At 71.8% G+C, this 55,111-nt stretch carries 54 protein-coding genes, 1 pseudogene and 1 riboswitch (1 of these 56 cut by a window edge); of the genes and pseudogenes, 38 read left to right on the top strand and 17 right to left on the bottom strand.

Annotation, left to right across the window (positions count from 1 at the left end; translation table 11 throughout):
• Window positions 1-377, bottom strand: partial view of a ribbon-helix-helix domain-containing protein gene (locus ACFQPS_RS04835; RefSeq protein ID WP_377356903.1) — the 5' portion only. 28 nt of this gene lie to the left of the window's left edge; 377 of the gene's 405 nt are visible here — the first part of the coding sequence; its start codon is at window positions 375-377; its stop codon lies beyond the left edge, outside the window.
• 346 nt (window positions 378-723) lie between these two features.
• Here ACFQPS_RS04835 and scpA point away from each other — a divergent pair, with 346 nt between their 5' ends.
• The 3 genes from scpA (at window position 724) to ACFQPS_RS04820 (ending at window position 5,554) form a co-directional block, all read left to right on the top strand.
• Window positions 724-2,886 (top strand): methylmalonyl-CoA mutase, encoded by a 2,163-nt coding sequence (scpA, locus tag ACFQPS_RS04830; RefSeq protein WP_377356901.1) that lies wholly within the window; start codon window positions 724-726, stop codon window positions 2,884-2,886.
• 188 nt (window positions 2,887-3,074) lie between these two features.
• Window positions 3,075-4,352, top strand: a complete 1,278-nt coding sequence (locus ACFQPS_RS04825) for a DUF4097 family beta strand repeat-containing protein (protein ID WP_377356899.1) — start codon at window positions 3,075-3,077, stop codon at window positions 4,350-4,352.
• A 17-nt stretch (window positions 4,353-4,369) separates the two neighbouring features.
• Window positions 4,370-5,554, top strand: coding sequence for a hypothetical protein (locus ACFQPS_RS04820; protein ID WP_377356898.1), 1,185 nt, complete (start codon window positions 4,370-4,372; stop codon window positions 5,552-5,554).
• A gap of 201 nt (window positions 5,555-5,755) precedes the next feature.
• On the opposite strand, the gene ACFQPS_RS04815 is transcribed toward ACFQPS_RS04820, so the two are convergent.
• The gene (locus ACFQPS_RS04815; RefSeq protein ID WP_377356896.1) at window positions 5,756-6,169 is read right to left on the bottom strand and encodes a hypothetical protein; all 414 of its coding nucleotides are present in this window, start codon (window positions 6,167-6,169) and stop codon (window positions 5,756-5,758) included.
• 356 nt (window positions 6,170-6,525) lie between these two features.
• On the opposite strand from ACFQPS_RS04815, the gene ACFQPS_RS04810 reads away from it, so the two are divergent.
• Together ACFQPS_RS04810 and ACFQPS_RS04805 are read left to right on the top strand one after the other, a co-directional pair.
• Entirely contained in the window at window positions 6,526-7,344 is an 819-nt protein-coding gene (locus ACFQPS_RS04810; protein WP_377356895.1) for a phage capsid protein, read from the top strand.
• Between the two features lie 87 nt (window positions 7,345-7,431).
• Window positions 7,432-7,701, top strand: a complete 270-nt coding sequence (locus tag ACFQPS_RS04805; RefSeq protein WP_377356893.1) for a hypothetical protein — start codon at window positions 7,432-7,434, stop codon at window positions 7,699-7,701.
• Window positions 7,702-7,756: 55 nt separating this feature from the next.
• Here ACFQPS_RS04805 and ACFQPS_RS04800 read toward each other — a convergent pair whose 3' ends face one another.
• Entirely contained in the window at window positions 7,757-7,999 is a 243-nt protein-coding gene (locus ACFQPS_RS04800; protein ID WP_377356891.1) for a hypothetical protein, read from the bottom strand.
• Between the two features lie 77 nt (window positions 8,000-8,076).
• Here ACFQPS_RS04800 and ACFQPS_RS04795 point away from each other — a divergent pair, with 77 nt between their 5' ends.
• From ACFQPS_RS04795 to ACFQPS_RS04745, 11 genes are all read left to right on the top strand, one after another.
• Window positions 8,077-8,673 (top strand): phage connector family protein, encoded by a 597-nt coding sequence (locus ACFQPS_RS04795; protein WP_377356890.1) that lies wholly within the window; start codon window positions 8,077-8,079, stop codon window positions 8,671-8,673.
• A complete protein-coding gene (locus ACFQPS_RS04790; RefSeq protein ID WP_377356889.1) occupies window positions 8,670-10,580 on the top strand; it encodes a phage tail protein in 1,911 nt (636 codons plus the stop codon). Before ACFQPS_RS04795 ends, ACFQPS_RS04790 begins: the two co-directional genes overlap by 4 nt.
• The gene (locus ACFQPS_RS04785) at window positions 10,580-11,113 is read left to right on the top strand and encodes a hypothetical protein (RefSeq protein ID WP_377356888.1); all 534 of its coding nucleotides are present in this window, start codon (window positions 10,580-10,582) and stop codon (window positions 11,111-11,113) included. The genes ACFQPS_RS04790 and ACFQPS_RS04785 overlap by 1 nt, the downstream gene beginning before the upstream one ends.
• A 162-nt stretch (window positions 11,114-11,275) precedes the next feature.
• Window positions 11,276-11,593, top strand: coding sequence for a helix-turn-helix domain-containing protein (locus ACFQPS_RS04780; RefSeq protein WP_377356887.1), 318 nt, complete (start codon window positions 11,276-11,278; stop codon window positions 11,591-11,593).
• Window positions 11,590-12,363, top strand: coding sequence for a HipA N-terminal domain-containing protein (locus ACFQPS_RS04775; RefSeq protein WP_377356886.1), 774 nt, complete (start codon window positions 11,590-11,592; stop codon window positions 12,361-12,363). Before ACFQPS_RS04780 ends, ACFQPS_RS04775 begins: the two co-directional genes overlap by 4 nt.
• A 90-nt stretch (window positions 12,364-12,453) precedes the next feature.
• Entirely contained in the window at window positions 12,454-14,841 is a 2,388-nt protein-coding gene (locus ACFQPS_RS04770; protein ID WP_377356884.1) for a glycosyl hydrolase family 28-related protein, read from the top strand.
• A 20-nt stretch (window positions 14,842-14,861) separates the two neighbouring features.
• A complete protein-coding gene (locus ACFQPS_RS04765) occupies window positions 14,862-15,389 on the top strand; it encodes a hypothetical protein (RefSeq protein WP_377356882.1) in 528 nt (175 codons plus the stop codon).
• 14 nt (window positions 15,390-15,403) lie between these two features.
• Window positions 15,404-16,936 (top strand): phage terminase large subunit, encoded by a 1,533-nt coding sequence (gene terL, locus ACFQPS_RS04760; RefSeq protein ID WP_377356880.1) that lies wholly within the window; start codon window positions 15,404-15,406, stop codon window positions 16,934-16,936.
• A gap of 17 nt (window positions 16,937-16,953) precedes the next feature.
• Window positions 16,954-17,292: a hypothetical protein gene (locus tag ACFQPS_RS04755; protein ID WP_377356878.1), complete on the top strand. Its 339-nt coding sequence runs from the start codon at window positions 16,954-16,956 to the stop codon at window positions 17,290-17,292.
• The gene (locus ACFQPS_RS04750; protein ID WP_377356876.1) at window positions 17,289-17,831 is read left to right on the top strand and encodes a cell wall hydrolase; all 543 of its coding nucleotides are present in this window, start codon (window positions 17,289-17,291) and stop codon (window positions 17,829-17,831) included. The genes ACFQPS_RS04755 and ACFQPS_RS04750 overlap by 4 nt, the downstream gene beginning before the upstream one ends.
• 80 nt (window positions 17,832-17,911) lie before the next feature.
• Window positions 17,912-18,400, top strand: coding sequence for a 3TM-type holin (locus ACFQPS_RS04745; RefSeq protein WP_012568248.1), 489 nt, complete (start codon window positions 17,912-17,914; stop codon window positions 18,398-18,400).
• A gap of 203 nt (window positions 18,401-18,603) precedes the next feature.
• Here the strand turns inward: ACFQPS_RS04745 and ACFQPS_RS04740 are convergent, their stop codons facing one another.
• Together ACFQPS_RS04740 and ACFQPS_RS04735 are read right to left on the bottom strand one after the other, a co-directional pair.
• A complete protein-coding gene (locus ACFQPS_RS04740) occupies window positions 18,604-18,849 on the bottom strand; it encodes a BrnA antitoxin family protein (RefSeq protein ID WP_377356874.1) in 246 nt (81 codons plus the stop codon).
• Entirely contained in the window at window positions 18,809-19,081 is a 273-nt protein-coding gene (locus ACFQPS_RS04735) for a BrnT family toxin (protein WP_377356872.1), read from the bottom strand. Before ACFQPS_RS04735 ends, ACFQPS_RS04740 begins: the two co-directional genes overlap by 41 nt.
• A gap of 119 nt (window positions 19,082-19,200) precedes the next feature.
• Window positions 19,201-19,301, top strand: a riboswitch (TPP riboswitch).
• Window positions 19,302-19,303: 2 nt separating this feature from the next.
• Between ACFQPS_RS04735 and thiO the strand changes: the two genes are divergently transcribed.
• The 7 genes from thiO (at window position 19,304) to ACFQPS_RS04700 (ending at window position 25,909) form a co-directional block, all read left to right on the top strand.
• Complete coding sequence (thiO, locus tag ACFQPS_RS04730) at window positions 19,304-20,521, top strand: glycine oxidase ThiO (RefSeq protein WP_377356871.1); 1,218 nt, start codon at window positions 19,304-19,306, stop codon at window positions 20,519-20,521.
• Window positions 20,518-20,730 carry a sulfur carrier protein ThiS gene (gene thiS, locus ACFQPS_RS04725; protein WP_377356869.1) on the top strand — a complete coding sequence of 71 codons (213 nt, stop codon included), beginning with the start codon at window positions 20,518-20,520 and terminating at the stop codon, window positions 20,728-20,730. The genes thiO and thiS overlap by 4 nt, the downstream gene beginning before the upstream one ends.
• A gap of 41 nt (window positions 20,731-20,771) precedes the next feature.
• The gene (gene thiG, locus ACFQPS_RS04720) at window positions 20,772-21,548 is read left to right on the top strand and encodes a thiazole synthase (protein WP_377356867.1); all 777 of its coding nucleotides are present in this window, start codon (window positions 20,772-20,774) and stop codon (window positions 21,546-21,548) included.
• Between the two features lie 65 nt (window positions 21,549-21,613).
• Window positions 21,614-22,249 carry a thiamine phosphate synthase gene (locus ACFQPS_RS04715; protein ID WP_377356866.1) on the top strand — a complete coding sequence of 212 codons (636 nt, stop codon included), beginning with the start codon at window positions 21,614-21,616 and terminating at the stop codon, window positions 22,247-22,249.
• Window positions 22,250-22,391: 142 nt separating this feature from the next.
• Window positions 22,392-23,588 (top strand): acyl-CoA dehydrogenase family protein, encoded by a 1,197-nt coding sequence (locus ACFQPS_RS04710; RefSeq protein WP_377356865.1) that lies wholly within the window; start codon window positions 22,392-22,394, stop codon window positions 23,586-23,588.
• A gap of 165 nt (window positions 23,589-23,753) precedes the next feature.
• Window positions 23,754-24,740 (top strand): methylmalonyl Co-A mutase-associated GTPase MeaB, encoded by a 987-nt coding sequence (gene meaB / locus ACFQPS_RS04705; RefSeq protein ID WP_377356864.1) that lies wholly within the window; start codon window positions 23,754-23,756, stop codon window positions 24,738-24,740.
• 119 nt (window positions 24,741-24,859) lie between these two features.
• A complete protein-coding gene (locus ACFQPS_RS04700; protein ID WP_377356863.1) occupies window positions 24,860-25,909 on the top strand; it encodes a hypothetical protein in 1,050 nt (349 codons plus the stop codon).
• A gap of 189 nt (window positions 25,910-26,098) precedes the next feature.
• Here ACFQPS_RS04700 and ACFQPS_RS04695 read toward each other — a convergent pair whose 3' ends face one another.
• Together ACFQPS_RS04695 and pyrF are read right to left on the bottom strand one after the other, a co-directional pair.
• Entirely contained in the window at window positions 26,099-26,743 is a 645-nt protein-coding gene (locus ACFQPS_RS04695; protein WP_377356861.1) for a phosphoribosylanthranilate isomerase, read from the bottom strand.
• The gene (gene pyrF, locus ACFQPS_RS04690; protein ID WP_377356859.1) at window positions 26,743-27,474 is read right to left on the bottom strand and encodes an orotidine-5'-phosphate decarboxylase; all 732 of its coding nucleotides are present in this window, start codon (window positions 27,472-27,474) and stop codon (window positions 26,743-26,745) included. The genes ACFQPS_RS04695 and pyrF overlap by 1 nt, the downstream gene beginning before the upstream one ends.
• 260 nt (window positions 27,475-27,734) lie before the next feature.
• Between pyrF and ACFQPS_RS04685 the strand changes: the two genes are divergently transcribed.
• Entirely contained in the window at window positions 27,735-28,112 is a 378-nt protein-coding gene (locus ACFQPS_RS04685; protein WP_377356858.1) for a hypothetical protein, read from the top strand.
• Window positions 28,090-28,569: a helix-turn-helix domain-containing protein gene (locus ACFQPS_RS04680; RefSeq protein ID WP_377356856.1), complete on the top strand. Its 480-nt coding sequence runs from the start codon at window positions 28,090-28,092 to the stop codon at window positions 28,567-28,569. The genes ACFQPS_RS04685 and ACFQPS_RS04680 overlap by 23 nt, the downstream gene beginning before the upstream one ends.
• 38 nt (window positions 28,570-28,607) lie before the next feature.
• On the opposite strand, the gene thpR is transcribed toward ACFQPS_RS04680, so the two are convergent.
• Window positions 28,608-29,210 carry an RNA 2',3'-cyclic phosphodiesterase gene (gene thpR, locus ACFQPS_RS04675; RefSeq protein ID WP_377356854.1) on the bottom strand — a complete coding sequence of 201 codons (603 nt, stop codon included), beginning with the start codon at window positions 29,208-29,210 and terminating at the stop codon, window positions 28,608-28,610.
• 32 nt (window positions 29,211-29,242) lie between these two features.
• Complete coding sequence (locus tag ACFQPS_RS04670; RefSeq protein WP_377356852.1) at window positions 29,243-30,313, bottom strand: aldo/keto reductase; 1,071 nt, start codon at window positions 30,311-30,313, stop codon at window positions 29,243-29,245.
• Between the two features lie 272 nt (window positions 30,314-30,585).
• Here ACFQPS_RS04670 and ACFQPS_RS04665 point away from each other — a divergent pair, with 272 nt between their 5' ends.
• Window positions 30,586-30,741 (top strand): hypothetical protein, encoded by a 156-nt coding sequence (locus ACFQPS_RS04665; protein ID WP_377356851.1) that lies wholly within the window; start codon window positions 30,586-30,588, stop codon window positions 30,739-30,741.
• 9 nt (window positions 30,742-30,750) lie between these two features.
• On the top strand, window positions 30,751-31,455 hold the full coding sequence (locus ACFQPS_RS04660; protein ID WP_377356849.1) for a zeta toxin family protein: 705 nt from the start codon (window positions 30,751-30,753) through the stop codon (window positions 31,453-31,455).
• 4 nt (window positions 31,456-31,459) lie between these two features.
• On the opposite strand, the gene ACFQPS_RS04655 is transcribed toward ACFQPS_RS04660, so the two are convergent.
• Window positions 31,460-32,605: an FIST signal transduction protein gene (locus ACFQPS_RS04655; RefSeq protein WP_377356848.1), complete on the bottom strand. Its 1,146-nt coding sequence runs from the start codon at window positions 32,603-32,605 to the stop codon at window positions 31,460-31,462.
• Window positions 32,602-33,402: an arylesterase gene (locus ACFQPS_RS04650; RefSeq protein WP_377356846.1), complete on the bottom strand. Its 801-nt coding sequence runs from the start codon at window positions 33,400-33,402 to the stop codon at window positions 32,602-32,604. Before ACFQPS_RS04650 ends, ACFQPS_RS04655 begins: the two co-directional genes overlap by 4 nt.
• Between ACFQPS_RS04650 and ACFQPS_RS04645 the strand changes: the two genes are divergently transcribed.
• The 5 genes from ACFQPS_RS04645 to ACFQPS_RS04625 all read left to right on the top strand — a co-directional run bounded on the left by ACFQPS_RS04645 (window position 33,401) and on the right by ACFQPS_RS04625 (window position 43,492).
• On the top strand, window positions 33,401-34,237 hold the full coding sequence (locus ACFQPS_RS04645; RefSeq protein ID WP_377356845.1) for an ABC transporter ATP-binding protein: 837 nt from the start codon (window positions 33,401-33,403) through the stop codon (window positions 34,235-34,237). The genes ACFQPS_RS04650 and ACFQPS_RS04645 overlap by 2 nt on opposite strands.
• Window positions 34,238-34,244: 7 nt before the next feature.
• Entirely contained in the window at window positions 34,245-36,848 is a 2,604-nt protein-coding gene (locus ACFQPS_RS04640) for an ABC transporter permease (protein ID WP_377356844.1), read from the top strand.
• A 417-nt stretch (window positions 36,849-37,265) separates the two neighbouring features.
• A complete protein-coding gene (locus ACFQPS_RS04635; RefSeq protein ID WP_377356842.1) occupies window positions 37,266-38,972 on the top strand; it encodes a methyl-accepting chemotaxis protein in 1,707 nt (568 codons plus the stop codon).
• Window positions 38,973-39,315: 343 nt separating this feature from the next.
• Entirely contained in the window at window positions 39,316-41,631 is a 2,316-nt protein-coding gene (locus ACFQPS_RS04630; protein WP_377356841.1) for a TonB-dependent receptor, read from the top strand.
• Between the two features lie 67 nt (window positions 41,632-41,698).
• Complete coding sequence (locus ACFQPS_RS04625) at window positions 41,699-43,492, top strand: alkaline phosphatase D family protein (RefSeq protein ID WP_377356839.1); 1,794 nt, start codon at window positions 41,699-41,701, stop codon at window positions 43,490-43,492.
• A 103-nt stretch (window positions 43,493-43,595) separates the two neighbouring features.
• On the opposite strand, the gene ACFQPS_RS04620 is transcribed toward ACFQPS_RS04625, so the two are convergent.
• Window positions 43,596-44,201, bottom strand: a complete 606-nt coding sequence (locus ACFQPS_RS04620; RefSeq protein WP_377356838.1) for a TetR/AcrR family transcriptional regulator — start codon at window positions 44,199-44,201, stop codon at window positions 43,596-43,598.
• Window positions 44,202-44,680: 479 nt separating this feature from the next.
• On the opposite strand from ACFQPS_RS04620, the gene ACFQPS_RS04615 reads away from it, so the two are divergent.
• Window positions 44,681-45,316: a hypothetical protein gene (locus tag ACFQPS_RS04615; RefSeq protein WP_377356837.1), complete on the top strand. Its 636-nt coding sequence runs from the start codon at window positions 44,681-44,683 to the stop codon at window positions 45,314-45,316.
• A 20-nt stretch (window positions 45,317-45,336) separates the two neighbouring features.
• Here the strand turns inward: ACFQPS_RS04615 and ACFQPS_RS04610 are convergent, their stop codons facing one another.
• Both ACFQPS_RS04610 and ACFQPS_RS04605 read right to left on the bottom strand, forming a co-directional pair.
• Complete coding sequence (locus ACFQPS_RS04610; RefSeq protein ID WP_377356836.1) at window positions 45,337-45,708, bottom strand: ribbon-helix-helix domain-containing protein; 372 nt, start codon at window positions 45,706-45,708, stop codon at window positions 45,337-45,339.
• A gap of 220 nt (window positions 45,709-45,928) precedes the next feature.
• Window positions 45,929-46,237: a BolA family protein gene (locus ACFQPS_RS04605; RefSeq protein WP_377356834.1), complete on the bottom strand. Its 309-nt coding sequence runs from the start codon at window positions 46,235-46,237 to the stop codon at window positions 45,929-45,931.
• Between the two features lie 297 nt (window positions 46,238-46,534).
• On the opposite strand from ACFQPS_RS04605, the gene ACFQPS_RS04600 reads away from it, so the two are divergent.
• The 5 genes from ACFQPS_RS04600 to cobT all read left to right on the top strand — a co-directional run bounded on the left by ACFQPS_RS04600 (window position 46,535) and on the right by cobT (window position 52,913).
• Complete coding sequence (locus ACFQPS_RS04600) at window positions 46,535-47,464, top strand: DMT family transporter (protein WP_377356833.1); 930 nt, start codon at window positions 46,535-46,537, stop codon at window positions 47,462-47,464.
• A 64-nt stretch (window positions 47,465-47,528) separates the two neighbouring features.
• Window positions 47,529-48,107, top strand: coding sequence for a J domain-containing protein (locus ACFQPS_RS04595; RefSeq protein ID WP_377356832.1), 579 nt, complete (start codon window positions 47,529-47,531; stop codon window positions 48,105-48,107).
• A gap of 83 nt (window positions 48,108-48,190) precedes the next feature.
• The gene (cobS, locus tag ACFQPS_RS04590; RefSeq protein WP_377356831.1) at window positions 48,191-49,177 is read left to right on the top strand and encodes a cobaltochelatase subunit CobS; all 987 of its coding nucleotides are present in this window, start codon (window positions 48,191-48,193) and stop codon (window positions 49,175-49,177) included.
• Between the two features lie 38 nt (window positions 49,178-49,215).
• A complete protein-coding gene (locus tag ACFQPS_RS04585; RefSeq protein WP_377356830.1) occupies window positions 49,216-49,599 on the top strand; it encodes a GxxExxY protein in 384 nt (127 codons plus the stop codon).
• A gap of 1,325 nt (window positions 49,600-50,924) precedes the next feature.
• Window positions 50,925-52,913 carry a cobaltochelatase subunit CobT gene (gene cobT / locus ACFQPS_RS04580; RefSeq protein ID WP_377356829.1) on the top strand — a complete coding sequence of 663 codons (1,989 nt, stop codon included), beginning with the start codon at window positions 50,925-50,927 and terminating at the stop codon, window positions 52,911-52,913.
• A gap of 346 nt (window positions 52,914-53,259) precedes the next feature.
• Here cobT and ACFQPS_RS04575 read toward each other — a convergent pair whose 3' ends face one another.
• From ACFQPS_RS04575 to ACFQPS_RS04565, 3 genes and pseudogenes are all read right to left on the bottom strand, one after another.
• A complete protein-coding gene (locus ACFQPS_RS04575; protein WP_377356827.1) occupies window positions 53,260-53,664 on the bottom strand; it encodes a hypothetical protein in 405 nt (134 codons plus the stop codon).
• Between the two features lie 186 nt (window positions 53,665-53,850).
• The gene (locus ACFQPS_RS04570) at window positions 53,851-54,351 is read right to left on the bottom strand and encodes a hypothetical protein (protein WP_377356825.1); all 501 of its coding nucleotides are present in this window, start codon (window positions 54,349-54,351) and stop codon (window positions 53,851-53,853) included.
• 124 nt (window positions 54,352-54,475) lie between these two features.
• Window positions 54,476-54,934 (bottom strand): annotated as a pseudogene (locus ACFQPS_RS04565) (transposase); the annotation flags it as partial.
• Between the last annotated feature and the right edge of the window lie 177 nt (window positions 54,935-55,111).

Below are 55,111 nucleotides of genomic sequence, written 5' to 3'. Positions count from 1 at the left end.
ATCGCATCCTCGAAGGCGGGGCTGTAGCGGCGGGCGCCGGGATTGTACCCGGCCGCTTCGTCGGACATCCCCAGGATCGGGTGCGGCGCCGGCCGCGGCCCGGCAGCCGTGGCTCCGGCGGCAGTTGTTCCGGCAGCGGCCGTGGACAGCAGGCCGGGCGAGCGGCTGGCAGCCTGTTGCAGGTAGCCGACCAGGAAGATGCGCAGCGCCGCGGTGAGGCCGCCGTCGCCGCGCAGACGGTCGATCAGGGTGACGATCTCATGAACCGTCCGCCCCTCCCGCCGGCAGATCTCGTCAAGACACTGCCACATGATGGGTTCCATCCGCACGCTGGTGCGGCGCCCGGCGACCGTGACGTTCTTGCAGATTGACCGCATGGCGTCGGGGGCGAGGGCATCAGGATGGGCTGAAGGGCGCCGCTTTGCTGCCATGACGAGAAATCCGCAATCACTGTTCTATTAACTGTAGATTTAAGCCTATCATATGGCCTTCACTAGTATGAGGCAACATTTCTCGTAAACCCAGCCGGTTTCCTTTGAAAACCAACCCTCTGCCAGCTTCCCGGAGAGCACATGCCGGCCATGCGGGGGTGTGGCAGAGCGGTGTTGCCGCCGTGACAAGCCGATACGGCCGGGACTATAGTGGCGCCCCCGCGCGTCCCGGCCGCCCTGTTCCTTGGTGCATAGCCGCGTGGTGACGCGCGGGTGTCGAGGAGCTGCCGTGATGTCCGTCTTCCCGCCGAAGACTATCGCCGATTGGGAAACCCTGGCCGCCAAGGACCTGTCCCGCGAAGAGGGGCGCCCGTTGGACAGTCTGGTCAGCGCGACGCCGGAAGGCATAGCCATCAAACCCCTCTACACGGCGGCCGATCTCGAAGCCCTGGAGGATGCCGGCCTGCCCGGCTTCCCCCCCTACACGCGCGGTCCGCGGGCGACGATGTACACCGTCAAGCCCTGGACCATACGTCAGTATGCCGGGTTTTCCACGGCCGAAGAATCGAACGCATTCTACAAGGCGAATCTGAAAGCCGGGCAAATGGGGCTGTCGGTGGCCTTCGATCTGGCCACGCACCGCGGCTATGACAGCGACCATCCGCGCGTCGTCGGCGACGTGGGCAAGGCCGGCGTCGCCATCGATTCGGTCGAGGACATGAAGATCCTCTTCGACGACATTCCGCTGGACCGGATGTCGGTGTCCATGACCATGAACGGCGCCGTGCTGCCCATCATGGCCATGTACATCGTGGCCGCGGAGGAGCAGGGCGTGGCGCAGGCCAAGCTCTCCGGGACCATCCAGAACGACATCCTCAAGGAGTTCATGGTCCGCAACACCTACATCTATCCGCCCGAACCCAGCATGCGGATCATCGCGGACATCATCGAGTACACCGCGACCCACATGCCGAAGTTCAACAGCATCTCGATCTCCGGCTACCACATGCAGGAGGCGGGGGCGACGGCGGTGCAGGAGCTGGCCTTCACCCTGGCGGACGGGCTGGAATATGTGCGCGCCGCCCTGGCCAAGGGGCTGGACGTGGACAGGTTCGCGCCGCGCCTGTCCTTCTTCTTCTGCATCGGCATGGACTTCTTCATGGAGGTCGCCAAGCTGCGCGCCGCGCGCCTGCTCTGGGCCGAGCTGATGCAGACCCACTTCCAGCCGAAGGACGCCCGCTCGCTGGCGCTGCGCACGCACTGCCAGACCTCCGGCGTCTCGCTGACCGAACAGGACCCCTACAACAACATCGTCCGCACGACGGTCGAGGCGCTGGCCGCCATCCTGGGCGGCACGCAGTCGCTGCACACCAACAGCTTCGACGAGGCGCTGGGCCTGCCGACGCCCTTCTCCGCCCGCATCGCCCGCAACACCCAGCTCATCATCGCCGAGGAGACGGGCATCCCCCGCGTCGTCGATCCGCTGGGCGGCAGCTATTATGTCGAGCACCTGACCCACAGCCTGGCCGCCGAGGCGCGCAAGCTGATCGACGAGGTCGAGGCGCTGGGCGGCATGACCCGCGCCGTGGAATCCGGCATGCCCAAGCTGAAGATCGAGGAGGCCGCCGCCCGCCGGCAGGCCCGCATCGACCGCGGCGAGGAGGTGATCGTCGGCGTCAACAAGTACCGCCCCGCCAACCCCGACCGGGTGGAGGTGCTGGACATCGACAACACCGCCGTGCGCGAGGCCCAGCTCGCCCGCCTGAAGCGCATCCGCGAGACCCGCGACGAGGCCGCCGTGCGCGCCGCCCTGGGCGCCCTGACCGCGGCGGCGCGGGAGAAGTCCGGCAACCTGCTGGCGCTGGCGGTGGAGGCCGCGCGCGCCCGCGCCACGGTGGGCGAGATCAGCGACGCGCTGGAGGAGGTCTTCACCCGCCACCGCGCCATCATCCGCAGCGTCTCCGGCGTCTACGGCGCCGCCTATGACGGCGACGAGGGCTTCGCCCGGATCTGCCGCGAGGTGGAGGAGTTCGCCGTGGAGGAGGGCCGCCGGCCGCGCATGCTGGTGGTCAAGCTGGGCCAGGACGGGCACGACCGCGGCGCCAAGGTGATCGCCACCGCCTTCGCCGACATCGGCTTCGACGTCGATGTCGGGCCGCTGTTCCAGACGCCGGAGGAAGCGGCGCGGCAGGCGGTGGAGAACGACGTCCACATCGTCGGCGTCTCCAGCCTCGCGGCCGGGCACAAGACCCTGGTGCCGCAGCTCGTCGGCGCGTTGCGGGCGCAGGGCGCCGACGACGTACTGGTGATCTGCGGCGGCGTGATCCCGCCGCAGGACTACGACATGCTGCTGGAGTCCGGCGCCGCCGCGATCTTCGGCCCCGGCACGCACATCCCGCGCGCCGCGGCGGAGATCCTGGGCATCCTGCGCGCCCGCCGCACGGTGCCGGCGTAAGGGGCGCCGGCGCTTCCGTGGAAGAGAGCCCGCGGCCGCCCTTGCGGTCGCGGGCGTCCCGCGCCATCCTCCGCGCGGCCGGAGCCGCGGCAGCAGGCCGTGTAACCCGGCCGCGAATTTTGTAACGCCCATGTCACGGCGGCAGACAGGCGCCGTGCGTCGCCTATCATGAGGGGAGTTTCCAGGCCATGCGCAGGACCAGCCCCATGGACGCCACCCTGTCGTCGCCCGCGACGTCATCGCCCCCGACCCGCCCCCGTCTGACCCCCGGCATCCCCGCCGGCGGTATCGTGGCTCTGGCCGTGACGGCCGGCATCGTCGGCTGGGGGCTGCTGGTCGGCGAACCTGCGGAGACGGACGACCACCGCCTCAGCGCCACCCTGCACGTCGCAGCGACACCGCCCGCGCCCCCCACCCCGCCCGCCCCGCCCACGCCCCCGGCCCGGCCGGCCCCGCCGGCGGCCAGCGTGGCGGCCCCCGGCGTCATCGTCATCGACCCCGAGCAGATCGCCCGCTCGGTCCAGGACGCGCTGCGCAGCGTGGACATCGACAGTATCCGCCGCGCGGCCGAGGCCGCCCGCCAGCAGGCCGAGCAGATCCGCCAGCAGGCCGGGGCCAGCACCTGGGAGTGGACGACGCGCGAAGCCGGCGCCCAGGGCAGCGCCGCCCCCGACGGGGAGGACCGGCTGGCCGCCAGCTTCACCGCCCCGGCCGGGGTGCGGCTGGTGGATGTCCGCGGCGACATCACCGTCGAGGTCTCCTCGCGCACCGACAAGGTGCGGGTGGAGGTAGATGACGGCGCCTCCGCCCTGCGCACCGACGTGACCGGCGGCGCCCTCACCCTGGTCGGCAGCGGCGGCACCGCCCCGCCGGTGGATGTGCGCCTGACCCTGCCCGAAGGGGCGGACCTGACGCTGGCCAGCTTCGCCGGCGACCTGTCGCTCACCGGCCGGCAGGCCGGGACCGTGACGGTGGATCTGCAACAGGGCGACGTCTCGCTGGAGCGGGTGCGCTCGGCCGACATCCGCGTGCTGGCGTCCGGCAGCATCTCCGTCAACCGGGTGGAGGGGGCCCTGACCTTCGCCTCCCTGGGCTCGGCCGAACTGTCGGTGGAGCGTGCCGGCAGCGCCGCCCTGGAGGTCAAGGGCCATGCCAACGTCTCCCTCAACCGGGTGGAGAACGGGCTGACGCTGGCCCTGCCCGGCTATGCCGAGATCAACGTGGAGCGCATGGACGGGCCGCTGAAGGCGGCCTTCGCCGGCGCCGGCCGGGTCGATATCGGCGGCGGCGACGCCAGCCCCTTCCAGGTCGCCGTGACCGGCGCCGGGGATTTCCGCTTCGGCGGCACCGCCCATGATCCGGTGATCTTCAACGCCGGCACCGGCTCCATCCATATCGAGCGCCACACCGGCGAGCCGCGCATGCAGCGCGTCGGCCGCGGCAGCGTCGTCATCGGCAACGACTGAGCACGGAACCGGCACGCATGTGGAGCGATCGTCCGGCGGACTCCGCCCCCGTCCGTCCCCGTCTGAGCCCGGGTGTGCCCGCCGGCGGCATCGCCGCCGTGGCGGTCACCCTGGGCGTGGTCGCCTGGGCGGTGCTGGCCGGCCCCGGCGAGGACGGAAGCGGCGACGGCGGCAGCGCCGGCCGGGAAATCCGGATCACCGCCCCGGAGCCGCCCCGCGCCCCGCGCGCGGACAGGGCCGAACGGGCGGAGCCGCCGACCGCAACGGCCAGGGTGGACGCCAGGGCCATCACCGCCGCCGCCAGGCGCGCCAGCGAGGCGGCTGCGGCGCTGGCCGTCGCCAAGGCCGAGGCGTGGGACGGCCCGCATGCCGACGTGGCCGTGCTGGACCGCCAGCAGGACCGGCAGACCGGGATGAACCGGGTCACCGCGGCGGCGGTGGCACCGGCCGGGCTGCGGCTGGCGGACGTCTATGGCCGCGTCACCATCCGCGTCCGTTCCGGCATCGAGCGGACCGAGGTCACCATGCTGGACAGCCGTCGGCGCTACGACCTGACCGTGCGCGACGGCGTGTTCTGGATCACCGGCCCCGGCCCCTCCGACACGCCGACGGAGCTGGACATCACCGTGCCCCGCGGCGTGCCGCTGCTGGTCAATGATCTGGTCGGCGACCTGAAGGTGGTGGGCGATCTGGAGGCACCGGCCCGGCTGACCCTGCGCCGCGGCACGCTGGAGGTCGGCGGCAGTCTGCGCTCCGCCCGTGTCCGCGTCACCGAGACGGGCACCGTCACCCTGGGCCGCGTCTCCGACCTGCTGGCGGTGGAGGTGCGCGGCATCGCCCAGGTGACCGCCGGGCAGGTGGAGCGGCTGGCGGCCGACCTCTCCGGTGCCGCGACCCTTCAGGTCGCCACGGTGGGTCGGGAGGCGGTGCTGAACCTGCCGGGCAAGGCCGACGTGCGGATCGGCAGTCTGGACGGCGCGCTGCGGGCGGTGCAGTCGGGGGCCGGCAGCGTCGCCGTCGCCACCGGCCGGGCCGAGCCGTTCGAGCTGGCCAGCACCGGGGCGGGCAGCTTCCGCTTCGACGGCACCGCCGTGGACCCGGCCATCCTGCTGAGCGGCATCGGCGACGTCGCCATCGCCGCCTACGAGGGCACCCCCGCCGTCAGCCACGACGGCCCCGGCCGCCTGAATTTCGGCCGCTGAGGCGGGCCCTGTACCGGCGGGCCCTGCACCGGCGGGCCGGACGCGTTTGACAGGTCGGCATCGCCCGTGATTGCATGGGCTTGCGCGAGTGACACGGTGAAAGTCTCCCGGCCGTAGCACCGGACAGGGTTGCCGCTCCCGGCAGCCGGTCCGGGAGCGTCATGTGGGGTTCCCTGGGAGGCCCCACCTCGCGCCTTTTCCTCACCCTTCCCTGACGACCGGCCGGATCAGCGGATGACGGCCGAAGACGCGCTGCACCTCCCTGGGGCGCAGACAGTGGAAGCTGACCACATACATCTCGCGCCCGCAGGCGGTCGCCTTGATCGCCACCTTGAAGTGGGTCATGTGCCGGACACTGTCCTCATGAACCAGGACAAGGGACCGGGCCGTATCCTGAAGAACGGCAGCTTGCCGCAACGCCACAGGCAGGACCAGGTAATGGTCCAGGGTGATGTCCGGGTGGTTGCGTCTCTGCTTTGCCATCGTCTCCGGCGACAGCAGCACATGGCGCGTCGTGGCCCCGATCGCTCCGTGCAGCTCGGGGCCGAGCACCCCTACCGTGAGCGGACTGTGCCGCTGTCCGTCATAAAGGGATCGAAGCAGGAGCCTGTTCACGCGAGCAGAGAGTCCGACACCTTGATGGCCTACTTCAAGGAGTAGCCCAGGTCGGCAGGTCCGGGAAGACCTTCTGCGGTAGCGAAGGCCCCGCACACGGTTTTTCCCGCTTGACACAATAGGACTAATAACCCATAACGGGGTCAGCACCGCCCGACGTGTGTCCAGGGGGCAGCGGCGGGCGCCCGGCCGGGGAACCGCGCCTGCCGTCTGGCGGGCGGGTCCGGCCCCAGCCCCCTGATCTTCGCCCTTTTCCACCCCATCGTCGCGCCGTCGCCGCGGCCGGGTCCCCTTGGCCGGGGGGGCCGGGAACCGGGCCGTTTCCGCGCGCCCGCACCCTAGGAAGGAATTCCCGGATGTCCACGACGATCGACCAGGCCTTCATCAAGCAGTTCGAGCGCGAGGTCCACGAGTCCTACCAGCGCATGGGCTCGAAGCTGCGCGCCACCGTCCGCCACAAGACCGATGTCCAGGGCGCCTCCACCGTGTTCCAGGTGGTCGGCCGCGGCGCCGCCAGCACCAAGGCCCGGCACGGCAAGGTGCCGGTGATGAACCTGGAGCATTCCCATGTGGAATGCGCGCTGGCCGACTATTACGCCGGCGACTGGGTGGACCGGCTGGACGAGCTGAAGGTGAACATCGACGAGCGCGCCGTCGTCGCCAATGCCGGCGCCTATGCGCTGGGCCGCAAGACCGACGAGCTGATCATCGCCGAGCTGGACCGCTCCGCCAATCTGGCCGGCGCCGCCACCGACGGGCTGACCCGGGACAAGGTCCTGGCCGCCTTCGAGATGCTGGGCGCCGCCGACGTGCCGGACGACGGCCAGCGCACCGCCGTCGTCGGCTGGAAGCAGTGGAGCCAGCTCCTGGCCCTGCCGGAGTTCGCGGACGCCGACTATGTCGGCCCCGACGAGCTGCCCTGGCGCGGCACCCAGGCCAAGCGCTGGCTGGGCACGCTCTGGATGCCGCATTCCGGGCTGACCCTGACCGGCGGGGTCCGGCTCTGCCACTGGTATCACCGCACCGCCGTGGGCCATGCCGCCGGCGCCGACGTGGCGACCGACGTGACCTGGCACGGCGACCGCGCCGCCTTCTTCGTCAACCACATGATGAGCCAGGGCGCCTGCCTGATCGACGCCAAGGGTGTCGTCACCCTGCGCTGCAAGGAGGCGTGAGGGGCCGCCCGGCCCCTCCTCTCCCGCTTCCTCCGCCGCCCCCTTCCCCGACCCGCCTCTCCCCCCGACCACCCCGGAGATCCCGCGATGGCCTTCCTGCCGAAGGACCTGAGCGTGCTGGCCTATGCCAACGGCTTCACGCTCTGGCACTACACCACCCCCGACCTGCACACCCAGGTGCGCGCGACCGGCTACTTCAACGCCGCCGGCCACATGCTGCGGGTCGGCGACATGCTGCTGGCGAACACCGACACGGACGGCGCCCCGGCCGCCGGCCTCCTGGTCGTCGCCAGCAATGCCGCCGGCATCGTGGACCTGTCCGACCTGACCCCGGTCGGCGCCACCGATACGGACTGACCGGCCCCGGACCGCTGCCAGCGCCGCCCGCCCGGTACCGCCGCGCCCGGGGCGCTCAGTCCTGCGCCTGCGACAGGACGGAGCCGGCGAGCCGACGGGCGGCCGCCGTGGCGGAGCGGTCCTGCAACACCCGCCCCGCGAGGCTGGCCATCCGCTCCGACGTGTGCTCCCCGACGCCATGCGCCTGGGTGAGAGCGGATGCCGCCAGCGAGCGGGCGTCGCGGGACGCCGTCTTCTGGGTCAGCACCTTGGCAGCCAGCGTCTGCAACGCCTCCGACGTTTCCCTGGAACCCGGCATCGTGAACCCCCGTCCGATGTCAATGGTAGCGATGGGGCATAATACCAGAATGCTTTTTAGTTGCAATGGAGACCAGAATGGCCCTCACCGCGATCGGCCTGTGCGCCCGCGCGCTCCTGAAGATCGGGGCCGCCGGCATCGCCAGCTTCGCCGACGGCACGGCGGAGGCGGAGGTGGCGGCGGCGCTCTACGCCCCCACGCGCGATGCGCTGCTCTCCGCCCACGGCTGGAGCTTCGCCACCCTGCATGCCGGGCTGGCCCGGCTGGCCGACCCGCCCGAGGGCACCGCTCCGGCCGGACCGGAGCACGCCTTCGCCCTGCCCGACGGCTTCCTGCGGGCGCTGTCGGCCGGGCGCGGCGGGCGGATGCGGGGGCTGGAGTACCGCATCCAGGGCGGCACCCTGCGGGCCGCCGCGGACGCCGTGATCCTGACCTACCTGCACCGCCCGGCGGAGGAGAGCTTCCCGCCCTTCTTCGACCAGGCCCTGATCGCCCGGCTGGCGGCGGAGTTCTGCCTGCCGCTGACGGAGAATTCCAGCCGGGCGGAGATGCTGTGGCGGCTGGCCGACGCCGAGTTCCGCCGTGCCCGCCTGATCGACACGCAGCAGGACAGCCAGGACCGCTTCGAGGACTTCACCCTGATCGAGGCCCGGCAGGGCGGGGGTGTGGCATGACCCGCCTCCGCAGCGTCAAGACCGCCTTCACCGGCGGCGAGCTGTCGCCCGACCTGCTGGGCCGCGGCGACCTGCGCAGCTACGAGACGGGCGCGCTCGCCCTGCGCAACGTGCTGATCCTGCCGACCGGCGGGGTGACGCGGCGGCCGGGCACGGCCTACCTCGCCACCCTGCCCGGCCCCGGCCGGCTGGCCGCCTTCGCCTTCGACACCGAGCAGGCGTACCTGCTGGCCTTCACCGACCGGCGGCTGGAGGTGTTCCGCGACGGCGCCACCGAGGCGGTGCTGGCGACGCCCTGGACCGCCGGGCAGCTCGCCCAGCTCGCCTGGACCCAGTCGGCCGACGTGCTGCTGGTCTGCCATCCCGACGTGCCGCCGCGCCGCATCGTCCGCAGCGGCGACCGGCGCTGGCGCTGCGAGGCGTGGCGCTTCTCGACGGTGGAGACGGCGGACGGCCGCGCGCTCCAGCGGCTTCCCTTCCACCGCTTCGCCGATGCCGCGGTGACGCTCACCCCCTCCGGCACCCGCGGCCGGGTGCGGGTGCGCGCCTCCGCCCCCGTGTTCGACGGCGCGCATGCCGGCCGGCCGTTCCGGCTGCGCCGGCGCCAGGGGCTGGTGGTCGCCGTGCGCTCCCCCACCCTGGCGGAGATCGACCTGCTGGAGGCGCTGCCGGACGCGGCGCCGAGCATCGACTGGGACGAACCCGCCTTCTCCCCCCTGCGCGGCTGGCCGGTCAGCGCCTGCTTCCACCAGGACCGGCTGGTGATCGGCGGCAGCCGCGACCTGCCCAACCGGCTCTGGCTGTCGCGCTCGGGCGACCTGTTCGACTTCGATCCGGGCGAGGGGGAGGACGACGAGGCGATCGAGTTCGCCATCCTGTCCGACCAGGTGAACGCCATCCGGCAGGTCTTCTCCGGCCGGCACCTCCAGGTCTTCACCACCGGGGCGGAATGGGCCGTCACCGGCGAGCCGCTGACCCCGAAGGAGGTGCGGCTGGACCGGCAGAGCCGGGTCGGCAGCGGTCCCGGCCGGCAGATCCCGGCGCGGGAGGTGGACGGGGCCACCCTGTTCGCCGGCCGCGACGGGGCGGTGCGGGAGTTCCTCTGGACCGACCTGGAGAGCAGCTACAGCACCACCGACCTGACGCTGGCCGCCGGCCATCTCTGCCGCGCCCCGGTGGAGCTGGACGTGGACCCCGGCCGCCGGCTGCTGCTGGCGGTGCAGGCGGACGGCGGCGTCGCCGCCCTGACGCTGGACCGGGCCGAGCAGGTCACCGGCTGGACCCGGCTGGAGACGGACGGCGCCGTCCGCTCCCTCGCCGTCGTGCGCGGCGAGGTCCACTGGCTGGTGGAGCGGCAGGGCCGCTGGATGCTGGAGCAGTGGGAGGACGGCCTCGCCCTGGACAGCGCGCTCTCCGGCCTTGCCGACCCGCCGACGCCGCGCTGGTCGGGCCTGTCGCATCTGGAGGGCCGCCGCGTCGCCATCGTGGCGGACGGCTGCCTGCCGGGACCGGCGGTGGTGGAGGCGGGGCGGCTGCGGCTGGACCGGCCGGCCGGGATCGTCACCGCCGGGCTGCCCTACACCCACCGGGTGGAGCCGCTGCCGCCCAACGCCCTGGCGCCGGAGGGCCAGGGCCGCGCCCTGCGCCCGCTGGCCGTGACCTTCCGCGTGGCCGCCACCCCCGCCCTGCGGGCCGATCTCGGCCGCGGCATGGTGGAGGTGCCGCTGCGCCGGATGGATCAGGCGCCGCTCTCCAGCCGCCCGGCCGCCCCCTTCACCGGCGACCGCCGGCTGGCGGCGCTGGGCTGGGTGCACGACCGCACCCGGCCGCTCTGGCGGATCGAGGAGGACCGCCCGCTGCCCTTCACGCTGCTGTCCGCAACCCTTGAGCTGAAGGTGAACGACTGATGGCCGGACTGACCACGCCCGTGCTGGCGACCCTGGGCACGGTGCGGACCGTGAAGTCCGCGGCCCGCACCCTGGGCCTGGACGGCGGCGGCGATGACGACGAGGAGCGCCGCCGGCGGGAAGACGACCTGCTGGACTACCGTCAGGCGGTGGAGCTGTCGCAGCTCCGCGCCGCGCAGGACCTGGAGGCGGAGACCCGCCGCACCGATGCCGGGCGCCGCGCCCGCCAGATCGCCGTCGAGGCGCAGGCCGCGGAGACCCGGCGCCAGCGCTCCCTGCGCCGGGCCGTGGGCCGGCAGCGGGCGAAGCTGGGCGGCCAGGGCATCTCCGCCGCCGACGGCTCGGGCGAGGCGATCCTGCTGGGCCTCGTGCGCGAGGCGGCGGAGGAGGACGCCACCGCCCGCAGCCTGGACGCGCTGCGCCTGAAGGCCCTGGATGACGAGGCCCAGGCCGCCTACCGGCGCAACCTGCTGGACCTGTCCGAGCTGACCGAACGCCAACGCCTGCAACGCCTCGCCCGCGGCTATTCCTGACCCGGACAGGCCCCCCTGACGCAGCCCCATGTCGACGAACGTCGATATCGATACCATGTCGGCGAGCGCCGACATTGACACCAGGTCGACGAACGTCGACATTTTCCCCATGCGGACGATCGTCGACACCGCTCGACCGTCCCCGACCGGAGGCGACGACCCATGCGCGTCCTGACCCCGAAGGATCTCGGCACCGCCGTCGGCCGCCGCCGCCGCGCCCTCGGCCTCAGTCAGCGGACCCTGGCGGAGAAGGCCGGCGTCAGCCGCGACTGGCTGATCGGCCTGGAGCAGGGCCGGCCGCGGGCGGAACTGGGTCTGGTGCTGCGGACCCTGGCGGCGCTCGACCTCGCCCTCCGGCTCGACGCCGGGGATGGGGCCGGGGACGGGGCCGGGGACGCCGGCGCCGACGGCGGACCGCCCGCGGCCGCGGACATCGACCTGGACATGGTTCTTGAGCGCGCCCGCCGGAGAGAGCCGTGAACGGGCCGCTGACCGTGCTGCTCGCCGGGCGGGAGATCGGCGAGCTGTCGTCCCGGAAGGGGCGGTGCGTCCTGCGTTACCGGGAGCCGACCGGGGACGGCCAGGGGCAGTCCGCCACAGCTCCGCCGCAGTCCCTGTCGCTGCCCCGGGACCGGGAGGAGCATGCGGGCGAGGCCGTCGCCAATTTCCTCTGGGGGCTGCTGCCGGACAACGAGGCGGTGCTCCAGCGCTGGGGCCAGCGGTTCGGCGTCTCCCCGCGCAACGTCCTGGCCCTCCTCGGCCATGTCGGGGAGGACTGCGCCGGTGCCGTCCAGATCGTCCGCCCCGACCGTCTGGCCGCGATCCGCGAGCCCCGGCCCCTGGAGGTCAACTGGCTGATCGCCGGGACGGATGCGCACGCCAAGAACTACTCCCTGCTGCACGGGCGGGGCGGTCAGGTCCGCCTTGCCCCCCTCTACGATCTTGCGAGCGCGCTGCCCTACGGATCGCTCGACCGCAGGCGCCTGAAGTCGGCCATGCGGATCGGCGAACGCTACGTCCTCGAAGAGATCGGCCCGCGCGACTGGCGCCGGCTCGGCCCGGCGCTGGCGATGGGCGGCAACCGCGTGCAGGACCGGATCGCCGCGCTGCTGGACCGCGTCCCGGCGGCGCTGGAGGAGACGGCCGACAAGATGGCCGACCAGCGCCTCACCCATTCCGTTCTGGACCGCCTGCGAACCGCCCTGCCCGACTGGATCGAGGCACGCCGCCGCGCGATGCGGGGGACGTGATCCCGGACCCGGCGCCCCTGTCCGGGACCCGGCATCCTCCGGCCTGACGGGGTCGGAGCGCGAGACCTCACTGCATTTCCTGGAGCCATCATGACCGAGCACATCCCCGTGCCCGCGGTGAGCCCGCGCGTCCAGTACCGGGCGGACGGGCAGACCACCCGCTTCGTCTTCGCCTTCCCGATCTTCGCCGCCGGCGACCTGAAGGTCTTCCTGGACGCGGCCCCGCAGGACCAGGGCTATGCCCTGGCCGGGATCGGGGCCGCGGGCGGCGGGGCGGTGACCTTCGCGCTGCCGCCCGCCGACGGCGTGCTGGTGACGCTGGAGCGCCGGCTGGCGGTGGAGCGGCTGACCGACTTCCAGGAGAGCGGGCCGCTGGCCGCGCGCAGCCTGAACGAACAGTTCGACCGGCTGACGGCGCAGATCCAGCAGCTCGCCGCCGACCAGGAACGCATGCTGCGCTATGCCGGCACCGACCTGCCGGCGGGCGCCCTGCTGCCCGACCGCCGGGTCCGCGCCGGCCGCGTCCTGGGCTTCGACGCCGAGGGCAACCCGGTGGCGCTGGACCCGGCCGGGCTGCCGGCCCCGCTGCCCGCCGCCGTGCAGGCCGGGGCCGGCGCCGTCGCCCGCAGCCTGCCCGACAAGCTGCGCGACAGCGTCTCGGCCAAGGATTACGGCGCCGTGGGCGACGGCATCGCGGACGACACCGCGGCCATCCGGGCGGCGCTGGCGGCGCACCGGGCCGTCCACCTGCCGGCCGGGGCCTACCGCATCAGCGGCACCCTGACGCTGCGCTACGGCCAGACCCTGTCCGGCGTCGGCGAGGGATCGGTGATCCAGGCGCGGGCCGAGCCGTTCGACGCCGCCGCCCTGCCCGGCTACGACAGCCCCTTCAACGCCGTGGAGATCGTGGAGGGCTACGCCGCCCTGCGCGACCTGCGCATCGTCGGCGGGGCCACGGGGATCAAGCTCTACGGCCGCGACGGGCCGTGCGTGAAGAACGTGGTGGAGAACGTCTCCGTCTGGGACACGCTGATCGGCATCGTGCTGGACGGCCACGCCGATGCCGACCGGCCCTGCTACTGGAACCACGTCGCCCGCGTGCTCTGCGCCCGGCAGCAGCTCCACGGCGTGCTGCTGACGGTGGAGAGCACGGGCGACACGCCCAACGCCAACAAGTTCCACGATGTGCGGGTCTATTCCCTGGGCGCGCCGATCCAGGGCTGCGGCTTCTTCCTGTCGGCGGCGCGCTTCAACAACAGCTTCGTGGACTGCGAGGCGAACCTGCACCCGTCGGGGGAGGCGTGCTTCCGCCTGGGCGCCGCCACGGACCAGACCCTGATCGTGAACTTCTACGCCGAGAGCCTGGGCGCCCTGCCCGGCGTCCGGATCGACAACGGCAGCCGCGACACCAGCATCGTCAACCTGTTCAGCGCCACCGCCGGGCAGCCGATCTGGGACCCGGCGGAGACCCGCGCCTTCACGGCCGTGAATGCCGGGCACCCGACGCGCAACTACCTGAAGAAGACCTGGATCACCGACCTGCGGCTGGAGGGGTTGCAGCTCGACACCGACTATGTCGAGCCCGCGACGGGCGGGCTGGTGGAGCCGGACCTGCGTTCCACCACCTACCTCGTCTCCGCCTTCGGCGGGCCGGTGGAGTTCCGCCTGCCCGCGGCCGACCCGGCGAACGGCCGCGTCGTCACCGTGAAGAAGACCGATGCCAGCCCCAACCCCGTCCGCATCACCGAGGATGGCGGCCCCGGCCCCGACAACCGGGAGGTCGTGCTGGCCAACCGCTACGACGTCGCCACCCTGGTCTCCAACGGCGCCACCTGGTGGCTGACCGGCTCCAACCTGCTGCCGGAGAACGCCTGGTTCCATGACGAGCCCGGCCTCTACCGGCCCGACACGACCCGCCGGCTGCATCTGGTCGGCACGGCCGGCGGGGCGGTGGAGGTGCGCCTGCCCGCCCCCGGCGACCCCCAGGCCGCCGGCCGCTGGCTGACGGTGAAGAAGTCCGACGACGGCAGCGCCCCCGTCACCGTCACGACGGACGGCGGCGGCGGGCCGGAGGGGCGGCCCTGGCTGCTGGGCCGGCGCTACGACCATGTCACCGTCTTCAGCAACGGGGCGGAATGGCTGGTCACCGGCGCCGCACGGCCGCGCGCCGCCGTGCGCTTCCACGAGGCGGCGGGGCTGCTGGAGGCCGACCTGGGCGCCGACATCTACCTGGTCAGCGCCTTCGCCGGCCCGGTGGAGGTGCGCCTGCCCGCCCCGGCCGCCGCCCATGCCGGCGCCGTCGTCTCCGTCAAGAAGACCGATCCCGGCCCCAACCCCGTCAGCGTCACCGCCGCCGGGGACGGTTCCGGTGGGAGCGGACCCGACGGGGCGGCACAGACGCTGGCCGCGCAGCACGCGGCCCTGACGGCCGTCTGCAACGGCGCCGCCTGGCACCTGCTGTCCCGCCACCCCGCCTGATCCCGACCGGAGCCGCCGCCATGCGCGACCGTCCGACGCCCGACCCCTCGTCCGACCTTCCGCCGGACCTGTCGCCCGGCCTGCTGCCGGCGGCCCTGGCCCGGCTGCTGCCGGTGGGCTGCCGGCATGTCGCCGCCTTCATCGAGGCCGGCCCTGCCTCGGACGCGGACGCAGGAATGCCCGACGCCCGCGCCTTCAAGGACTGGTGCGCCGCCGGCAAGGCCGGGGTGGCGCTGCTGGACGCGCTGGTGCGGCTGTCGCAGCGCGTCGCCCCGGAGGCCGTCCCCCTCGCCGGCGCCCCATCACCGGACGGCCCATCACCGGACGGCCCATCACCGGACAGTCCCCCGGCGGAGGGCTCCCCGGACACCCCCGCGGAATCCCCGGCAGCGGCCGGCCCGGAGCAGCCCGGCGGGCTGGCCGGGCTGCTGGCCGAGTCCCGCGCCGAGATCGCCGCCTGGCGCGCCCGCCGCGCCGAGCCCACCGATCCCGCGTCCGCCGCTCCCGACCCTGACCCGGCCGGGCCGGACCCGCCCGACACGAGCTGACCCGCAGGAGAGCCATGCCGCCCGTCCGCTTCACCGAGTTCCTCGCGCTCTGGAACCATCTCCAGGGCCGCGGCACCCCCGACCTGCACCTGGAGATGGCCGACTGGCTGGAGGACGCCCTGGCCCGCGGCCGGCGCGAGCTGCTGCTGCTGGCCTTCCGCGACAGCGGCAAGTCCAGCATCGTCGGGCTCTACTGCGCCTGGCGGCTGGCCCGCGATCCCGACTGCCGCATCCTGGTGCTGGCCGCGGACCTGACCCTGGCCAAGAAGATGGTCCGCACCGTGAAGCGGGTGGTGGAGCGCCACCCGCTCTGCGCCGGGCTGAAGCCGGAGAAGCGGGAGCTGTGGGGGGCGGAGGCGTTCACCCTGCACCGCCCCCTGGTCGGCCGCGACCCCTCCATGGCGGCGCAGGGGGTGGGCGGCAACTTCACCGGCAGCCACGCCGACCTTGTCGTCTGCGACGACGTGGAGGTGCCGAACACCTGCGACACCGCCCCGAAGCGGGAGGAGCTGCGCACCCGCCTGCGGGAGATCGCCTCCGTCCTGGCGCCGGGCGGGACCTCGCTCTACATCGGCACGCCGCACACCTGGTACTCGATCTACGCCCGCGAGCCGCGGCCCGAGCTGGGCGAGCGGGAGCCGTTCCTGGCCGGCTACGCCCGGCTGGAGCTGCCGGTCTACCGCGAGGGGCCGGACGGCGCCCGCCTGCACCTCTGGCCCGAGCGGTTCGGGCCGGAGGTGGTGGAGCGCATCCGCCGCCGCGCCGGCCCGGCCAAGTTCCTCTCGCAGATGCTGCTGACGCCGCGGCCCGCCGCTGCCGGCCGGCTCGACCCCGACCGGCTGCGGCCCTACGCGGCCGAACCCGACATCCGCACCGTGCAGGGCCGCCCGGTGCTGACGCTGGAGGGCCGGCGGCTGCTGACCGCGCGGGCCTGGTGGGACCCCGCCCTGGGCCGCCCCGCCGCCGGCGGGGAGAGCGGGGCCGGCGGGGGCGAGGAGGGCGGCGGGCGCGGCGACGGCAGCGTCGTCGCCGTCGTCTTCGGCGATGCCGACGGCCGCGCCTACCTGCACCGGGTCCTCTATGTCCGCGCGGCGGAGGGGACGGAGCCGGCGCAGGACCAGTGCCGGCAGGTGGCCGACCTGGTGGAGGCGCTCCAGCTCGCCACCCTGCATCTGGAGACGAACGGCATCGGCGGCTTCCTGCCGGGGCTGCTGCGCCAGACCCTGGCCCGGCGCCGGCTGGCCTGCGCCGTGCTGGAGGAGACCAGCCGCCGGCCCAAGGCCCTGCGCATCCTGGAGGCGTTCGACGCCCGCCTCGCCGCCGGCATGCTCGCGGCCCACCGCTCCGTCTGGGAGACGCCGTTCGTGCGGGAGATGCGCGACTGGCGCCCGGACGGGCGCGGCGGCCACGACGACGGGCTGGACGCCGCGGCCGGCGCGCTCCTCGCCAGCCCGGCCCGGCTGCCCCGCCTGCCGCCGCCGCCGCGCGCCCCCGGCTGGGGCGGCGGCACCGAACCCTTCCTGGCCGACACCGATTTCGACCCCTGATCCGGAGACGCACGACCATGACCGACACCACGGGCCTGGACCTGGCCTGGTGGATCACCGCCATCGACCTGCCCGCGCTGGGCGGGCTGTTCTGGCTGATCCTGAAGGTCCGCAAGGATGCCGACGCCGCCCTGGAGCGCGCCCGCGCCGGCATCGACGCCACCTCGGTGCAGATGCGCGAGGCGCTCGCCGCCTACAAGCTGGAGGTGGCGAAGACCTACGCCTCCCTGGGCACGCTGCGGGAGGTGGAGCAGCGCCTGACCGACCACCTGCTGCGCATCGAGGCGAAGCTGGACGGCGCCCGTGCGGCCGCCACCCGCGCGACCGCCACCCGCGCGACCGGGGGTGCGGCATGACCGGCCCCTCGGAGATCGCGGCCGCCGGCACGCCCGCCGGTACGCCCGCCGGCACCCCCGCCCGGCCCCGTCTCGTGCCCGAACCGCCCGATCTGCCCCCCGATCTGCCGCCCGGCCCGCCCCCCGGCGGCGACGCGGTGGACGTGCTGGCCCGCACCCTCTGGGGGGAGGCGCGCGGCGAGTCCGTGCGCGGGATGGAGGCGGTGGCCGCCGTGGTGATGAACCGCGTCGCCGCCGCCCGCGCCGGCCGGGTGCGCTGGTGGGGCCGCACGGTGGCGGAGGTCTGCCGCGCCCCCTGGCAGTTCTCCTGCTGGAACGAGGGCGACCCCAACCGCCCCCGGCTGCTGACCGTCACCGCCGCGGACCCGGCCTTCGCCGCCGCCCTGCGCATCGCCCGCCGGGCCGTGGCCGGCACGCTGGGCGACCCGACCGGCGGCGCCACCCACTACCACCGCGGCGGCATCACGCCGTCCTGGGCGGCCGGCCGGGCGCCGTGCGCGGAGATCGGCCGGCACCTCTTCTACCGCGACGTCGGCTGACGCGCCCCGCCCCGCGCCCCGCCTGCCCTACGCCCCTGCCCGAAGCACCCCTGCCCCCCTGCCACCGACGGAGACCACCCATGATCCCCGCCCTTCTTGCGAAACTCGGCCTGCCGCTGCTCGTCCAGGCGGCGGGCCAGGGCCTTGCCCGCATCGACCACCCCGCGGCCCGCGCCGCCGCCGAGGCGCTGACCGAGGTCGGCACCTCCATCGGCGCCGGGGCCATCACGCCCGAGCAGGTGGCCGAGGCCAACCGCCATGTCGAGCGCATGGCCGAACTGGAATCGGACGAGGCCCGCACCACCCTGCGCGAGGTCAATGCCAGCCTGCGGGCCGAGGCCGCCTCGCAGGACGCCTATGTCCGCCGCATGCGCCCGACCTTCGGCTACATCATGGCCGTGACCTGGGGGGCGCAGATGGGGTCCGTCGCCTGGATCACCATCGCCGATCCGCCCGCCGCCGCGGGCGCCGTCGCCGCCCTGGCCAGCCTCACCACCATCTGGTCGGTCGGCCTCGGCGTGCTCGGCATCTATGTCTACAAACGCTCGGAGGAGAAGAAGCCGCGGTAGGTCGGAGCGCGCGGGGCACCTGCGTGCCGGCGCTGGACGGCCGCGGCACCGCACGGCATCCTGGGGACGTGGGCGACCAAAACGGGATGGTGGATCAGGCTTCGGCCCCAAGGGTGGTTTCCCTCACCCCGCCCACACCCCCGCTCCTGCCCCGCTCCTGCCCCGCTCCCGCACCGGCACCGCCGCCCCCGAAGCCCCCCGCCTCAGAGCCCCAGGGCGTTCCGCAGCAGCGCGTTGGCGCGCGTCTGCCAGCCCGGCCCGTCCTGCCGCAGCCGCTCCACCACGTCCGCGTCGAGGCGGAGGCTGGTGGCTACCTTGGGCCGGCCCTGGGCGGGCGGGCGGCCCCGCCGGGCCTGGGCGAACTTCCGCTGCCACTCCGGGGCGGACAGGTCCGGCGCGTCGTCCGGGTCAGTCCAGGTCGGGTCCGTAGAGGTCCTGTTCCCGTTCATTGGCCTTCCTCATGCTGATGATCCGCCGTGCCGTGCCGCGCGGGGTCCACACGATCACGACCATGCGTCCGCGGAGCCTGCCGATGCTGATGAACCGGGGTTCGCCGTAGTCCTGCCGGTCATCCGGGACGGTCAGGGTCGGACCGTCGAAGACCTCTCCGGCCGCGGCCATGTCGAGGCCGCGGTTGGCAAGGGTCGCCGCCCGCTTCTCCGGGTCGAACTCGATCCGCATGGGAATAATGTATATACGGAAATCGGAACCGTCAACCGACGGAGCCGACGCCCCGCCCGCGCCCACCCTCTCGCCGCACCCCCCTTGCAATCCGGCGCCGGCCGCGCCAAGAGAAGGGGATCGTCAACCCGGGGTGCCGGGGCGCTCCGCCCCGGCTGAGATCACACCCGTCGAACCTGATCCGGGTCATGCCGGCGAAGGGAGGTCATCATCAGCACCGTCATGAGCACCAGCCTGTCTGCCGCGCCCGCCGCCGGCGCGCGTCCGTCCGTCGCCATCATCGGCGGCGGCATCATCGGCCTTGCCATCGGCTGGCGCCTCGCCGCCGCCGGCTGCCGCGTGGACATCTTCGAGAAGGGCCGGGCCGGCCAGGGGGCGAGCCATGCCGCCGCCGGCATGCTGGCCGCCGGCGCCGAGGCCGAGCCGGGCGAGCAGCGCCTGCTGCCGCTCTGCCTGGAGAGCCGCAGCCGCTGGCGCGGCTTCGCCGCCGAGCTGGAGGCGGCCAGCGGCCAGCCGGTCGGGCTGCGCGACGAGGGCACCCTGATCGTCGCGCTGACCCGCGACGATGTCGAGGTGATGCGCGTCAACCACCAGTTCCAGCGCGGCCTGGGCATCGAGAGCCACTGGCTAACCGGGGCGCAGGTGAAGGAGCTGGAGCCTTTCCTGACGCCGCGCGCCGTCGCCGGCGTGCTGAGCCCGCTGGACAACCAGGTGGACAACCGCAGGGCCACCGCCGCCCTGCGCGTCGCCTTCGAGCGCGCCGGCGGCCGCCTGCACGAGGACAGCCCGGTCGAGGCGGTGGACGCCGAGGCCGGCCGGGTGCGCGGCGTGGTCGTCGGCGGCCGGGCGCACGCGGCCGACATGGTGGTGCTGGCGGCCGGCGCCTGGTCGCGCCAGATCGCCGGGCTGCCGGCCGCGGCGGTGCCGCCGGTGCGCCCGGTGAAGGGCCAGCTCCTCTCCGTCGCCATGGACCCGGCGGCCCCGCTGCTGCGCCACGTCCTCTGGGCGCCCAAGTGCTACATGGTCCCGCGCGCCGACGGCACCCTGATCATCGGCGGCACGACCGAGGAGAAGGGCTGGGACGACAGCCTGACCGCCGGCGGCGTGCTGGCCATGCTGGAGGGGGCGTGGCGCACCCTGCCCGGCATCGAGGAACTGCGGATCTCCGAGATGTGGACCGGCTTCCGCCCCGGCAGCCGCGACGACGCGCCCCTTCTGGGCCCGGTCGCGGGCGTGGACGGGCTGGTGCTGGCGACCGGGCACCATCGCAACGGCATCCTGTTGACGCCGGTGACCGCCGACCTCGTGGCCGGCTTCATCCTCACCGGACGGCAGGACCCGCTGATGCAGCCCTTCGGCCTGGACCGCTTCGCCGCCACCGCTGCGGCCGCCGCTGCCAACCCGATGCCGGCGGGGGTGCCGGCGGGAGTGCCGGCATGACCACCGGCACGACCACCGTCAACGGCAAGCCGCGGCCGGACGCCGCCGGCCCGCTGCTGGACCTGCTGGCGCGGGAGGGCTTCGACCCCGGCGCCCGCGGCATCGCCGTGGCGGTGAACGGGGCCGTGCTGCCCCGCGGCCGCTGGGCCGACGCCGCGGTGGCCGAGGGCGACGCGGTCGAGATCGTCCGCATCATGCAGGGCGGCTGAGCCCGGCCCGCCCGTTCCCCCGTATCCCGAGCGAGACCCGGATGAGCCAGAACGACCTTCTCACCATCGCCGGCCGGTCCTTCGCCTCCCGCCTGTTCCTCGGCACGGCCGGCTATCCGAACCAGCAGGTGTTCCTGGACAGCCTCGCCGCCTCCGGGGCGGAGGTGCTGACCGTCTCCGTCCGCCGGGCCGATCTCTCGGGCTATGGCGAGGGCCTGCTCGACCTCGTGGCCGGCAAGGTCTGGCTGCTGCCGAACACGGCCGGCTGCGCCACCGTGAAGGACGCGGTGCTGACCGCGCAGCTCGCGCGGGAGGCGCTGGACACGCCCTGGATCAAGCTGGAGCTGATCGGCGACCGCGAGACGCTCTACCCCGACGTGGAGCAGCTCCTGCGCGCGGCGGACGAGCTGGTGCGCGACGGCTTCGTGGTGCTGCCCTACTGCACCGACGATCCCGTGGTCTGCCGCCGGCTGGCCGATGTCGGCTGTGCCGCGGTGATGCCGCTGGGGGCGCCGATCGGCACCGGGCTGGGCATCCTGAACCCGCTGAACATCGAGACGATCTGCGCCCGCAGCCCCGTCCCGGTGGTGCTGGACGCCGGCATCGGCACGGCCAGCGACGCCGCCCTGGCGATGGAGCTGGGCTGCGACGCCGTGCTGCTGAATACCGCCGTCTCGCGCAGCACGGACCCGGTGATGATGGCCGCCGCCATGCGGGCGGGGGTGGAGGCCGGACGGCTGGCCCGGCGGGCCGGGCGCATCGCCAAGCGGACGCGGGCCGAGCCGTCCAGCCCGGAGCTGGGCCTCGTCGGCTCCTGAGCCGACCGGCCATGCGTTCCCGGGCCATGCGGCCCCGTGCCGGGCCCCCGCCGCCAGGCCGCTCCTTGCCGGGCCGCCCCCTCCCTTCCCCGCCGCTGCTGCTGATCACCGACCGCGCCCAGGCGCGGCTGCCGCTGCCTGCCCTGCTGGACGCCGCCTTCGCCGGCGGGCTGCGCTGGGCCAGCCTGCGGGAGAAGGACCTGGACCCGGCCGCCCGGCGCGATCTGCTGGCCGCCCTGCTGCCCGTCGCCCGCCGCCACGGGGCGGTGCTGACCGTCCATGCCGACCTGGACGCCGCCCGCCTCTGCGACGGGCTGCACCTGCCGGACGGCCCCCATGCCGATGCGGACGTTGCGACGGCCCGCGCGGCCCTGGGGCCGGCGGCGCTGGTCGGCGTCTCCTGCCATGACCGGGCCGGCGTGGCCCGCGCCGCGGCGGCGGGGGCGGACTATGTCACGCTGGGGCCGGTCCGGCTGACCGCCAGCAAACCCGGCTACGGCCCCGCCCTGGGCTTCGGGCCCCTGCGCGACGCGGCGGCCCTGGGCGTTCCGGTGCTGGCGCTGGGCGGGGTGGATGCCGGCTGCGCCGGGGACTGCCGCGCCGCCGGGGCGGCCGGGCTGGCCGTCATGGGCGGACCGATGCGCGCCGCCGACCCGGCCGCCGAGGCCCGCGCCCTGGTCGCCGCCTGGGCCGCCGCCTGAACCGCTGCCTCCTGACTTCCCCTCACCCTCTGCCCGCTGCGCGGACCCCGCCCGCCCCCGCCCTGGACGGGCCGGCGGGGCGGCCGCATCCTGCCGGCTGCGTCGCGCAGAACGACAGCAGAACCAACCGGGAGGAGGACCCATGCCGCTCGATCACGCGGTCGATCCGGAGGCATTCCGGCAGGAGGTGCGGGAGTTCCTGCGCACCGAGCTGCCGCCGGCGCTCGTCGCCGCCTACCGCCGCAGCTCGGCCGTCGTGCCGGACCCGGAGATCGGGCGGGAGTGGCAGCGCATCCTGAACCGCCGCGGCTGGGGGGCGCCGCACTGGCCGGCGGCGTTCGGCGGCACCGACTGGACCCCGGCGCAGCACTACATCTTCGAGACGGAATGCGCCAACGCCGACACCCCGCCCGTGTCGCCCTTCGGGCCGCGCATGATCGGGCCGGTGCTCATCAAGTTCGGCCGTCCCGACCAGCAGCAGCGTTTCCTGCCCCGCATCCTGGCGGCGGAGGACCAGTGGTGCCAGGGCTATTCGGAGCCGGGCGCCGGCTCCGACCTTGCCAGCCTGAAGACCCGCGCCGTGCGCGACGGCGACGATTATGTCGTCACCGGCACCAAGATCTGGACCAGCAGCGCCCATGTCGCGGACTGGATGTTCGCGCTGGTGCGCACCAGCGACCAGGGCAAGCCGCAGGAGGGCATCAGCTTCCTGCTGATCGACATGCGCTCGCCCGGCGTCTCCGTCCGGCCGATCCTGCTGATCGGCGGCGACCACGAGGTCAACCAGGTCTTCCTGGACGAGGTGCGGGTGCCCGTCGCCAACCGCGTGGGCGAGGAGAACCAGGGCTGGACCGTCGCCAAGTACCTGCTGGAGCATGAGCGCGGCGGCGGGCTGGCCGGCGTGCGCTTCCGCCGGGCGGTGCAGCGGCTGCGCCGGCTGGCGGCGGCGGAGGAGGCGGGCGGCGGCCGGCTGACGGACGACCCCGCCTTCCATGCCAGGCTGGTGCAGGCGGAGCTTGAGGCCCTGACGCTGGAGGCCATGGAGGCCCGGCTGGCGGCGGAGGCCGAGCGGACCGGCCGCATCGGCAACGGGGCCAGCCCGGTCATGGTCAAGCGCGGCGAGGTCCGCCAGCTCGTCACCGAGCTGACGGTGGAGGCCGCGGGCCTCTACGCCCTGCCCTGGGGCACGCCGCGCGGCGACACCAACGAGGCGCCGGTGGGCCCCGACTGGGCCGCCCCGGCCGCGGCCGCCTACCTGAACGCCCGCGCCACCACCATCTTCGGCGGCTCCGCCGAGGTGCAGCGGGAGATCATCGCCAAGCAGATCCTGGGTCTTTAGCGCCGGGGGCGCCCGGGGCCAGTAGCGCCGGGGGCCGCCAGCGCCGTCGCACCGCTCCCCCGGACCTCCCCCGGGGGTGGCGGGGCGGGCGGCGGGGCGGTAAGGTCGCCCGGTCCGCCCGGCGGCATCCCGCCCCGGGCCTTCCCGTCCCGCGCGCCCCCGATCATGTCCCAGCCCGCCGTCGCCGCCGACCTCGCCCCCCGCATCCGGGCCGGCGAGCGCCGCGCCCTCGCCCGCGCCATCACCCTGGTGGAGAGCACCCGCCCCGACCACCGCGCCGCCGCGGAAGCGCTGCTGGCGGAGCTGCTGCCCGACACCGGCCGCTCCACCCGCATCGGCATCACCGGCGTGCCCGGCGTCGGCAAGAGCACCTTCATCGAGGCGTTCGGCCTGCACGTCATCGGCCGGGGGCACAAGGTCGCCGTGCTGGCCATCGACCCGACCAGCCAGCGCACCGGCGGCTCCATCCTGGGCGACAAGACCCGGATGGAGGAGCTGTCGCGCCACCCGGACGCCTTCATCCGGCCCTCGCCCGCCGGCACCACCCTGGGCGGCGTCGCCCGCCGCACCCGCGAGGCCCTGCTGCTGGTGGAGGCGGCGGGCTTCGACGTGGTGATCGTGGAGACGGTCGGGGTGGGCCAGTCGGAAACGGCGGTGGCCGACATGGTGGACCTGTTCCTGCTGCTGCTGCCGCCGGCCGGCGGCGACGAGTTGCAGGGCATCAAGAAGGGCATCGTCGAGCTGGCCGACCTGATCGTCGTCAACAAGGCCGACGGCGATCTGGTGGCCGCCGCCCGCCGCGCCGTGGCCGAGTACCGGCACGCGCTCGCCATGCTGCGCCCGGCCAGCCCGCACTGGCGGGTGCCGGTGCTGAGCTGCTCCGCCGCCACCGGCGCCGGCATTCCGGAGGTGTGGGGCACGGTGGGGGCCTACCGCGCGGCGCTGGACCCGTCGGGCGCGCTCGGAAGGCGCCGGGCGGAGCAGGCCCGCGCCTGGATGTGGAGCGAGATCCGCGAGAGCCTGCTGGCCGCCTTCCTGGCGGAGCCCGCCGTCACCGCCGCCCTGCGGACGCTGGAGGCGGAGGTCGCGGCCGGCCGGGCCACGCCGGGGGCGGCGGCGCGCACCCTTCTGGAGAGATTCCGGAGTCGCTGAGCCCTTTGGCCTTCCCTGCGGATGGGAAACTGGTCTATGGTTGCAGAGATACCTCAATAGAAAGCGGACGCGCAGCGGTCTGCGGGCGTTGTCGCCTTCCTTCCATTAGGGGCTCCAGCATGGCCAGGCACCGTTTCCTTGTCCTTCTCTTCGCCGGCGCCCTGCTGCCGGCCCTGCCGCTGGTGGCCCTGGCGCCCCAGGCCGCCGCGCAGCAGACCGCGCAGGCGCTCACCACGCTGCCGCCGGCCCTGCGCGCCGCCGTGCTGAGCGGCAACGCGCAGCAGGTGCAGCAGGCCATCGCCGCCCTGTCCAGCGGCGATCCGCAGCGGGCCGCCACCCTGGCGGCCTCCACCATCAACGCGGCGGAGCAGCTGGTCGCCACCAACCCGCAGGCGGCCATCCAGGTCGCCGCCGCGGCGGTGGAGACGGTGCGCAGCCAGTCGGTGCAGCAGTCCTCGCCGCAGCAGACGGAATCGGTCATCACCGCGGCCGCCCGCATCTTCGTGGCGCCGGCGGTGCAGAGGGTGGCCCCCGCCGCCGTGGCGCAGGTCGCGGCCGCGGCGGTGCAGGTCGCCACCGCCACCCGGAACCCGACGCTGACGGCCAACGTCGCCGCGCAGGCCGTGGCGGCGGCGGAGGCCATCGTCGCCACGAACCCGGCCGCCGCCGTGCAGGTGACCGCCGCCGCGGTGCAGGCGATCAACAGCCCCACCGTGCAGCAGGCCGCGCCGGCGCAGGCGCTCCAGGTCGCCACCACCGCCGCGCGCATCACCACCCAGCCCTCGGCGCAGCAGGCCGCGCCGCAGGCGGTCGCCACGGTGGCGACCAGCGTGGCCCAGATCGTCACCAATCCCGTGGTCTACCAGTCGTCGCCGGCCGCGGCGGTGCAGACGCTGGCGAACGCCGTCGCCGCCGTCTCCTCCCAGGCGGTCGCCGCGGTGGCGCCGCAGGCCGCCCAGAGCGTGACGCAGACGGTCAATCAGGCCGCCAGTTCCACGGCGCTGGCCCAGGCCAATCCGGGCAACGCCGCCCAGCTCAACGCCGTGCTGACCGGGCAGAACCCGACGCAGGTCGCGCAGCAGCAGACCACGCAGCAGAACAATACGCCGCCGGTGGCGCCGGTGCCGGCGCCACCGGCGGAAAATCCCAACCAGTCCAGCCCGACCTGAGGGCCGGCCCCTCCGGGTGCTTCAGGCCCAATCGGTGCTTCAGGCAATACGGCCGCGGGATCACCCCCGCGGCCGTTTCCGTTCCGGGGTCTGCCCCCCTTCGCTACCGTGCCCTTCGCTGCCGCGCCCTTCGCTGCCGTGACTGCCGAAGCGGGCTGCCCATCACGGCGCCCCCTCACGGCACACCCCTCACAGCGCGGCGGCGCAGGCCAGGAAGCCGGCCACCAGGGCGGGGTCCTTGTGGCCGGGCCGGTCCTCCACGCCGGAGGAGACGTCCACCGCCGTGGCGCCGGTGGCGCGCACGGCGTCGGCCAGATTGCCGGCGTTCAGGCCGCCGGACAGCATCCAGGGCCGGGCCCAGGTGCGGCCGGCCAGCAGCGTCCAGTCGAAGCTCAGCCCGTTGCCGCCCGGCAGCGCCGCCACGCCCTTCGGCGCCTTGGCATCGAACAGCAGGCGGTCGCAGGCGCCGTCATAGGCGGCGGCGCGGTCCAGGTCGGCCGCCTCGGCCACCTTCACCGCCTTCATCACCTCGATCCCGTAGGCGGCGCGCACTTCCGCCACCCGCTCCGGCGTCTCCTCGCCATGGAGCTGGATCAGGTCCAGCGGCACGCTGCCCAGCACCCGTTCCAGCATCAGCTCGTCGGGGTCCACGAACAGGCCCACCACCCGCACCCCGGTCGGCACCTGCCGGGCCAGCTCGGCCGCCAGCTCCGGCGCGACATGGCGGGGCGAGCGTTCATAGAAGACCAGCCCGACATAGCGCGCACCGCCGGCCACGGCGGCGGCCAGGGCGTCGGGCCGGTTGATGCCGCAGATCTTGACCTGGACCGGCATCAGCCCAGCTCCGTCCCGATGCGCCGCGCCGCCTCGGCGGGGTCCGCGGCGGCCGTGATGGGCCGGCCGATCACCAGATGGTCGGCGCCCGCGGCCACCGCCTCGGCCGGGGTCATCACCCGCTTCTGGTCGCCCGCCGCGGCCCAGGCCGGGCGGATGCCGGGCACCATCAGGGTGAAGCCGGGGTCGAGCCGGCGGCGCAGCGGCGCCACCTCGGCGGGGGAGCAGACGGCGCCGTCGATGCCGGCCTCGGCGGTCAGCTCGGCCAGCCGCGCCACCTGGTCCTCCACCGGGCCGGCCTGCCCGACGGCGGCCAGGTCGTCGGCCCCCAGGCTGGTCAGCACGGTGACGGCCAGCAGCTTCGGCCGCGGCACGCCCAGCCGTTCCGCCTCCTCGGCGGCGGCGTCCGCCGCGGCGCGCAGCATGGCGCGGCCGCCGGAGGCATGCACGGTCAGGAAGGCGGGGCGCAGCGGTACGGCGGAGCGCACGGCCCCCGCCACCGTGTTCGGGATGTCATGGAACTTCAGGTCCAGGAACAGCGGCAGGCCGGTGCCCTCGGTCACGGCCCGGATGCCGTCCGGCCCGCAGGCGACGAAGAACTCCAGCCCCAGCTTCAGCCCGCCGACCGTGCCGGCCAGCCGTCCGGCCAACTGCCGCGCCGCCGCCACCTCGGGCGTGTCCAGGGCGACGAAGATGCGGTCGGCACGGGCGGATCGGGTCTCGGGGGTCATGGCGCAGGCTCCAGGCAACGGGTCCCAGTCGGCAGGGTCCCTGTAGATTCGGCAGGGTCCCTATAGGTAGCGCGCCCGCTCCCCGCCGCCCAGCCGTCATTGCGCCCTGCCGGCGGAAAGGAAAACGATGCACTCATAGGGCGTTCAGTCTTGTTGCTTTCTCGCGTACAATTGCCAACGCGCTCGCAGGCGCCCCATCACGATGACGGGTCTGCCGCTTGCTTCCCCCACCCCTTCAACCTATCATCATGATGGGCTCCATGACACCGGAGCGGGCGCGCGCCCAGATACGCTTCCTGGCGGAGGCAGACCGGCTGCTCCTGCTCCGCCATGCGCGGGACCGGGAGCCCGGCGCCGGGAAGTTCCCGCTGACCCGGGAGCAGATCCGGCAATGTCTGCTGCATGGCGTCGTCCGGGAAGGACCATCACCGGATATCCGCGAGCCGGATGGCTGGAAGTTCACCATGCGGCGCCTGCGCGAGGGCGAACGGCATGAGGTCGCCGGTGTGCTGATCCCCGGACGGAACGTGCTGGTCATCACCGGCTATGGCTGGGACAGGATCGCGCGCCGGCCGCGGGGCACCGCCGGCGGCACGCGGGCAAAAGGACAGGATGATGACGACGCTGACGGAAGCTGAAACCGGGACCCGTCACCACTACGTCGAATGCGGGCTCGACTATGTCTGGCTGGAGGGCGGCTTCGTCCGGGAGGAGACCGCCTATGGCCCGGCGGTGAGGGTGGAGCACGCCTCGGCCCTGGATCGGGCCATCGCCGAGGCGGTCGTCCGCCACCGCCGCCACCTGACGGGTCAGGAGGTGCGCTTTCTGCGTGGCCTGATGGACCTGACGCAGGAGGGGCTGGCCGCGCTGCTGGGCAAGGACGCCCAGTCGGTCGCCCGCTGGGAACGCGCCCGCACCCGGATACCGCCGACGGAGGACCGCGCCCTGCGCCAGCTCTTCCTGGAGCATGCCGGCAGCGCCCAGTCCTTCACCGAGACGGCCCGGCGGACCGCCGCGATCCGGGGCGAGGTGGTGGCACTCTCGGCCTCCGGCGGGGAGGGCGGCTCCTGGCGCGTCGCGGCGGAGCGCCCCTGACGCCCGGCCGCCAGGAACTTCTTCAGCAGCCCGTTCCCTCACCCGCCCGCGTCCGCCGCGTCGTCGTGCTCATCGTCATCGTCATCATCATCGGGCCGCCAGCCGCCCAGGGGGTAGCTGCGCAGCTCGTGGTAGATGCTGCCGCCCTTGCCCAGCACGCTCTCGAACAGGACGAAGCGGTCCACCGTCAGCGGCCCCTCGCGGAACAGGCCGTTCTCGGCGATGAAGCGGCCGACCTTGTGGGCGGGCGCCTCGGCGGTCAGGCGGGCCAGGGTGACGTGCGGCATGAACTTGCGCTCCTCCGCCGGCTGGCCGGCGCGGACGACGGCGGATTCCACCTTGTCGCGCAGATGCGCCAGCGCCTCGCTGCGCGCCACCCCGGCCCACAGCGCGCGCGGCCGGCCGCCGCGGCCGAACTGGCCCAGCCCCTCCAGCATCAGCGGAAAGGGCGGCGCGGTGACAAGGTCCAGCGCGGCGTCGATGTCCTGCGCCGTGCCCTCGTCCACCTCGCCGATGAAGCGCAGGGTGAGGTGGAAGTTCTCCGGCGGCACCCGGCGCGCGCCGGGAAAGCCCGGACCCAGGCGGGAGAGGCGGTCGCGGCTGGGCTCCGGCAGCGGCAGCCCGACGAACAGGCGGATCATCGGCGCCTCCCGTTCAGGGGTGGGGACCGGCGTCAGGGACAGGGGTTCGGGTTGGCGGCGTGGACCCGCCCGATCTCCTCCGACACCGCCACCGGGAGATCCATCCCGAAGGCGTCCAGGTCCGTCGTCAACTGGTCGATGGAGGTGGCGCCGACGATGGTGGCGGTGACGAAGGGCTGGCGGTGGACGAAGGCGAGCGCCATCTGCGCCGGGTCCAGCCCGTGCCGGCGGGCGATGTTGACATAGGCGGCCGTCGCCGCGATGCCGCGCGGGTTGTCGTAGCGGGAGCGGCGCGGGTCGATGGCGCGGCGCGACCCCGGCGGCGGCGCCCCGCCACAGCCGTTGTCGCCCAGATACTTGCCCGAGAGCGTGCCGGCCGCCATCGGCGAATAGGCCAGCAGCCCGACCTGCTCCCGCCCGGCGATCTCGGACAGTCCGTCCTCGAAGGTGCGGTTCAGCAGGTTGTAGGGGTTCTGGATGCTGACGATGCGGGGGAACCCCGTCCATTCGGCCGCGGCCAGGAAGGTCATCACGCCCCAGGGCGTCTCGTTGGAGACGCCGACATGCCGGATCTTGCCGGCGGTCACCAGCCCGGCCAGGGCCTCCAGCGTCTCCTCGATGGGCGTCTCGGGCGGTGCGTCGGGGGTGCCGGCGGCATGGGCGGCGGCGCGGCGGCCGAAGCGGTCGGCCGGGCGGTCCGGCCAGTGAAGCTGGTAGAGGTCGATATGGTCGGTGCGCAGCCGGCGCAGGCTGTCCTCCACCGCCTGCACCAGATTGGCCCGGTCCAGCCGGGCGGTGCCGCCGCGGACCCAGCCGAAGCCGCCCGGCGCCCGGCCGATGGCCTTGGTCGCCAGCACGATGCGGTCGCGCCCGCCGCGGCTGGCGAACCAGTCGCCGATGATGCTCTCGGTGGCGCCATAGGTCTCCGCCCCGGGCGGGACGGGATACATCTCCGCCGTGTCCCAGAAGGTGACGCCGCGGTCCAGCGCCAGATCCATCTGGGCGAAGGCCTCCTCGCGGGTGTTCTGCACGCCCCAGGTCATGGTGCCCAGGCAGACGGCGGACACGGTCAGGTCGGTGCGGCCGAGACGGCGGTATTCCATGGGGGCTTCTATGGGGCTTCTATTCGGAAGGACAGCATCGGAAGGGCGCGTCCCCGAAGAAGGAGCGCCCTTGAGTTAATGGCGGATTCCGCCCATAATTCCAAGACCGCTTCATGGATTTGGCATTCCCCTGTCCAACTGGCGGGACGGATACAAGAGAGCGTGGCATGGGTTCCCGGAAACAGACCACTGTCGCGTTGACATGCAGCACGACAGCAATATCCGCCATCGACTTTCCGATGACTGGCAAGGTGAGGGTCAGGACACCCTCCTTGAAGGCCGGAGGCGGATTTCCAAGGATCGCAACCGCCGCCGCGCCGACCGACCGTGACCTCGCGTTCCAGCGCCTGTTCGCCCGGGCCCGGGATGCGGCGATCGCCGATCTCGATGCCCAGGGGATCGAGGTCCACGGCAGCGACACGCCCTGACGCGGCGGCATGGTCGGCGGCGCCGAACCCCAGTTCTGGATCGTCGCGGGCTGCAACGGCGCTGGCAAGACAACGCTGACCCGGCATTACTTCCGGAGCAGAACTGCCGGAGAACCCCTGATTGATCTGTCAGCCACCTGGATCAATCCGGACGCAACGACGGTCGACCTCCGGGGCCTCTACGCGGACTTCTCCCTGACAGGCGCCAATCTGGCGGCGGCCGACGTAAGCCTGCGCCGGCTGGAGGATCATATCGGAAGCCGTCGCCCGGCGCTGATCGAGACGGTCCTGGCCTCGGACAAGTACCTGGCGCCGGTGGAGCGGGCACGCGCAGCCGGTTTCTCCATCCACCTGATCTATGTGACCCTGGAGAGCCCCGACCTTGCCATCGCCCGCGTCCGCCAGCGGGTGCAGCAGGGCCAGCACGACGTCCCGCCGGAGAAGGTGCGGCAGCGTTGGTCGCGGTCGATGCTGCACCTGATGCAGTTCATCCCCCTGCTCGACGAGTTGAAGGTGTTCGACAACAGTTCCTGCCAGACTGGCACCCTGCCGCCGCTCGTGATCTCGAAGGACCCCGATGGGCCGTTCCGCAACCTGCGGCCCGACCTGCTGCCGGAGATACAGCGCCTCCTCACCATGATGCAGCAGGCGGATGATCCGGCAGGCACCATCGCTGCCCTGATCCGGCAGGACCGGACACGTCCCCCGGACTGATCCCTCACAGGAACAACGTCAGCACCCCGGTGTAGCTGTAGAGGCGGTCGTGGCTGATCTCGCCGCCGGCGTAGAAGCCGGCCAGCGGGAAGTCGCCCAGATGCTCGGCGATGGCGCGCAGTTCGTGGTCGGGGTCGCCGAACAGGCCGGGGCCGCGGGCGATGCAGGAGATGTAGACGCCGCCCTTCGGCGTGCCGCCGCCCAGCCGGCGCTTCATCTGGCCCAGCATGCGCTTCAGGTCGGCCTCCGCGGCGGCGCGGTCGCGGCGGCAGAACAGCAGCGGCCGGCCCCGCGCCACGGGCTCGCCCACGGCGATCCAGCCGCGCTGCGGGTCGATGCCCAGCAGGTTGCGCACCAGATAGTCGCCCGTGTCCGACCCGGCGATGGGCAGCCCGGCGAAGACATAGCCGGCCACCCGCTCCAGGTCGTTCGCCAGCAGTTCGCCCACGTCGTGGCGCAGCGCCTCCAGCGCCGGGCGGCCGTCGATCTCCTTGATGATGCTGGCCTCGGCATCGGTGACGGTGCGGGTCGGGCCGATCGGGCTGCACCCCTGGGTCAGGCCGGTGGCGAGCGCCACCCGGTCGGAGAACAGCACCCCCGACAGGCCCCCCTGCGCCACCCGCCCGGCCAGCACCGCCTGCTCCCCGCGCGAGGCGCAGAGCCCGCCGACCAGGAAGCCGCCGGCCCGCCGTGCCACGGCGGTGATCAGCTCGGGCAGCCGCGGCGTGCGCGGATCGGCATGGACCAGCCCCAGGAGCGGCTGCCGGGTGGCGAGCCAGGTCCCGGCCGCCTCCTCCAGCGGGGCCGTGCCGTCGCTCACGGCCGGGAACAGGCGGAAGGCGTCCACCGGCAGGGTGGTCAGCAGCACCGCGATGGCGGGACGGTCGAACACCTCCGCCCCGCGGCCGACGATGCCCATGCCCACCGAGCCCACCCACTGGTCCACGCCGGTGACGCCGCGGAACAGGGTGACGATGCTGGAGAGCTGGTCGGCCAGCGCGTCGGTGACATAGACGAAGCCCAGGTTGGCGCCCGGCGCCGACGGCAGGGCGGCAAGGCAGTTCTTCGCCGCGTCGGACCAGTCCGCCCCGACGGCCAGGGCGGAGGCGAATCCGGTATCGGTGCTGCCCGCCAGATCGGTGACGCTCATGGTGCCGTCCCCCCGTCCGGAGCCGCGGCGGGAGCGGGACCGCCGCCCCCGCCGTCCGGCGCCACCCCGGCGCGCTCCAGGGCCGCGGTCACGGTCGGCAGGATGCCCGCCACCATGATCGCCACGCCCTCGGCATTGGGGTGCATGCCGTCCTCCAGGTTCAGCTCCGGCTGCATCGCCACCCCCTCCAGGAAGAAGGGGTAGAAGGGCACGCCGTGCCTGCGGGCAAGGTCGGGGAACAGGGCGTCGAACGCCTCGGCATAGGGGCGGCCCAGGTTGCGCGGGGCCAGCATCCCGGCCAGCACGGCGGGCACGCCGCGGTCGGCCAGCTTGGTCAGGATGGCGTCCAGGTTGGCGCGGGTGGCGGCCGGGTCGATGCCGCGCAGCCCGTCATTGCCGCCCAGCGCCACCAGCACCAGGGCCGGCCGGTCGGCCAGGATCCAGTCCAGCCGTGACAGCCCGCCGGCCGTCGTCTCGCCGGAGACGCCGGTGGCCGGCACCCGCACGTCGAAGCCCCGCGCCGTCAGCGCCGCTTCGAGCTGGCTGGTGAAGGCCGCCTCCCGCGGCAGGCCGTAGCCGGCGGACAGGCTGTCGCCCAGCACGACGATGGTCGCGGGGGCGGAGGCCGGGGCCGCCGTGGCGGGCGGGCCGGCCGTCAGCAGCCAGACGGCCAGCGCGGCGAGGCCGCCCCGGATGAGCGTTGCCCTGGGGAGCTTTGCCCTGAGGAGTATTGCGTTGAAAAGCCGGCGTCCGAAGCCATATCGGCTGTCTGTTTCCGCGCTGCGAGAGAGAGACATGGGCGATACCCTGCCGTCCGCCGAAGAACCCGTCGTCCTTCTCCGGGAGGTCCGCCTTAAGCTGGACAGTGCCGCAGGAACCGTCAACATACTCAAGGGCATAGATCTGGACGTCGCGGCCGGCGAACGGGTCGGCGTGGTGGGGCCTTCGGGCTCGGGCAAATCGTCCATGATGATGATCCTGGGCGGGTTGCAGCCGCCCACGGGCGGCAGCGTGCGGGTCAACGGGCACGAACTGACGCGCCTGGACGAGGATGCCCTCGCGCGCTTTCGCCGCGACCATGTGGGGATCGTCTTCCAGGCGTTCCACCTCATCCCGACCATGACGGCGTTGGAGAACGTGGCGATTCCCCTGGAATTCGCCGGCCTGCCCGACGCCTTCGAGCGCGCCCGGACGACCCTGGAGTCGGTCGGGCTGGGGCACCGGCTGGGCCACTATCCCGGCCAGCTTTCCGGCGGCGAGCAGCAGCGCGTGGCGCTGGCCCGCGCCTTCGCGCCGGAGCCCGCCCTGCTGCTGGCGGACGAGCCGACCGGCAACCTGGACGGGGAGACCGGCCGCCATGTCATCGAGCTGATGTTCGGGCTGGCGGCGCGCAAGGGCACGACGATCCTGCTGATCACCCACGATCCCGGTCTGGCCCGGCAGTGCGACCGGGTGGTGCGGCTGGTGGACGGGCTGATCGTCAGCGACGGCCGCGGCGACAGCCGCAACGATGCCCGCGGCGACAGCCGCACCGATACCCACGGCGACAGCCGCAACGATGCCCGCACCGATACCCGCGGCAAGGACGGAAGCGGGCAGGAACGGACGGCGCGCACCGTCCCGGCGGCGTGACCCGGCCATGACCGCGCTGACCGACGGCGCCGTGGCGCGCCCCGACGCCGCCGCTCCCGGGTTCTGGACCCAGGCGCGGCTGGCCCTCACCATCGCCCGGCGCGAACTGCGCGGCGGGCTGACCGGGTTCCGCATCTTCCTGGCCTGCCTGACGCTGGGGGTGGGCGCCATCGCCACGGTGCAGTCGGTCTCCGGCGGCATCCTGGACGCGCTGCGCAGCGACGGCCGCGCCATCCTGGGCGGCGACGTGGCGCTGCGCCTGCTCTACCGCGAGGCGACGCCGGACCAGCGCGCCTGGCTGGCGGAGCGCGGCACCCTGCTGACCAGCGCGGAGATGCGGGCCATGGCCCGCGACCCGCAGGATGCCGGCCGCTCCGCCCTGGTGGAGCTGAAGTCGGTGGGACCGGCCTATCCGCTCTACGGCACGTTCGAGATCGCTGACGGCGCCCTGGTGCAGGACCGCACGGACGTGCAGGCGGCGCTGGCCGAGCGCGGCGGCACCTGGGGCGCGCTGATCGAGGACACGCTGGCCGCCCGGCTGGACCTCGCCCCCGGCGACCGGGTGGCGGTGGGCGAGGCGGTGCTGGAGGTGCGCGGCCTGATCGCGCGCGAGCCGGACCGCGCCGGATCGGGCAGTTTCTCCCTGGGGCCGCGGCTGCTGGTGGCCGACGGCGCCCTGGCGGCGACGGATCTGGTGCAGCCCGGCAGCCTGATCACCTGGAGCTATCTGCTGCGCCTGCCCGCCGGCAGCGATCCGGCGGCGTTCCGCACGGCGGTGGACGACGCCTTCCCCGCTGCCGGCTGGCGCATCCGCGACTTCACCGACGCCGCCCCGCAGCTTGCCCGCTTCATCGACCGGTTGACCCTGTTCCTGACCCTGGTCGGGCTGACGGCGCTGCTGGTCGGCGGGGTCGGCGTCGGCAACGCCGTGCGCAGCTATCTGGAGAGCAAGACCGCCACCATCGCCACGCTGAAATGCCTGGGCGCGCGCGGCGGCCTGATCTTCGAGGCGTATCTGGCGCAGATCCTGGCCCTGGCCCTGCTGGGCACGGTGCTGGGCCTGCTGCTGGGGGCGGTGGCGCCGGTCCTGGCCGGCCGCGCGCTGGCCGGGCTGCTGCCGGTCACCGCCCGCATCGGGGTCTATCCCGAGGCGCTGGCCGTGGCCGCCGGCTTCGGCCTGCTGACGGCGCTGGCGTTCTCGCTCTGGCCGCTCGGCCGGGCGCGGGAGGTGCCGGCGGCGGCGCTGTTCCGCGACGCGGTGGCGCCGGGCGGCGGCCGGCCGCGGCCCCTGGTGCTGGCCCTGCTGCTGGCCACGGTGGCGGGGCTGGCCGGGCTGGCCGTGGGCACGGCCGACGCCAAGCTGTTCGCCGCCGCCTTCGTCGCCGGCAGCGCCGCCACGCTGGGCGCCTTCTGGGCCGCCGGCTGGCTGGTGACGCGCGTCGCCGCGCGGCTGGGCCGGCCGCGGCGGCCGGTGCTGCGGCTGGCGCTGGCGAACATCCACCGGCCCGGCAACCCGACCGGGGCCGTGGTGCTGTCGTTGGGGCTGGGGCTGACGGTGCTGGTCGCCATCGCCCTGATCGAGGGCAACTTCCGCCGCGCCGTGCTGGAGACGATGCCGGAGGGCGCCCCCGCCTTCTTCTTCGTGGACATCCAGCCCGATCAGCTCGACGATTTCTCCCGCACCGTGCTGGCGGTGCCGGGCACGGCGGACCTGAACCGGGTGCCGCAGCTCCGCGGCCGCATCAGTACGGTCAACGGCCGCCCGGCGGAAGAGGCGGTGGTGAACCGCGAACACGCCTGGGTGCTGAACGGCGACCGCGGCGTCACCTACCGGGCGGAGGCGCCGGCGGACGACAAGGTGCTGTCCGGTAGCTGGTGGCCGGCGGATTACCGGGGTCCGGCGAAGCTGGTGATCTACAAGGACATCGCCGACGCCTTCGGGATCGGCCCGGGCGACCGCATCGCCGTCAACATCCTGGGCCGCGACATCGAGGCCGAGGTGGCGGCCGTGCGCGACCTGGATTTCCGCAGCATGGGGATCAACTTCACCCTCGTCTTCTCCCCCGGCGTGCTGGAGGCGGCGCCGCACACCTGGCTCGCCACCGTGCGGGCGGAGCCCGACGCCGAACTGGCCGTGCAGCGGGCGGTGACGGAGCGGTACAGCAACATCACCGCCGTGCGCGTGCGCGACGCGCTGGAGACGGTGGGAAGCATCCTGACCAACATCGGGATGGCCGTGCGGGTGACGGCGGCGGTGACGCTGCTGGCCGGCACGCTGGTGCTGGCCGGGGCCATCGCCGCGGGGCACCGCCGCCGGGTCTACGACGCCGTCGTGCTGAAGGTGCTGGGCGCCACCCGCGGCACCGTGCTGCGGGCCTTCCTGCTGGAATACGGGCTGCTGGGGCTGATCACGGCGGCGGTGGCGTCGCTGCTGGGCAGCATCGTCGCCTGGGCCGTGCTGACGCAGGTGATGGAGCTGGAGTTCGTGCTGCTGCCCTCGGCCGTGGCGACGACGGCGCTGCTCTGCACCGGGATCACCCTGGGGCTGGGCTTCATCGGCACCTGGCGGGCGCTGGGCCAGCCGGCCGCCCCGCTGCTGCGCAACGAATAGAATCGAGCGAGCGTCCGCAGTGCGGACGTTCATAATGCGAATTGTCCGCAATGCGGGCAAGGGGCGGGCAAGAGCCGGCGGGAGCGATTCCGCCGGCTTTTTGTTGCCTGTCAGCGGCCGGATCGGGCCATTTAAATGCTTAATAATTAGTTAAAATGCAAACTACATCCGGGAAATCGAAACACTCGACAAGAATCGACAACCTTGAATTGGCGCATACTCCAATATAGGCCCGTGCGCCATTTCGTCATCACCGAATCCGGAACAGATTAATGCGCCGAAAATTTTCCCTGGTCTTGAGTTTGTTTGCGCGAAGCGAAACCATCCGCTACACAGCGCTCTTCCTTCGCGGTGGCGGGTCCCCCTCCGGGACCGGCCCGTCCGGCCCGGCGCCCCGCGCCCTCCTGAGGCTTCGTGATGCGGCTCGATATCAAGACCATGCTCCTGGCGGTCCTGGCGACGCTGGGGCTCCTGCTCGTGGGAACGGCGGCGGTGGGGCTGAAGACCCTGTCCGACGCCAGCGGCAACCTGGAGACCCTGTACCAGGACAAGGTGGTGCCGCAGCGGAACCTGAAGGTGATCTCCGACGCCTATGCCGTGTTCGTCGTGGATGCCTCGCACAAGGTGCGCAACGGCAACTTCACCTGGGCGGAGGGGCGGGCCTCGGTCGCCAAGGCGGTGCGCGACATCCGTGACGAGTGGGCGACCTTCACCACCGGCCGCCGCTTCAGCGCCGCCGAACAGGCCCTGCTGGAGGAGGCGCTGCCGCGCTTCCGCAGCGCGGACGCGGCCATCGCGGATCTGACCCGCATCCTTCAGGAGCAGGACAGCGCGGCCCTGGACGGCTTCGTCAAGGACCGGCTGTACCAGAGCATCGACCCGGTGACGGAGACGATCGCCCGCATCATCGACCTCCAGGTCGGCGATGCCGGGCTGATCTTCGAGACCTCCCGCGACAGCCAGTCCGTCGCCATCCGGCTGGCGGAACTGCTGCTGGCCATCGGCATCGTCGCCGCCGTCGGCGGGGCCCTGGCCGTGCTGATGCGGGTGATCCGCCCGATCGCCCGGCTGACGGCGACGCTGGACGTGCTGGCGCGGGACGACTACTCGGTCGCCGTGCCGCACACCGACAAGGCCGACGAGATGGGCCGCATGGCCCGCGCCGTGGAGGTGCTGAAGCGCCACGGGCTGGAGGCGCGGCGGTTGCGCACCGCCCAGGCGGAGGAACGCGCCCAGGCCGAACGGCGCCGCCACGCCGCCCTGGAGAGCATGGCCGAGAAGGTGGAGACGGAGACGCGCAGCGCCGTGGACCAGGTCGCCGCCCGCACCCACGACATGGACGCCCATGCCGACGCCATGGCGACCTCCGCCGGGCTGGTCACGGCCAACAGCCAGAACGTGGCCGCCGCCGCCGAGCAGTCCCTGCACAACGCGCAGACCGTGGCATCCGCGGCGGAGGAGCTGGCCGCCTCCATCCGCGAGATCGGCACCCAGGTGAGCTATGCCAGCAGCGTCAGTCGCCGCGCCGTGGAGAAGGGCGACCACACCCGCCGCACCATCGACACCCTGTCCGAGACGGTCGCCCGCATCGGCGAGGTGGCGACCCTGATCGCGGAGATCGCGGCCCAGACCAACCTGCTGGCGCTGAACGCCACGATCGAGGCGGCCCGGGCCGGCGACGCCGGCAAGGGCTTCGCCGTGGTGGCCGGGGAGGTGAAGAACCTCGCCGCGCAGACCTCCCGCTCGACCGACGAGATCGGCCGCCAGATCGCGGAGATCCAGGCCGTCACCCGCACCGCCGTGGCCGCGGTGCAAGAGATCGGCCACACCATCGAGGAGATGGACCACATCGCCGGCACCATCGCCGCCGCCGTGGAGGAACAGGGCGCGGCGACGCAGGAGATCAGCCGCAACATCATCCAGGCGGCCGACGCGGCGCGCGAGGTTTCCACCCGCATCGCCGCCGTCTCCGCCGAGGCGACGGCGACCGGCGAGCACGCCGACACGGTGCGCGCCACCGCCGCCGACGTGGCGCACGCGGTCAGCGACCTGCGCACCGTGCTGGTGAGCGTCGTCCGCACCTCCATGGCCGCGGCGGAAGACGGCACCCGCACCGCCGCCTGAGCCGGGACGGGGCCAGGGCCGGGTCGGGGCCAGGGCCGGGACGGGAGACAGGGCGGCGGGACGGACGATCCCGCCGCCCTCCTGTCCTTGCCCGCCGGGGAACGGCGACGATACGGTCGGGGAGCCCGTCAGCGAGAACTGACCTCGGGAGGCGGTTCACTCCCGTCCCCACACACCCCCGATTTCCGGGTCCCGGGCGGCCATGCGTCGATGGTCCGCAAGGGCTACATATATCTGCAACATAATTACGATACAGTGGCGTATCGAAATCAGTGTTGAAGCCATCATCTATTAGCGGCACGGCCTCGCATCGATAATAGATGATGGGGAGGAAAATCACATCATGAAGAAGGTCAGCCTGCTCACGGCGATGCTGCTGGGCACAGGTTCGCTCGCCCATGCCCAGACGGCGACGCCCGCCGGCGCAGCAGAACCTGTGGAGGAAATTCAGGAGATCATCGTCACGGCCCAGAAGCGCGCGCAGCGCATCTCCGACGTGCCCATGTCGATCAGCGCCTATGACAGCGAGCTGCTGTCCCAGATCGGCGCCACGGAACTGAACCGCGTGGCCCAGATCACGCCCGGTCTGGTCATCCAGTTGCAGGACCGTCTGCTGCCCGGCATCTCCCTGCGCGGCATCACCTCCGATGACACGTCCCCGGCCAGCGAGCCGCGCGTGGCCCTGTTCCAGGATGGCATTCCCATCACCCAGATCGCCTCGGCCTATGGCGAGATGTTCGATGTCGATCGGGTGGAAGTGGAAAAGGGCCCGCAATCCACGCTGCACGGCCGTTCGGCGCTGAATGGCGGGGTGTCGGTGTTCCAGAAGCTGCCGACCCCCGAGCTGGGGGCCGAATTCAAGACCGGCATCGGCACTTACGGCTATCGCCAGGTGCAGGGCGTGGTCAATGTGCCGCTGACGGATGATTTCGGTATCCGCGCCGGCGCCCTGGTCCACAAACAGAATGGCTATGTGAAGGATGCGGAAAGCGACGACAGCTATAACAATATCGATGCCCGCGCCTATCGCCTGACCGCCAGCTACGCGCCGGACGGCGCTTTCTCCTTCGATTTCGCCGGCACCTATGACAAAGACGACACCGACAGCGGTGGCGCCTTCAAATCGGGCCTGTTCCTGCCGCTGAACCAGCAGACGGGCGCCGTCGAGGGTGACCTGAATTTCTGGTCCCCGACCCATATCGGCACCTTCGGACAGATGCCGGCCGCCTATACCGACCGCGAGGTGCTGGGCCTCAGCGGCACGGCCCGCCTGGAGATCAACGACAATCTGTCGCTCACCTCCATCAGCGGCTATCGCTGGTACAGCGCCTGCCAGGCCGGTGACATTGATGGCACGCCCACCAACATCATCGCCTATGAACAGTGCAATGGCGGCCGGCAATATTCCGAGGAAGTCCGCCTGAACATCAGCGATGTCGGCCCGTTCGAAGGCTTCATCGGCGCCGGCTATTTCAAGGCCAAGAACGACCTGTCGGTCGATCTGGGGTCGGACGAGCGGGCCATGGCCCTGCTGCTGAGCGGCAACCTGCAACGCTATGCGCCCAGGGGCCTGACCAACAATCAGATCATCAGCGCGCTGGGCGCCAGGGCCGCCAATTACAAGGCCTTCCACCTGGACCGCAAGGTGCAGAAGGCGGATATCGAAACCTACGACATCTTCGCCGACGGCACCTGGCACATCACCGACACGCTGGAAACCTTCGTCGGTGGGCGCGTGACCTGGGACGAAAAGGACGTGTCGCTGCTGGCCAACACGCCGCTGGGCGTGTCAAAGCTGACAGGCAAGGGCCTGCTCATCACCTCCACCCCCGGCGGCGTCGCCGTGACGGCTGACCATTCCTCCACCCTGGTGACGGGGCGCGTGGGCGTGCGCTATGCCCTCACGCCGTCGGTCAATCTCTATGCCGTGCATGGCGTGGGCAAGCGGCCGGATGTGGTGGAACTGACCTCCTCGGGCCGGGCCGACCTGGTGCCGGAGGAAAAGCTGTCCTCCAGCGAGGTCGGCGTGAAGTACCGCCTGTTCAACGGCCGCCTGCAAGGCGACGCCTCCGTCTATCACTACACCTATTCGAACTTCCAGACGAAGCAGCGCGTCGATGGCGTGCTGACCTCGGTCAATGCCGGCGACGCCAGCGCCACCGGCTTTGAGACCCAGGTGAGCTGGCAGATCATTCCCGATCTGTCCGTGCTGGGCACCTATGCCTATAACCATGCGCGCTTCGACAATGGCGCCTATGAGGGCAACCAGTTCCGCAACAGCCCGGACCACAAGTTCGCCATCGGCCTGAACGCCACGGCGGACGTGCCGTTCGGCACCGTGGCCTTCGCGCCCTTCTATAGCTGGCAGTCGCGGATGTTCTTCTCCGACGACAATGACCGCGCCGACCTGCAAGTGCGCACCCCCGCCGCCTATTCCGACACCAAGGTGGACGAGGTGCAGAAGGCCTATGGCCTGCTGAACGCCAAGCTGTCCTTCACGCCGGAAAGCGGCCCCTGGTCCATCGACCTGGTGGGCGAGAACCTGCTGGACCGCAAGTTCATTGTCGATGCCGGCAATACGGGTGACTCGTTCGGCATGCCGACCTTCGTGTCCGGCACGCGCCGCACGGTCCGCGTCGATCTGAATGTCAGGTTCTGACGGCAACCGGGGGCGGTGCGGCCGATCGCACCGCCCCCGGACATCCAGAAACGGAAGAGATGCCATCATGAAAATCAATCGACGCGGCGCCCTGGGCCTGGCCGGTGCCGCCACCCTGTCGGCCACCATCGGCACGGCTGCCGGTGCAGCCGAGGTCTCGGCCGTCAGCTTCCGCCACGGCGTGGCCTCGGGCGACCCGCGCCAGGACCGCGTGATCCTGTGGACGCGCGTAACGCCCGCCCAGGCCGATGCCGGCCCCGTGGATGTGGATTGGGAGATCGCGGAGGATCCCCAGTTCAAGGGGTCCGTCCGTCGGGGCACGGCGCGCACCAGCGCCGCCCGTGACTTCACGGTCAAGGTGGATGTCACCGGCCTGCGGCCGCTGACCCGCTATCATTACCGCTTCCGCTGCGGTGGGCAGACGTCGCCCGTCGGCCAGACCCAGACCCTGCCGGAAGGCAAGGTCAAGGACATGGTCATCGCCGTGGCGTCCTGCGCGCTGTATTCCACCGGCTTCTTCAACGCCTACAAGGAGATGGCGAAGCTGGAGCGGGTCGACCTGATGCTGCATCTGGGCGACTATATCTATGAATATGGCGGTGCGCCGGACCAGTTGGGCATGTCGATCGGGCAGAAGATCGGTCGCGCGCCCACCCCGCTGCACGAGGCCGTGACCCTGGCCGATTACCGGGAGCGGCATTCCTGCTACCGGCTGGACCCGGACCTGCAGGCGGCCCACGCCCGCGCGCCCTGGATCTGCGTCTGGGACGACCATGAGACGGCGAACGATTGCTGGACCGGCGGTGCCCAGAATCACCAGCCCGATGAAGGCGACTGGGTCGAACGGCGCGCGGCCTCCATCCGCGCCTATTACGAATGGATTCCCATCCGGGAGCCCGAACAGGGCCGTGGGTTCGAGGAGATCAACCGCACGTTCGAGCTGGGCGACCTGGCCACGCTGGTCATGCTGGAGAACCGGCATATCGGCCGCAGCCGGCAGATCAGCCTGCGCGACCCGCAGGACGCGCACTGGCTGGTGGTGGACAGGACCGACCCGGCCAAGCCCGTACCGGTGACCGATGCCGCCATCGTCAAGGACGTGCTGACAGCCGCCCGCACCGGCAAGCCCATCCCCGCCCCCTATGGCATCAAGCTGGATACCGACGCGCTGAGGAAACGGATCGAGGATCCGTCGCGCAGCGTGCTGGGCGATGCCCAGGAAAAATGGCTGCGCGCCCAGCTTGAAACCTCCGTCCGCGCCGGCAAGCCCTGGCAGATCCTGGGCAACCAGGTGGTCATGGCCCGCACCACCGGCGTCGATGTCGTCGCCGCCATGGGCAAGGACGGCTGGGAAAAGGCGCTGGCACAGATGACGCCCTATCTGCGTCCCTGGGTCCGCCAGTTGGCCGATCTGCCCCGCGACATCCCGTTTGAATTCGACGGTTGGAATGCCTATCCGGCCGCCCGCGCCCGCATGGATGCCATTCTGGTGGAGTCCGGCGCCCGGCCGCTGATCCTGTCCGGCGACAGCCACGCCTTCTGGATGAACGAGTTGAACGGGGCCGGTCGCCGCCGCATCGCCGCGGAGATCGGCACGACGGCCATCACCAGCAGCAGCCTGGGCAACATGCTGGGCAATGTCGAACTGGGGCCGGCCTTCGCCGACGCCTGCGAGGAGGTGCTGTTCAACCAGCACCTGACCAAGGGTTTCGCCCTGCTGACCCTGTCGGCAGAGGAAGCGAAGGTCGACCTGATCGGCGTCACCACGGTGTTGAGCCGGGATTACAAGCGGTTCACCCTGAAAAGCTACCGCATCCTTCCCGGTACGGACGGCGGCATCAAATCGATCGACGAGGTGTGAACCCGCAAAGGCACGCGGTCCATGGCAGCGGCCCCCCTGCCGGTCGGAGTGAGGCGAAGCCGAACCCCGACCGGCAGGGGGATGATAGATTCCGCAGGCACGGTCAGTGCTTGCTGACCAGGGCGATGGCCTGGTCGACCAGATCTTCCATCTGTGCCTGGGACAGGCTGACCCGGCGGATGGCAATATGGTGAATGAAGCTGCCCATCAGTGTGTGCAGCACGAATTCCACCCTGGCATCGTCGGCCTCAGGCGCCAGACGGCGCAGTTGTGAGACATAGTACGGGGCGACATTGGCCAGATGCTTGTCGAAGACGCGGGCCAGTTCCGGCTTGCTGCGCGCGGCGGAGGCGACATTCAGGATCGCCGCCCCGCGATGCCCCGACAGATAGTCCACACCGACCTGCACCAACATGATCAGCACATCGCGCGGCGACATGTCGTCCCGGATGACGGGTTCCACCCCACGCAACGTCTTTTCCAGCACCGTCGTGACCAGTTCCTCTTTCGTCGGGAACCGGCGATAGAGCGTGGTCCGGCTGCACCCGACCTCCTGGGCGATCGCCTCGAATGTCAGGGCGTCATAGCCATGGCGGGCAATGAGCGTCCATGTCGCATCCCGGATGAGACGATCCTTCTCCGGATCGCGGGGACGCCCCCGGCTCCGGACCGTCTCAGTCTTCGGCCTTGGTTGTACGAAATCCTGCATTTCCCGCGAAAAAGTTTTCTTGCAACGGAGAGAACCAGCCTTCATCGAAGGCGCTTCACACTAGCACCGTCATGGTCGAATTAAGAGTCTGTTTGAAAACGGTTGGCGCGGAGAGCGTGTCGTGATTCAAGCTTCGTATGTAGAACGAAGCGACGCGCGGCCGGATGGCGAGAATCAAGAAGAAGACAAATCGGTATGTGACAGACCTGACCGATGAGGAACGGTCTCTGATAGAACCGCCGATGCTGAAGAAGGCGGATACCGGACGCCCGAGGAATGTGAAGCTTCGGGAGATATTGAACGTGACCTGCACTCCAGCGTGCGTCTTATCAGAACTGGCGTCCTCTGGTTTCATGCTCCGTGGTTGATGGGATTGCAACGGGGTCTGGGCCAGGGCCGGGACGGGAGACAGGGCGGCGGAACGGGCGTGGGGAGTGGCTGTTGGGCGGGGACACGGCTTTCGAGGAGCGATCCCCCCCATGCCGACAGACATGCCGACAGACCTGCCGACGGAACAGACGATCGACCGGCGCCCGGCCCGCGCCCCCGCCGCCGCGCCCGCCCCTGCGCCCGCCCGCCGGCGCCTGATGCCGCTGCTGCTGCTCCCGGCCCTGCTGCTCCCCCTGCCCGCGGCGGGACAGTCGGGGCCGGACGCGACGGCCGGGCGGCCCGCGTCGCCGCTGACGGAGCCGCCGCCGGGCGACGGGCTGCGGCCGGCGCCGCTACCGGGCCGGACGACCGGCGATCCGGCCGGAGGCGACGCGGCGGCCCCGGTGCCGCAGGCGGACCGGCTGGACACGCAGGTGGACGACCGTGTCGATCTGCTGGACCCGGAGGTGGGGCTGGAGAGTCCCGCCGGCGTCACCACCCCCGGGCCGCATCCGGGCAGCGTCGCCCCGCCGCCCGACCCGGCCCTGCCGGACGCGGCACCGGACCGCGGGGTCGCTCCCGGCGCTCCCGGCGCTCCCGGCGCGACGGCGGGCCCGGACGCGACGGCAGGCGGCGAGCCGGTCACGGGGCCGGAGGCCGGCAGCCCGCCACGCCCGGGCGGAACGGAGAGCCCGGCCGGACCGCCGCCGCCCTCGCGCCAGCCCGCCGGCCCGCCGGGCGGCTGAAGGGTGGCTGAGGGGCGCCCTTACGCGGGCGGGGGGGCGGCCGCCGGGGGCAGGAGGGTGCCGGGAAAGGCGCGCTCCACCACCCCGGCGCGGCCGTCGCCGTGGCCGGCGCGGACATGGCCCTGTTCCGTGGCGGCGCGGCGGAAATAGGAGAGCAGGAAGACCCGGATCGCCGCCGTCAGCGAGGCGGCGGGCGGCTTCGCCTCGGCGATCCGGCTGCACACCTCATGGACGCTGCGGCCCTCGCGCCGGCAGACGTCCAGCAGCGCGTCCCACATCTCCGGCTCCAGCCGGACGCTGGTGCGCTGGCCCAGCACGGTGACGTTGCGGATGATCTGGGGGCTTTCCCCCGGTCTGGCGTTGCCCGACAGGCGCTTGGAACGCGGCGGCACGGTGGACGCTCCGGCTACGGATGGGGCTTCGGTCAAAGGGCAGGGCCGGACCCGCGCGGCGCGGCTCCGGCTTGAATGCTATAATATGGCCGGTCCTATGACCCGTTCAACCATTTTCCCGCTGATCGGGTAATGCCCCCGAAATAGCATACCCCAAGGGTTGCACGCCGGACCCGCGCGGCCGGCCCCCGTGCCGGCCGGGCTGGAATGACCGGCGGCGTCAGCGCCGGCTGTCGGTCGCCGCCGCATCCTCTGCCGGGGTCAGGGTGCGGAGCTGGAGCGCGTGGACCCGCTCCTTCAGCTCGTCCGCCAGCAGCTCATTGACCAGCCGGTGCCGGGCCAGCCGGGCCATGCCCTCGAACCGGGCGGAGACGACCTCGACCGAGAAATGCGTCTCGCCCCCCTCCGGGGCGTCGGAGACGCGCCTGTGCGCATGGCCGGCATGCCGGTGCGAAACATCCTTGATGCGCAGCCGGACCGGTTCCAGGTGCCGGGTCAGCTTGTCTTCGATGCGGGTCCTGTAGTCCAAGATGGCCTCCCTCGGGGCGCGGCGTCCCCGCTATCCTTGTCGCGTCCGGGCGTCGGGCGACAGTGCCGCGCCCGGCCGTTCCTGGCAACGCCCGGCAGCATTCGCCCGCCGCCGTGCCGCCCGCCGCCGTCCCGCCTGCCCCGTCCCGCCGTCTCCGGATCCGCGATGCAAGACACGAGCCCCCGGCCTTCAGGCCCCCTGCCGTCACGTTCCCTGCCGTCCGCCCCCGCCACGCCCGGGGCGTCGGCACCCCCGGCAAGCGTTCACCCGACCGGCCTCGCCTCGGGCAGTACCCCCGTGCGGCCGGCCGTGGCCGCCCTGCTGCTGGGGCTGGTGATCCTGCTCTGGGGGGCGAACTGGCCGGTGATGAAGGTGGGGGTGGAGCTGATGCCGCCCGTCACCTTCGCCGCGGCGCGCATGGTGCTGGGCTGCGCCACCCTGTTCCTGGTCGCCGCCGCGGCCGGACAGGCGCGGCTGCCGTCGCGCCACGACCGCCGCATCGTCGTCTGGGTGGGGCTGTTGCAGATGGCGGCCTTCGTGCTGCTGATCGCGCTGGCGCTCCAGATCGTACCGGCCGGCCGCTCGGCCATCCTGTCCTACACGACGCCGCTCTGGGTGCTGCCCATGGCGATGCTGGTGCTGGGCGAGCGGCTGACCTGGATGAAGGGGGCGGGGCTGGTGGCCGGGCTGGCCGGCGTCGCCGTGCTGTTCAACCCGGCCGGGTTCGACTGGGGCGACAGCGGTGTGCTGCTGGGCAACGGGCTGCTGCTGCTGGCCGCCCTGGCCTGGGCCGTGAACATCGTGCAGGTGCGCGGCCACCGCTGGGAGGGCACGCCCCTGTCCCTGGGGCCGTGGCAGGCGCTGGTCGCCAGCCTGGTGCTGGTGCCGGCCGCCCTGCTGCTGGAGGGCGGGCGCGGCATCGAGTGGTCGGGCACGCTGGCCGCCGTGCTGGTCTACAACGGCCCGGTCAGCACGGCCTTCTGCTTCTGGGCCATGGTGACGGTGACCCGGGCGCTGCCGGCCATCACCACGTCGCTGGGCACGCTGGGCACGCCGGTGGTGGGGCTGCTGCTGTCCTCCTGGTGGCTGGGCGAGCCGCTGACCTGGACGAACCTGACGGGGCTGGGCCTGATCGGCAGCGGGCTGGTGCTGGTCGCGCTCTCGGAAAGCCGGGGCCTGGGATCCCGCGGCGGGGGGAGCCGCCGCGCAGGCAGCGGGCGCGGCTGACGCCGGTGCGATCCCGCCCCCCGCCGTCCTTGTCACCCGACCGCCGCCGACCCATACTCCGCCCATGCAGAAGAACCGCTTCGGCCTGTCCTTCGACTTCAACGACGCGCCCCGGCAGCAGGCCCGCCCGTGCGACCATCCGGGCTGCCGCGAGATCGGCGATTTCCGCGCGCCCAAGGCGCGCGACCGCCTGAACGAGTACTGGTGGTTCTGCCTGGACCATGTGCGCGACTACAACAAGGCGTGGGACTTCTACGCCGGCATGTCGGAGCAGGAGATCGAGGCCCAGGTGCGCCAGGACACCACCTGGCAGCGCCCGACCTGGCCCATGGGGCGCTGGCGCACCCAGAGCCGGTCCGCGCGGGAGGACCTCTACAACGGCGCCTCTCCCTTCGGCCCGGAATGGGACGGCGAGGCCGCGGCCGAGGTCCGCACCAGACGCCCCCGCACCCCGGAGGAGGAGGCGCTGGCCGTGCTGGACCTGGAGCCGCCGGTGGACTTCGCCCGCATCAAGGCGCGCTACCGGGAACTGGCCAAGGCGCACCACCCCGACACCAACGGCGGCGACAAGGAGGCGGAGGAGCGGTTGAAGCGCATCAACCAGGCCTACCGCACGCTGCGCGCCAGCTACGCCGCCGGATGATCCTTCCGCCCACGAAACAAAAACCCCCGGCCGCCGCCCGACCCGACCGTTCCGCCGCCGCAACAGAAGAGCAAGCCCCCACGATGGCCACGACCCCCGCCCGCCCCGAGCTTCCCGACATCAAGGTCGCCGTGCGCCAGATCTTCGGCATCGACAGCGACATGCAGGTGCCGGCCTTCAGCCAGGCCAGCGAGCATGTGCCGGAGGTGGACGACGCCTATCGTTTCGACCGCGAAACGACCATGGCGATCCTGGCGGGCTTCGCCTACAACCGGCGGGTCATGATCCAGGGCTATCACGGCACCGGCAAGTCCACCCACATCGAGCAGGTGGCGGCGCGGCTGAACTGGCCCTGCATCCGCATCAACCTGGACAGCCACATCAGCCGCATCGACCTGATCGGCAAGGACGCCATCGTCCTGAAGGACGGCAAGCAGGTGACGGAGTACCGCGAGGGCATCCTGCCCTGGGCGCTGCAACATCCCTGCGCCATCGTCTTCGACGAGTACGACGCCGGCCGGCCGGACGTGATGTTCGTCATCCAGCGCGTGCTGGAGGTGGAGGGCAAGCTGACCCTGCTGGACCAGAACAAGGTGATCCGGCCGCACCCGGCCTTCCGCCTGTTCGCCACGGCCAACACGGTGGGGCTGGGCGACACGACCGGGCTCTACCACGGCACCCAGCAGATCAACCAGGGCCAGATGGACCGCTGGAACATCGTGGCGACCTTGAACTACCTGCCGCACGACGACGAGGTGAAGATCGTGCTGGCGAAGATGCCCGGCCATGACAGCGAAGAGGGACGGCGGAAGATCAACGCCATGGTGCGGCTGGCCGACCTGACCCGCGCCGGCTTCATCGCCGGCGACATCAGCACCGTGATGAGCCCCCGCACCGTCATCACCTGGGCCCAGAACGCCGAGATCTTCGGCGGCGACATCGCCTTCGCCTTCCGCGTCACCTTCCTGAACAAGTGCGACGAGATGGAACGCCCCACCGTGGCCGAATACTACCAGCGCTGCTTCGGCACCGAACTGCCGGAGAGCGGGGTGAAGGCCACCCTGGTCTGAGGCGGCGGCGGCACGGCGGGGAGACACGGGCGGAGGAAATGGACGGGGCGATCGATCCGGAAATCCAGGAGACGACCGGACAGATCCTGTCGGCCGCGTTCGCCGTCTCTTCCGCCCTGGGGCACGGGTTCCTGGAAGGGGTCTACCGCAAGGCGCTGCTGCACGAACTGATGCTGCGAGGCCTCAGGCCCCGCGAGGAGGTCCATTTCCGCGTCCGCTACCGCGATGCCGACTGCGGCAGCTACATCGCCGACCTGGTGGTGGACGGGCGGGTGATCGTCGAGCTGAAGGCCGTGGCGGCGCTGCTGCCCGCACACCGGGCGCAGCTCCTGAACTACCTGCGCGCCAGCGGCCTGCGCGCGGGGCTGCTGCTGAACTTCGGCACCCCGAAACTGACCTATGCGCGGGTGCTGAACGGCTGACCGGGGCTGTCCGACGGGCGGCAGGGGAGCCGGAGAACACGGATGAACGCGGATCGGCACGGATGAGCACGGATAAGAAACGAAAACTGACAGCGGCTGACGCCGCGATCCGTGCGTATCCGTCTTCATCCGTGTCCATCCGTGTTCAGAGAGCCTCTGCCCGGAGCCGTCCGGCGGTCCGCGGGGGAGCCGGGGAACACGGATGAACGCGGATCGGCACGGATGAACACGGATAAGAAACGAAGACTGACAGCGGCTGACGCCGCGATCCGTGCGTATCCGTCTTCATCCGTGTCCATCCGTGTTCAGGGAGCCTCTGCCCGGAGCCGTCCGGCGGTCCGCGGGGGAGCCGGGGAACACGGATGAACGCGGATCGGCACGGATGAACACGGATAAGAAACGAGGACTGACAGCGGCTGACGCCGCGATCCGTGTGTATCCGACTTCATCCGTGTCCATCCGTGTTCACGGAACCTCTGCCTGGGGCTGTCCGGCGGGCGGCGGGGGTGCCGGGCAACACGGATGAACGCGGATCGGCACGGATGAACGCGGATAGGAAATGAAGACTGACAGCGGCTGACGCCGCGATCCGTGTGTATCCGTTTTCATCCGTGTCCATCCGTGTTCAGGGAACCTCCGGCCGGGACTGTCCGACGCTCCGCGGGGGAGCCGGGGAACACGGATGAACGCGGATCGGCACGGATGAACACGGATAAGAAACGAAGAATGACAGCGGCTGACGCCGCGATCCGTGGGTATCCGTCTTCATCCGTGTTCAGGGAGCCTTTGCCCGGAGCCGTCCGGCGGTCCGCGGGGGAGCCGGGGAACACGGATGAACGCGGATCGGCACGGATGAACACGGATAAGAAATGAAGAATGACAGCGGCTGACGCCGCGATCCGTGTGTATCCGTTTTCATCCGTGTCCATCCGTGTTCAGGGAACCTCTGCCTGGGGCTGTCCCGCGGGCGGCAGGGGAGCCGGGGAACACGGATGAACGCGGATCGGCACGGATGAACACGGATAAGAAACGAAGACTGACAGCGGCTGACGCCGCGATCCGTGGGTATCCGTCTTCATCCGTGTCCATCCGTGTTCAGGGAACCTTCGGCCGGGACTGTCCGACGCTCCGCGGGGGAGCCAGGGAACACGGATGAACGCGGATCGGCACGGATGAACACGGATAAGAAACGAAGACTGACAGCGGCTGACGCCGCGATCCGTGTGTATCCGTTTTCATCCGTGTCCATCCGTGTTTTCCTGGCACGGTACGCAGCATGACGCAGTACCGCCCCGACCCACCGACCCGTACCGGGACCTGAGGCCATGACGCAGTCCGAATCCCCCCTGGAGGTCTTCAAGCGCGCCACCGGCGCCTGCGTGCGGGCGATCGCGGAGAAGCGCGAGCTGACCGTGGGGTTCTCCGCCGAGCCGGCGGGGGCCAGCGGCACGCGGGTGCGGGTGCCGCTGCCGGCGCGCGACCTGAACCCGCGCGACGTGGCCGGGGTGCGCGGCGCGGCCGACGCCGTGGCCCTGCGCCTGAAGCACCACGACGCCGCCCTGCACGCGCTGCGCCAGCCGACCTCGGAGACGGCGCGGCAGTCCTACGACGCGCTGGAGCAGGCCCGCTGCGAGGCGCTGGGCGCCTCGGCCATGGCCGGGGTGGCCGCCAACCTGGAGGCGGCGCTGGAGGAGCGCTACCGCCGCCAGGGCTTCGACCGCATCACCGAGCGCGAGCAGGCGCCGCTGGCCGACGCGCTGCGCCTGCTGGCGCGCGAGGCCATGACCGGGGAGACACCGCCGGCCTCGGCCGCCGCCGCGGTCGCGCTCTGGCGGCCCTGGGTGACGGAGAAGCTGGGCCACGGGCTGGAGGAGCTGGGCCGGGTCATGCACGACCAGGAGGCCTTCGCCCGCACCGCCCGCCGGCTGCTGGCCGACCTGGACATGGAGGTGGGCGCCGAGCCGGAGCCCGAGCCCGGCGAGGAACAGCCGCAGACCGACACGCCGGAGGACAGCGGCGACGACCAGGAGCAGAGCGAGGGCGGCGAGCAGCAGGGCGGCGACGCCCAGGAGTCCGCCAGCGGGGAGGAACAGCAGGCCCCCGCCGAGGAGATGGCCGCCGGCGGCGAGAGCCGCGAGGAGGAGGCCGAGACGACCGAGGGTGCCGGCAGCGAGGAGCCGGGCGCGCCCGGCCGGCCCGGCCGCCCCGATGCGCGGCGCAACGAACCCGATCCCGCCGCCTACCGCGCCTTCACCACAGAGTTCGACGAGGTGGTGGAGGCCGACGATTTGTGCGACCCCGACGAGCTGGCCCGGCTGCGCCTGATGCTGGACCAGCAGCTCCAGCACCTGCACGGCATGATCGCCAAGCTGGCCAACCGGCTGCAACGCCGCCTGCTGGCGAAGCAGACCCGCGCCTGGGAGTTCGACCTGGAGGAAGGCATCCTGGACGCCGCCCGGCTGTCGCGCGTGGTGGTGAACCCGGTGCTGCCGCTCTCCTTCAAGCGCGAGAACGAGACGGATTTCCGCGACACGGTGGTGGGGCTGCTGATCGACAATTCCGGCTCGATGCGGGGCCGGCCCATCACCATCGCCGCCATGTCGGCCGACATCCTGGCCCGCACCCTGGAACGCTGCGGCGTGAAGGTGGAGATCCTGGGCTTCACCACCCGCGCCTGGAAGGGCGGCCAGAGCCGGGAACGCTGGATCGCCGCCGGCAAGCCGCCGGCACCGGGCCGCCTGAACGACCTGCGCCACATCGTCTACAAGTCGGCGGACGCGCCCTGGCGGCGGGCGCGCCGGAACCTGGGGCTGATGCTGCGCGAGGGCATCCTGAAGGAGAACATCGACGGCGAGGCCCTGCTCTGGGCGCACGGCCGGCTGATCGCGCGGCCGGAGCAGCGGCGCATCCTGATGGTGATCTCCGACGGGGCGCCGGTGGACGACAGCACCCTGTCCGTCAATGCCGGCAACTATCTGGAGCGGCACCTGCGCCAGGTGATCGGCCAGATCGAGGCGCACAGCCCGGTGGAGCTGATCGCCATCGGCATCGGCCACGACGTCACCCGCTACTACCGCCGCGCCGTCACCATCGTGGATGCCGAGCAGCTCGGCGGTACGGTGATGGAGAAGCTGGCGGAACTGTTCGACGAGGACCCCCGCCCCGCCCGCCGCCCGCCGGGCGCCCCCCGCGGCGGCCATGCGGGCGGCCCCCCGGGTGGTCCCCCGGGCAGCCAGGGAAGCACCCCCTCCCCGCTGGCGGGCCTCGCCCGCGGCAGCAAGACCGCGATGGCCGTGCGCCGCAGCGTGGGCTGAGGGGGGCCGGCGGAGCGCTCCCGGACCAGTGCCGGAGGCGCCAAGGCCCTTGAAATCCGCGTATCCAGGCGATACATATCAGGGGCGACCGTCAGCGGGTGGTTCCCGTGCCACCCCAGTGGAAACACGGCGGTCGTTCCTTCCCCCCCTTGATCAATGCTCTTCAGCGATACCAGACGGGTTGGATGGGCCAGACCCGACTCTGGCACATGGAGCCAAGTCCTGTCTCCTCCCGGAGATAGACCCGGAAAGCCTGCCGCGCCGCGGAGCCTTCCGTGGGTCCGTGCATGAACTGAAGCAGATAGACAAAGATATCCGCCAACTGGAGTTGATTTATTACCGTATTTCATTCAGATAACAAAAGTCTTTCAATGTAATCGGCAGCCTCTTCGATGTCTGAAAATACGCGACATCCGTTTATTGATTCCAAATTTATCTGTGGCCGAGTCACGAGGTCCCGGAGCGGCCGTTCGGTTAGAAAGGCATCGCAATAGCTTAGGGCGGCGGTAGCGTGCTCGAAATCGTAATAGTCGTTCGGTTTGTATTGCCTTCTCTTATCCCATCGCATAGCGGCATGAATGGATGCGCCGATATGGATGCAACGTAGCGCGCCCTTGGTCTCCGGCCTTTTGAAGGCATGGTAAAGCAAGTTGCGGCATATATTGACCGAGTTTGCACGCTCTCCTGGTGTAGGTGATAATTCACGTCCAGCATCTTTTTCAGCAAGCTGATGAATAATATCTGCTGCCACCTCCCCGGCAATCTCGATAGCCCCCTCAATTCGATATCATAGGTTTTGGCAAAGCTACGAAGCTCATCCTTGTACTGAGCGTTTTTTTCATTAGTTTCGCGGCTTAACTCCGCAAACCCATCCGGGTATGGGCAGTTGTCGCCCATGGCGTTCACCATGTCGCTCAGTGAATAATTCCAGAGAAAGTCAAAGAAGGACCTTTGCATGGCCAGATCTTCGGCTGGGGAAAGCTGCGCAATTGAAGGGTAGATTTTGCCAAGGACGCAGGCGATCTTGGTCCAGATCAATTCTTGTATAGAACAAAGATCGGCATCCACTTTGCAGCGCAGAAAAAAATAAGTAAATCTCTGTCTCCATAACAATGTGGGACGGAACCATCGCGATCCCAAGGCTAAGTTCGTCGATGAGCCGTGCTGTGCCGATCCGCCGATCTGATGTGTAGGGCTGCTTCATCAGCTCAAGGAACATACTAGCGCTGATTGGGCAAACAAAGCGACCACCGGCAACACCAGAGCGTAGATTATCAAGCAATCTACACGCCGATGATTCGGCAAGAATTCCTAATGCTGCGTCCCGTATTTTGATCCAAAAGCAGGTGTCCAGGTAAATCTTCTTGCTATTGACCAGAGATTTACCAAGTTCGACTTGGCGTGCTCGACTATGCCGTTCGATGTTCGTCGTATTCATAAGGACACCTCGATAAACGGCGTTTGATCGCTGCGAGGGACTGACGAGAGGGTGATGCGGCGGGAATTCGGCGCTGTCTGTGAGCCGATGCCCTGGTTTTGGCTGTGACGGTGGCCGGGCTGGGCGGTTTCGGCGCTATGCGGGCCGAGGCGTCGATGATCTGGCCGCCCAGCGCGAAGCAGCCGCGATCCTTCAGCGCCGCGTCGAAGCGGGCGCACAGCCCCTCCATCGCCCCGCCGTCACCAGCGCCTCGCGGAACAGCCAGATCGTCGTGCGATCCGGAACCCGGTCGCCCAGGCCCAACCCGAGAAAGCGCATGAACGACAGCCGGCCGCGGACCTGGTCCTCGGCCTGCTCGTCCGACAGACCGTACAGCGCCTGGGGCACCAGGATCTTGAACATCATCACCACGTCCATCGGCGGCCGACCGCCCTGGAGCGGTCCTTGCGCCCCAGGGCCGCGCCCAACGTCGCCCGGAACACCTCGAAGTCAACCACCGCCGACAGCCTTCCAGCGGATCACCTCCCGCACTCAGCTCGGCGTAACGGTCCTGAAGATCGAACAGCCCCGGTTGCCCGCCCATGACCCGTCCCCATCGGCCTGCGACCCAACGAAATCACGGAAACACTCACAGCGCGACGGCTTTTCGAGGCGTCCATGTTGCCGCGTGTGGTCGGCCGCCAGCAGGGACAGGGAGCCGGAACCGAGGGCCGGTTGTCCTTGTTCCCGATGCATCCGATCCCGGAACTGGTCGAGGGCC

Source organism: Rhodocista pekingensis (assembly GCF_042665545.1).
GTDB classification, from domain to species: domain Bacteria; phylum Pseudomonadota; class Alphaproteobacteria; order Azospirillales; family Azospirillaceae; genus Rhodocista; species Rhodocista pekingensis.
The sequence above is the reverse complement of the archived record's forward strand: the minus strand, read 5'-3'. Positions and strand labels throughout refer to the sequence as shown.

Coding starts and splice junctions, on each gene's coding strand:
- thiS (WP_377356869.1), top strand. CDS start 20,518: ATGACCACCGGCACGACCACCGTCAACGGCAAGCCGCGGCCGGACGCC.
- ACFQPS_RS04820 (WP_377356898.1), top strand. CDS start 4,370: ATGTGGAGCGATCGTCCGGCGGACTCCGCCCCCGTCCGTCCCCGTCTG.
- thiO (WP_377356871.1), top strand. CDS start 19,304: ATGAGCACCAGCCTGTCTGCCGCGCCCGCCGCCGGCGCGCGTCCGTCC.
- ACFQPS_RS04790 (WP_377356889.1), top strand. CDS start 8,670: ATGACCCGCCTCCGCAGCGTCAAGACCGCCTTCACCGGCGGCGAGCTG.
- ACFQPS_RS04680 (WP_377356856.1), top strand. CDS start 28,090: ATGACGACGCTGACGGAAGCTGAAACCGGGACCCGTCACCACTACGTC.
- ACFQPS_RS04800 (WP_377356891.1), bottom strand. CDS start 7,999: ATGCCGGGTTCCAGGGAAACGTCGGAGGCGTTGCAGACGCTGGCTGCC.
- ACFQPS_RS04805 (WP_377356893.1), top strand. CDS start 7,432: ATGGCCTTCCTGCCGAAGGACCTGAGCGTGCTGGCCTATGCCAACGGC.
- ACFQPS_RS04585 (WP_377356830.1), top strand. CDS start 49,216: ATGGACGGGGCGATCGATCCGGAAATCCAGGAGACGACCGGACAGATC.
- ACFQPS_RS04770 (WP_377356884.1), top strand. CDS start 12,454: ATGACCGAGCACATCCCCGTGCCCGCGGTGAGCCCGCGCGTCCAGTAC.
- ACFQPS_RS04640 (WP_377356844.1), top strand. CDS start 34,245: ATGACCGCGCTGACCGACGGCGCCGTGGCGCGCCCCGACGCCGCCGCT.
- thpR (WP_377356854.1), bottom strand. CDS start 29,210: ATGATCCGCCTGTTCGTCGGGCTGCCGCTGCCGGAGCCCAGCCGCGAC.
- ACFQPS_RS04765 (WP_377356882.1), top strand. CDS start 14,862: ATGCGCGACCGTCCGACGCCCGACCCCTCGTCCGACCTTCCGCCGGAC.
- ACFQPS_RS04635 (WP_377356842.1), top strand. CDS start 37,266: ATGCGGCTCGATATCAAGACCATGCTCCTGGCGGTCCTGGCGACGCTG.
- ACFQPS_RS04745 (WP_012568248.1), top strand. CDS start 17,912: ATGATCCCCGCCCTTCTTGCGAAACTCGGCCTGCCGCTGCTCGTCCAG.
- ACFQPS_RS04625 (WP_377356839.1), top strand. CDS start 41,699: ATGAAAATCAATCGACGCGGCGCCCTGGGCCTGGCCGGTGCCGCCACC.
- pyrF (WP_377356859.1), bottom strand. CDS start 27,474: ATGACCCCCGAGACCCGATCCGCCCGTGCCGACCGCATCTTCGTCGCC.
- ACFQPS_RS04685 (WP_377356858.1), top strand. CDS start 27,735: ATGACACCGGAGCGGGCGCGCGCCCAGATACGCTTCCTGGCGGAGGCA.
- ACFQPS_RS04825 (WP_377356899.1), top strand. CDS start 3,075: ATGCGCAGGACCAGCCCCATGGACGCCACCCTGTCGTCGCCCGCGACG.
- ACFQPS_RS04785 (WP_377356888.1), top strand. CDS start 10,580: ATGGCCGGACTGACCACGCCCGTGCTGGCGACCCTGGGCACGGTGCGG.
- ACFQPS_RS04750 (WP_377356876.1), top strand. CDS start 17,289: ATGACCGGCCCCTCGGAGATCGCGGCCGCCGGCACGCCCGCCGGTACG.
- ACFQPS_RS04695 (WP_377356861.1), bottom strand. CDS start 26,743: ATGCCGGTCCAGGTCAAGATCTGCGGCATCAACCGGCCCGACGCCCTG.
- ACFQPS_RS04780 (WP_377356887.1), top strand. CDS start 11,276: ATGCGCGTCCTGACCCCGAAGGATCTCGGCACCGCCGTCGGCCGCCGC.
- cobT (WP_377356829.1), top strand. CDS start 50,925: ATGACGCAGTCCGAATCCCCCCTGGAGGTCTTCAAGCGCGCCACCGGC.
- ACFQPS_RS04655 (WP_377356848.1), bottom strand. CDS start 32,605: ATGAGCGTCACCGATCTGGCGGGCAGCACCGATACCGGATTCGCCTCC.
- ACFQPS_RS04620 (WP_377356838.1), bottom strand. CDS start 44,201: ATGCAGGATTTCGTACAACCAAGGCCGAAGACTGAGACGGTCCGGAGC.
- ACFQPS_RS04795 (WP_377356890.1), top strand. CDS start 8,077: ATGGCCCTCACCGCGATCGGCCTGTGCGCCCGCGCGCTCCTGAAGATC.
- ACFQPS_RS04810 (WP_377356895.1), top strand. CDS start 6,526: ATGTCCACGACGATCGACCAGGCCTTCATCAAGCAGTTCGAGCGCGAG.
- ACFQPS_RS04660 (WP_377356849.1), top strand. CDS start 30,751: ATGGTCGGCGGCGCCGAACCCCAGTTCTGGATCGTCGCGGGCTGCAAC.
- ACFQPS_RS04630 (WP_377356841.1), top strand. CDS start 39,316: ATGAAGAAGGTCAGCCTGCTCACGGCGATGCTGCTGGGCACAGGTTCG.
- ACFQPS_RS04700 (WP_377356863.1), top strand. CDS start 24,860: ATGGCCAGGCACCGTTTCCTTGTCCTTCTCTTCGCCGGCGCCCTGCTG.
- cobS (WP_377356831.1), top strand. CDS start 48,191: ATGGCCACGACCCCCGCCCGCCCCGAGCTTCCCGACATCAAGGTCGCC.
- scpA (WP_377356901.1), top strand. CDS start 724: ATGTCCGTCTTCCCGCCGAAGACTATCGCCGATTGGGAAACCCTGGCC.
- meaB (WP_377356864.1), top strand. CDS start 23,754: ATGTCCCAGCCCGCCGTCGCCGCCGACCTCGCCCCCCGCATCCGGGCC.
- terL (WP_377356880.1), top strand. CDS start 15,404: ATGCCGCCCGTCCGCTTCACCGAGTTCCTCGCGCTCTGGAACCATCTC.
- ACFQPS_RS04735 (WP_377356872.1), bottom strand. CDS start 19,081: ATGCGGATCGAGTTCGACCCGGAGAAGCGGGCGGCGACCCTTGCCAAC.
- ACFQPS_RS04615 (WP_377356837.1), top strand. CDS start 44,681: ATGCCGACAGACATGCCGACAGACCTGCCGACGGAACAGACGATCGAC.
- ACFQPS_RS04650 (WP_377356846.1), bottom strand. CDS start 33,402: ATGTCTCTCTCTCGCAGCGCGGAAACAGACAGCCGATATGGCTTCGGA.
- ACFQPS_RS04570 (WP_377356825.1), bottom strand. CDS start 54,351: ATGAATACGACGAACATCGAACGGCATAGTCGAGCACGCCAAGTCGAA.
- thiG (WP_377356867.1), top strand. CDS start 20,772: ATGAGCCAGAACGACCTTCTCACCATCGCCGGCCGGTCCTTCGCCTCC.
- ACFQPS_RS04710 (WP_377356865.1), top strand. CDS start 22,392: ATGCCGCTCGATCACGCGGTCGATCCGGAGGCATTCCGGCAGGAGGTG.
- ACFQPS_RS04755 (WP_377356878.1), top strand. CDS start 16,954: ATGACCGACACCACGGGCCTGGACCTGGCCTGGTGGATCACCGCCATC.
- ACFQPS_RS04670 (WP_377356852.1), bottom strand. CDS start 30,313: ATGGAATACCGCCGTCTCGGCCGCACCGACCTGACCGTGTCCGCCGTC.
- ACFQPS_RS04595 (WP_377356832.1), top strand. CDS start 47,529: ATGCAGAAGAACCGCTTCGGCCTGTCCTTCGACTTCAACGACGCGCCC.
- ACFQPS_RS04740 (WP_377356874.1), bottom strand. CDS start 18,849: ATGAACGGGAACAGGACCTCTACGGACCCGACCTGGACTGACCCGGAC.
- ACFQPS_RS04645 (WP_377356845.1), top strand. CDS start 33,401: ATGGGCGATACCCTGCCGTCCGCCGAAGAACCCGTCGTCCTTCTCCGG.